Raw genomic sequence first — 56310 nt, 5'->3', positions numbered from 1 at the left:
ATCACTGGGCTGATCGTGATGGCTCTCGCGATGGTGCAGATTGTGGTCCACATGGTCTACTTCCTGCACATGGACGCGAAGTCGGAAGGAGGGTGGACGATGATGGCGCTGATCTTCACCGTCGTGCTGGTCGTCATAGCGCTAAGCGGATCGCTATGGGTGATGTACCACCTCAACACCAACATGATGCCGATGTCCGCGCACGACATGAGCCAGATGCCGTGACGGCCGGCAGCGCGCGTCCACCGCGATCGTGGCGCGCGCTGGCCGCGATCGCGGCGCTGGGCCTCGTCGCGACGCTGGCCTTTGCAGGGCTCGGCGCGTGGCAGGTGGAGCGGCGCGCCTGGAAGCTCGGCCTGATCGCGCGGACCAGCGAGAGGTTGGCCGCCGCGCCCGTTCCGGTGCCCGGTCCGGCAGAGTGGGGGAGGGTGACTAGGGCGCACGACGAGTATCGCCGCGTCAGCCTTAGCGGGCGCTACATCGGCACGGCGCGAGCCTTGGTGACGGCATCGACGGAAGACGGGCCTGGCTTTTGGGCGATGACGCCGCTGCGTGAAGACCGCGGCTTCGTGGTGCTGGTCAACCGCGGCTTCGTTGCCTCAGCTTCGCAGGGCCCAGCGCCGACAGGCAAGGTGCGCGTCCTCGGCTTGCTCCGCATCACCGAACCGGGTGGCGACATGCTGCGCAGCAATGACCCCGCCGCCGGTCGCTGGTATTCGCGCGACGTCGCCGCGATCGTCGCCGTCCACCACCTCGACCGCGTGGCGCCGTTCTTCGTGGATGCGGACGCGGCCCCCAACCCTGGTGGCTGGCCCAAGGGCGGTTTGACCGTGGTGACGTTCGTCAACAACCACCTCGTCTACGCGATCACGTGGTTCGCGCTGATGATGATGGCCGCGGGCGCGACGGCGTTCGGCCTGCGGTTCGAGTGGCACGGGCGCGCGCGCCGGTGAGCGTCATCGGTGCCGCACCGACACAAGCACACTGGTCGCCGGAGGCGGCGGGTGCCCGTAACATGGTGCAGCTGGTCCAGCTCCGCTGGGTGGCGGTGGCGGGGCAGCTCGTGACGATCCTCTTCGTGCGGTTCGCCATGGGCGTGCGGCTGCCGCTGGCGGCGATGCTGGCGATGACGTCAGCGGTGCTACTGCTGAACCTTGTCAGCCTCGTGCTGCTGCGGCGTGGGCGCGCGACCTCCAACGCCGCGCTGTTCTTCGCCCTCGTCCTCGACGTCGCCTCGCTCAGCGTGCAGCTCTTCCTGAGCGGGGGCGCGACCAATCCGTTCGTGTCGCTCTATCTGCTTCAGGTCGTGCTCGGAGCGATCCTGCTCGACATGTGGTCGGCGGTCGCGATCGTTATACTGGCCAGCGCGTGCTTCGCGCTGCTGGTGGCTTCGTATCGCCCGATCGAACTTCCACCCTCGCTCGCCAGCCGTCTCGCGGTGCTCAACGTGGCGGGTGCCTGGATTTGCTTTGTCCTGATCGCCACCCTGCTTGTGCTGTTTGTCACGCGGATCAACCGAAATCTACGCGCCCGCGACGCGCATCTGGCCGACCTGCGCCAGCAAGCGGCGGAGGAGGATCACATCGTCCGCATGGGGCTGCTCGCATCGGGCGCGGCGCACGAGCTCGGGACGCCACTCGCTTCGTTGGCGGTGATCCTGGGCGACTGGCGGCACAGCGCCGCGCTCGCGCACGATCCCGAACTGCTCGCCGACGTGGGCGAGATGCAGGCCGAGGTGGGGCGGTGCAAGGCGATCGTGACGGGCGTGCTGCTCGCGGCGGGCGAAGCGCGGGGCGAGGCGCCCGCCGCCACCACGCTCCGCCGTTTCATCGACGATCTGGCGGCCGACTGGAGTTCCGGACATGCGGCGACGCGGCTCGCGTTCGACGACGGACTTGGCTGCGACCTGCCGATCGTCGCCGACACCGCGCTGAAGCAGGTGATCTTCAACGTCCTCGACAATGCCGCGGAGGCGTCGCCCGAGCGCATCGCCCTTGCCGTCTGCCTCGCGCGCGACGATCTGATGGTGACCGTCCGAGATTTCGGGTCCGGCTTCGCGCCGGACCAGCTCGCGAACTTCGGCAAGCCCTATGCTTCGAGCAAGGGGCGTTTGGGCGGGGGCCTCGGCCTGTTCCTCGTCGTCAACGTGATGCGCAAGCTCGGGGGACGCGCGGACGCATCGAACTCGGATGACGGGGGCGCGATCGTGAGGTTGACGCTGCCCTTGCGCGCGCTGGCCCTGGCGGGAGATGCGGATGGCGGATGATCCGTTGCTGGTGATCGTCGAGGACGATCGGGCCTTCTCGCGCACGCTCGCCCGCTCGTTCGAGCGGCGCGGCTATTGCGTCGCGGTGGCTGCCGGACATGCCGAACTGCTGGACCTGCTCGTGACGGCGACGCCCGACTATGCGGTGGTGGACTTGAAGCTCGCCGGCACGTCGGGGCTCGTCTGCGTCCAGGCGCTCCATGCTCATGATCCCGCGACCCTCATCGTCGTGCTGACGGGCTTTGCGAGCATCGCGACGGCGGTGGAGGCGATCAAGCTGGGCGCGTCGCAATATCTCGCCAAACCGTCCAACACCGACGACATCGAAGCGGCCTTCGGCCATGTCGTCGGCAACGCCGATGTCCCGCTTTCCGTCCGGTCGACCTCCATGAAGACGCTGGAGTGGGAGCGCATCCACGCGATGCTGGCGGAAACCGACTTCAACATCTCCGAGACCGCGCGGCGTTTGGGCATGCACCGACGCACGCTGGCCCGCAAGCTCGAGAAGCGGCAGGTCAGCTAAGCGCCTGACACGCTGGAAGGATGCCACCGCACCGATATTTACGGTCAGCGCACGACTTCAAGGGAGCCGCCACTCCCACGGTCGGGCGTGCGTCGGCAACGGGATGGCCACGATCCGCACCGCGTCGGCCTTATGGCGGATATCCCGGTTCTGTGCTTCGGGATAGGCGCATCGGCGTCCCCGATTACAGGAGCCGACCAGAGACGGAGATCAACAGGCGTCCGGTTCTGGGGAAAGGCCGAGGGCCGCCGAATGACGGTTTGTGGGTCCGAGCTGCCGAGGATGGTCGCGCGGCTTGACGGATCGTCCTACCCAAACCGTATCCGCTGGCGGTAAACACCGGCGACGTGCTCGCCCTTAGCGCCTGCTGGCGTGCATGTCCGGGCTGAAACGTGACGCCTGGAAAGCACCTGCAAGAAGCATATGCGTATTCACGCTTATGCCTAAAAGAGCCTATACGGCTTTGCGTGGCAGCATGCCACGTATGTCGTGAGGGGCAAGTGGCTCTGGGTGAAGCGATCCTGACGTGTCTGGTCGAGCAACCAATGAGCGGCTACGATTTGGCGCGCAGCTTCCAGACCTCGATCGGCTTCTTCTGGAAGGCCGATCACCAGATGATCTACCGGGAACTCGCCAAGCTCCGCGAGCGCGGCTGGGTCGAAGGCCATGAGGTGATCCAGAGCGGCGTCCCCAACAAGTTCGTCTATGCCATCCTGCCGGCCGGGCGCGCGGCGCTGAAGGCTTGGTCGGCGCGACCGGCGGAGCCGCCGACCTCCAAGGATGACCTTCTGGTGCGCCTCTACGCGTTGGGCGATGTCGACCTGGAAGCCGTGCGCATCCAGGTCGGCCAGCGGCTCGAATACCATCAGGCCCGGCTGGCTCGTTATGAGATGATCCTCGCCAAGAACTTCGCGGGCCGCCCGCTCGGTCCTCGCGAGATCGGCCGCCTGCTGGGCCTGAAGTTCGGACTGAAGCGCGAGCGCGCGAGCCTGGAGTGGTGCCAGGAGGCCCTGGACATCCTGCCGCGAGAGATCGGCGCCACGGTGACGGCGCTGCCCGCGTCCGCGCAGCGCCCCGCTTAGACCCGTCCTCACCGGAGCCCTTGACCATGCCCCTCCACGCCGCCGACCTTCGCGCCAAGCTGTCCCTGCCGGTGATCGCCTCGCCGCTGTTCATCATCTCCAATCCCGAGCTGGTCATCGCCCAGTGCAAGGCGGGAAACGGCCGATTTCAGGCGGCGGTAGCTTGCTCTCGATGTCGAGGTAGGGGTCGTGAGTACCTCCGGTTAGCGACATAGCAGCGCGTCTAATGCGGCACGTCGCCCATGATTGTCACCCGTTCCATGTGCCGCCGGGCGGGCCAGTAATCGGCTACCGGATAGTGCTGCGTCGCGCGATTGTCCCAGATCGCCACCGCGTTCGGCGTCCAGCGGAAGCGGACCTGGTACTCGGGCACCTTGAACCGGTCGAGCAGGTGGGCGAGCAGCGCCGCGCCTTCCGTCTCCTCCAGGCCGTCGAAGCGGCTGGTGAAGCTCGCGTTGACGAACAGCACGCGCTCGCCCGTCTCGGGATGGGTACGCACGATCGGGTGGTGCTGCGGCGGAAACTCGGCCGCCATCGCCGCGCGGCGCTCCGGTCCGATGCGGTCGCCGAAGTCGAACAGCAGGTCGTGAGTGGCGGTGCGGCCCTCGATACGCGCCTTCACCGCATCCGACAGGCCTTCGTAGGCTGCCGCGGCGTCCACCCACAGCGTGTCGCCGCCGGTCGCGGGCAGTTCGCGGGCGCGCAGCACCGCGCCCATTGAGGGCGCGGGCCGGAAGGTCACGTCGGCATGCCATTTGTCGAGTGTGCGGAAGCGGCGATCCCCGTCAGTGTCCTCTACCCGCCCGTCCGAGCCGCGGATATCGAGGATCTCAGGATGACCCGGCACATGGCCGATGACCGGATGGCCTTCGAGCTCACCCCAGACGCGGCCGAGCGCGAGGTGCTGCGCATGGCTGAGGTCGAGGTCGCGCAGGAACAGCACCTTGTGGCGCAGCAGCAGCGCGCGAAGCGTCGCGGCGAGATCCGGCGCGACCCGGTCGCCGATCACGAGCCCGCTCACCTCCGCGCCAAGCACCGGCCCGCAGGGAGCGACCGTCAGGCCGGTCGCAGCGACCACCGCCGCACCAGGATCGTCGAGAGCCATGAGATACCTCCGATGCAAAGGATGATCGCCAGCCGCCCGAGCTCGGCGCCGGCGAAGACGAGCAGGGTTCCGCAGGCGAGAACGACCGCGACGGCGATAGCGGTCCGTCCCGGCAGGCGAAAGCGTGACGGCGGCGCATCCCGGCCGCCCAGCCGCAACCCCGCACCGGCGCAGGCGAGGAAGATCAGCAGGCGCGACGCGCTGGAGGCCGCCAGCCCGCTGACGAAACTGCCGCTCAGCGCCAGCAGCACCGCGGCCGCGCCCGTCGCGGTGATGGCGAGGTCGGGCGTGCGGCGCCCGGGCGCCAGCGCGGCGAGCCGGCCGGGCAAGGCGCCCTGTCGCGCCAGCGCCAGCAGCAGCCGGGGCGCGGTGATCCACTGGCTGGCGAGCGTGCCGAGCACGATCAGCGCCGCGCCGCCGCTCGCCACCAGTCCGCCTGTCGGCCCGAGCGCCCGCGCCGCGAGGTCCTGGATCGGGTTGGCGCTGGTCGCGAGGCCGGGCACGCCGCGCAGGCAGGCGGCGAACAGCGCGCCGTAGAGCAAGGTCACGCCCGCCATGCCGCCGACCAGCGCCAGGGGAGCGATCGCCGCGCCGCCACCGCCTCGCCCGCCACCGCCGTCGGCCGCTCGAAGCCGACGAAGGCGAAGAACAGCAGCACCAGCGCGGTGGCCGGATGGGTCGGGCCCGCCGGCACCACGGCCGGCGCGACCGGCAGCGCCAGCCCGGCCAGCGCCACCGCCGCCAGGAGGCCGAGCTTGACGACGGTCAGCGCGGCGGCGCCCGTCGCCGAGCGGCCGGCACCCGCCATCGTGAAGCCGGTCAGGAATACGCCCATGCCGATCATCGCCGGAACTCGCGTACGGGCGCGACCAGATCGGCGAACAGGTTGAGGAGCGATGCCGCGGCCAGCACGGTCGCGGTCCAGGACAGCCAGCCGGCCGCGAACCCGGCCGCCTCGCCGAACGCCGCGCGGCAATATTCGACCGGGCCGCTCGGCGCCTCGAACCGCCCGGCCAGGTCCGCCAGGCAGAGCGTCACCGCGATCGACAGCGTGGCGGCGGCGGCGAGCACCCAGCCGGTCCGGTCGCCGGCCAACGCGAACACGCGTCCGGGAAGCCCGAGGATGCCGGCCCCCACCACGCCATTGAGCGTGAGCGCGGCGAGGCTCCAGCCCCGATCGCGCGGTCGAGCGTGACGGGCGCCAGACCTGACGTATCGACCAGGTCGCGCGTCACCTACGACGCGGCAGCATCGGCCGACGTGAAGAACCGGTTGCCCGGCCGCGCCAGCCCCAGATGATCGCGCAGCGTCGTGCCCTCATAGTCGGTGCGGAACAGCCCGCGGCGCTGAAGTTCGGGCACCACCTTGGTCGCGAAATCGTCGAGGCCCTCAGGCACATGCGGGAACATGACGTTGAACCCGTCGGACCCGCGTTCGTGGAGCCATGCCTCCATCTCGTCGGCGATGCTGGCGGGCGTGCCGACGAACGCGAGCCCGGCCTAACTGCCCGCCTTGGCTGCAAGCGTGCGGATCGTGGCGCCGTTAGCGCGGGCATAAGCGACCGTCCGATCGCGGCCCGATTTGCTCGCGTTGCTCTCGGGCACGTCGGGCAGCGGCCCGTCGGGATCAAACCCCGACACGTCGTAGTCGAGCGCGATCGACAGCGAGCGGATGCCGCTGTCGTAATGGACGAGGCTGTCGAGATGCGCGCGCCTAGCCTTCGCCTCGTCCACCGTGTCGCCGACGACGACGAAGGCCGCGGGCAGGATCTTCAGCGCGTCCGGATCGCGGCCGAGCGCGGGCATCCGGCCCTTCACATCGGCGTAGAACGCCTTGCCGTCCGCCAGCGAGCTCGCCGCGCCGAAGATCACCTCGGCGGTCTCGGCGGCGAGCTGGCGGCCGGCTTCCGATACGCCGGCCTGCACGATCACCGGCCAGCCCTGCACCGGCCGCGCGATGTTGAGCGGGCCGCGCACCGACAGGTGCGCGGCCTTGTGGTTCAGCACGTGGAGCTTGCCGGGATCGAAGAACACGCCGCTGTCGACGTCGCGCACGAACGCATCGTCGGCCCAGCTGTCCCACAGCCCGGTGACGACATCGTGGAACTCGCGCGCGCGGGCGTAGCGGCTGGCATGCTCCAGATGCAGGTCGCTGCCGAAATTGTGCGAGGTCTCGGGGTTGCCGGTGGTGACGATGTTCCAGCCCGCCCGGCCAGCGCTGATGTGGTCGAGCGAGGCGAAGCGCCGCGCGACATGGTACGGCTCGTCATAGGTGGTGGACGCGGTCGCGACGAGGCCGATCCGCTGCGTCACCATCGCCAGCGCCGACAGCAGCGTGAACGGCTCGAACGAGGTGGCGAAGGCGTCGAACTTCGCCGCCTCCAGCGTGCGGATCAGCCGGGTGATGCGTGCGAGGTTGAAGTTCGCGTCCGGCCACGCGCCCGGATAGCGCCACGCGCCCGTGTGGATCGAGATCGGGCGCATGAACGCGCCGAAATGAAGCCGCCGCGTCATCGGCGCGCCTCCGCCGGGCGACGATCGGGCGGAAGACGGGTGGCGGCGCCTCGACCAGCGTGTCGGGCGGGACGTCCCGCCGCAGCCACACGCCGCCGCCGATGCGCGAGCGCGCGCCGATCGTGACGCGGCCGACGATGCTGGCGTTGGCGTGAACCACGACCTCGTCCTGGATGATCGGATGGCGAGGAGCGCCGGACTTGTCGCCGAAAAGGTCGGGATCGCCGCCCAGCGTCACGCCCTGGTACAGGCGGACCCGGTGCCGCGGCACGTACAGCCGCCTGAGATGCGCGGGTCACGCCCTGGTACAGGCGGACCCGGTCGCCGATGATCGCCGTCCCGCCGATCGCGACGCCGGTGCCGTGATCGATGAAGAACGCCTCGCCACGACCGCACCGTGTCGAGACGGACCGCGGCAATATTGCGTTTGGAACCGGCTTGCACCACGCCGCACAGCGAGATGGCCTCGTCATTGTCTGGTGTGCAGCGGACGTCTAGCTGCTGCCATTAGGCAGCAGGCTGCACGGCCTACGGCCCTATGTCCTGAAACAGGCTGAATGACGCTCTGGAAGCGGGGGTATGGCTGGGGGCAGACTGAGATCAAACCTTACAGGAAGGTCGTAATTATAACATCGTAGGCCGCAAGGTCGGATCCCACCCTCTCCGCCACCGAGCTTCTGCCGTGGGCGCACCGCGCGAAAATGGTTGCCGCCGGGCGCGTTGCGGCTATCCGGACGAGGTGATCGTCTGGAGGTATCGATGTGACGGCCGAGCAACCCAGCGGACATATATGGCAGCCGGAGCATCTTCGCCTCGCGATGAAGGCGGCGGGCGTGGCGCTGTGGGCCTGGAACGTCGATACCGACCTGCTGACGATGGACGCGCGCGGCTTCGAGCTGTGGGGGATGGCGTGGAGCGACAGCGTCACGTTCGAGGAACTGTCGTCGCACATCCATCCGGCCGATCGCGACCGTGTCCGGGCGGCGTTCGCGGCGACGCGGGCGGTGCTCGGCGACTATGAGACAGACTTCCGCATCCTGATCGGGGACGAGGTCCGCTGGATCGCGGCGCGGGGGCAGGGCGAGGACGTCGGCATCGTCGGCCGGACGATGTTCGGCATCTTCCTCGACGTCACCGGACGCAAACAGGCCGAAGAGGGGCACGAGCTGCTTGCCGGCGAGATGAGCCATCGCGTCAAGAACCTGCTCGCCATCGCATCGGGGCTGACGACGATCACGTCACGCTCCGCGACCAGCATAGGAGACATGGCGACCGAGCTGACCGGACGCCTGACGGCGCTGGGGCGCGCGCACGATCTGGTCCGGCCGTTGTCCGCCGGCCAGGGCGCGGCCGCGCTGCTCGGCGATCTGCTGTCGATCCTGCTGGCCCCCTATGACGATCTCGGCGCCTTCAAGGGGCGGATCCGGGTCGCGGTCGAACGCGCGGGCATCGGGGAGAGCGCCGCGACGGGTATCGCGCTCGTCATCCACGAACTGGCCACCAACTCGATGAAATACGGCGCGCTGTCCGAGCCCACGGGGACGCTCGACATCACCAGCGCGACGGAGACCGACCATATCGTCCTGACCTGGCTGGAGCGAGGCGGCCCGGCGGTGATCGCTCCCGCCACGCCGGCCGGGTTCGGCAGCCAATTGGTGCAGCGGACCGTGTCCGGCCAATTGGGCGGGTCGATCCGTTACGACTGGTCGGAGGGCGGCCTGATCGTGACGCTGCGCATCAAGCGGTCTCGTCTGGCCTTGTGAGACCCGCTCGATGACGAGCTACCCTGGACGCTGAGCGGCTCTCCTCGAAACGGATCAGCCCGGACGACGGCCGCCACCGAGGACTCGCCGTCACCCGGGCTAAGATTCGGCTAAGAGCAAGTCTCGGCTGCCTGGTCGCGATGGATCGGAAATTATTGTGGCTCGAATGATTCTGCTAGACGACAAGCGCTCGGCACGGCGATGAGGATCGGCGTCCTCGAAACCGGCAGCCTGCCCGTCAACCTGGCCGAGACGCATGGGCGATACGACGCGATGGTGCGCGCGCTGCTGGGGCCGGGGCATGGCTACGTCACCTTCCGTGTCGTCGTGAACGAATGGCCGACGGACGCCGCATCGTTCGATGCGTTCGTCATCACCGGATCGTCGGCGGGCGTGAACGACGGGCTGCCCTGGATCGACGAGCTGGCGGCGTTCCTGCGCACCGTGCGCGGACGCGTGAAACTGATCGGCATCTGCTTCGGGCATCAGATCATGGCGCAGGCTTTCGGCGGGACCGTCGAGAAGGCGGCGCAGGGGTGGGGCCTCGGCCTGCATCGCTATGAGTTGCGCTGCCGGCCGGCCTGGATGGGTGATGAGGAGATCGACAGCGTCTCGGTCATCGCGTCGCATCAGGATCAGGTCGTCGCCGCGCCCGCCGGATCGACCGTCTTCGGCACGAGCGCGTTCACGCCGAACGCAATGATCGATTATGGCGACGGTGCGATCTCGTTCCAGTGCCATCCGGAGTTCGGCACGGACTTCGCCCGCGTCTTGATCGACGCGAATGGCGCAGCCGACCTGACCGTCGATCTCAAAGCCACGGCGCGGCGCTCGCTGGCGGCCGAGGGCGGCGCTGCGATCGTGCGCGGCTGGATCGATCGCTTCCTGAGGAGCTGATCCGGCGCGCCGTACGCCGGCGCGCCGCTTTACCCCAGGCTCTCCGGTCGCCCGGTGAGCGGCGGCAGCGCGTCCGCGCCGTCCTTCAGCGCAACGCCGGTCAGGCCCCGGGGGTGGGCCGCGCGCAGCAATCGCGCGACCGTATCGGCGGCGGCGGCATGGGACAGGCCGTGCGGCGGACGGATGTTCGACACGCAATTGCGCTCGCTGTCGAGGCGACCCGGCTGCGGCTGCCAGGTGAGATAGGCGCCGAGGCTGTCGGGCGCGCTCAAGCCCGGCCGCTCGCCGATCAGCACCACGACCAGCTCGACGCCGAGCCGCGCACCGATCGCATCGCCGATCGCGACCCTGGCCTGCCGCGCGACGACGACCGGCGCGATCCGCCAGTCGACCATCCGCTCGATCAGCAGCGCGGCGACCGACGCCGCATGCGCATGGACCGCCGTTGCCGACAGGCCGTCGGCGATCACGATCGCCAGCCTGTCTCCGGCCGCGATCAGCTTGCCCGCATCGTCTTCCCGGAGCGCCCGGCCGAGGTCCGGCCGGCGGAGGAAGGTCGCGCGATCGTCGGCGCGGCTGTGCACGGCGATGACCTCGCGGCCCAGCGCCTCCGCCAGGCCCGCCGTTTCGAGTTCGGTGTGGACGGCGTCGCGCGCGCGGCCATGGTCGAGCTCGAACGCCAGCAGCGCCGCTGTCGGCATCGCCGAACCGCTGCGCCCTAGGCGCACGCGCGCCCTCGTCAGCGACGCCAGCCGATCGGCCGGCGCCACGGGCTCAGTCATGGTGCGCCAGCGCTAGGATGCGCTCGCCGAGCGCGGGCACCGCCGCGTCGACGATCCGGCCGTTCGCCATCAGGCCGGTGTCGATCAGCCACCGCTCGAACTCGGGCGCGGGCGCGAGGCCGAGCACGTCGCGCAGGTAGAGGGCGTCGTGGAAGCTCGTCGACTGATAGCCCAGCATCATGTCGTCGGCGCCCGGCACGCCCATGATGAAGTTGACGCCCGCGACTCCTGCCAGCGTCAGGATCGCGTCGCTGTCGTCGCCGTCCGCTTCGGCATGGTTGGTGTAGCAGATGTCGAGCCCCATCGGCAGGCCGAGGAGCTTGCCGCAGAAATGATCCTCCAGCGCGGCGCGCAGGATCTGCTTGCCGTCGTAGAGATATTCCGGCCCGATGAAGCCGACGACGGAGTTTACGAGCAGTGGGCTGAAGGCACGCGCGACGGCATAGGCGCGCGCCTCGAGCGTCTGCTGGTCGACACCATGATGCACGTCCGCCGACAGGCACGATCCCTGGCCCGTCTCGAAGTACATGCAATCCTGCCCGACGGTGCCGCGGCAGAGCGAACGGGTCGCCGCCTCGCCCTCGGCCAGCAGCGCAAGATCGATGCCGAAGCCGCGGTTCGCCTGCTCCGTCCCGGCGATCGACTGGAAGCACAGGTCGATCGGCGCGCCCTGCCGGATCAACGCGATGGTCGTGGTGATGTGGGCGAGGACGCAGGTCTGGGTCGGGATGCCGCAGCCGTCGCGAACCCGGTCGAGCAGGCGAAGCAGCGCCGCGGTCGCCTCGACATGATCGCCGGCGGGATTGACGCCGATCACCGCGTCGCCCGCGCCCATCAGCAGCCCGTCGAGGATCGAGGCGACGATGCCGGCGGGATCGTCCGTCGGGTGGTTCGGCTGCAATCGGGTCGATAGCCGCCCCGGCAGCCCCAGCGTTCCCCGGAACCGGGTGACGACCCGCACCTTGCGCGCGACGGCGATCAGGTCCTGGTTGCGCATCAGCTTCGAGACCGCGGCCGCCATCTCGGGGGTGATGCCGGGCGCGGCCGCCGCGATCGCCGCCCCATCCGTCGCATCGTCGAGCAGCCAGTCGCGGAATGCGCCCACCGTCAGATGGGCGATGGCCCGAAACGCCGCCGCGTCGTGGCGGTCGACGATCAGTCGCGACACCTCGTCGCTCTCGTACGGCACGACGAGGTCCTGAAGGAACGTCGGCAGCGGCACGTCCGCCAGCGCCAGCCTCGCGCCGACGCGATGCTCGGCATTGGCCGCGACGAGCCCTGCCAAGTCGTCGCCGGAGCGGAACGGGCTCGCCACCGCGAGCAACGCGCGCAGCCCGTCAAAGCGGTGGCGGGTACGCCCAAGGTCGGCATGGTAGCTGGCCAGAGTCACCTCGCTCGCTTGGGAGTGGACCGATCGTGTGCGCCCTTATGACAGGGCCTCGGCCGCCGTAGAAGCCGCGTTCTAGACATACGAAGCCGACGGCACCGCGTCGGGCACGGACACGGCTTCGGCGTGCCGGGATGCGGCCGCCTCAAGCCAGGCCGCGCCGTTCGGCCGGCCGCGCGTCGAGCCGTCGCTGCGCGTCGGCACGCGGCCGTACACCGGCAGGTCGCGCTCGGCGGGCGCACCACCACCGAACATCGCGGCGATGTTGCCGTAGGTCGACGGATCACGCCCGTCGAGGCTCAGCCGATCGTTCAGGTAGCAGGTCGTGGCCCAGGCGGTGGCCGGATCGGGCGTCATCGCGATGATCCGCTTGCCCCAGTACATGCGCAAGTTGTTGTGCATCCAGCCATCGATCAGGAACTGCTTCTGGCAGGCGTTCCAGGTCTCGTCGCGCGTTTCGCCCCGCAGCATCGACGCGAGGGTCTCCAGCTCGAAGCGGCGGTCGCTCGCGTGCGCCGCCAGCGTATCGACGGCCCACCCGGTGACCCGGCCGTATCGCTCGGGAGCGGCAAGCTCGCGCGCCTGATAGTGGAACCACTCGCGCCATCCGAGCAGCTCGTCCGCGAACTTGGCCTTGTGCTGGCCGCCCGCACTCGTCGCCGCGACCGCCGCCATCACCTCGCGCGGGCCGAGCACGCCGAAGTGAAGGTAAGGCGACAGTCCGCTCGCGCCCTGCTCGCGCGTGGCGTCGTTGCGATTGGCGGCGTAGCCGGGCAGCACCGCGCGGGTCAGCCGCTCGAGCTGCGCCAGCGCTCCCGCACGGCCGGCGGGGAAGGCGGCGCTGACGCCGAGCGTGTGATCGATCGTCAGGCCGGCGACCAGCGCATCCAGGTCACCATCGGCATGGTCGTCGAGCCTGTGCGGCGTGAACGGCAGTGGGCCGGCGTAGGGCGCGACCTCCGCCGCCTCGTCCACACCGTCCAGCCAGGCGGCGCGCTCCAGCTCGTGCCGACGCAGGAAGCGCGATCGGCTGGCGATGCCGTCGCCCAGCACCGCGGGCGGGACCAGGCAGGCGGCGTTGACGGCGTAGACCGCGACCTCGGCGCGCGCCGCCACGCGCTCCGTCTGCCAGCGGGCGACGAAGGTCGGCTGATCCTCCGCGACGACCGCCGCCGCCTGGGCGCCGAGGCGATAAACGAGGCCCTTCTGGCGCGCGTCGGCCCGGTCGACGTGCTGGACGCAGGCCAGTCCGCGGGCCCGGCAGCCAAGGCCCAGGTCACGGCTCGCGCTCAGGATGAAATGGTGCAGCCGATCGGAGGCATAGGGATAATCCTCGCGCACGCCATGATAGACGAGCACCGGCAGGTCCAGCGCGTTGCCCAGCCGCACCGCCGCGTCGATGACCGGGTTGTCGCCCGACCGCAGAGCCTGCTGGAGCCAGCACAGGACGTACCGTCCGCCGGGAGCGGTGTCACGGTCGTTCAGCCGGCGTACCCGCGGTGCCTCACGCCAACGGGCCAGCGCGTTGGGCAGCCCGGTCGTCACCATCCCATGCTGCCTGGTACACCCTTGAACGGGCCCGCGAGATCGCTGGTGATCCAGCCGCCGTAGAAACCGCCGGGCTGCGCGCGGACCTGTTCGCCGTCCACCAGGCAATGGTCCAACCGGTCGGCGTAGAAGGCGATGTGGTCGCGCATGGCGGCGAAGGGCTGGGTGGGCGCGGGATAGCTCCAGCCGACATCGCGCAGCACTTCGCCGCCGACTTCCAGGTGCCAGTATACCGCCTCGCCCTTCCACTCGCAGAACGAGCGGCGCGGGGAAGCGCGCAGCAGGCCGGGGGCGATGGAGTCGGGCGGCAGGTACCAGCTCGGCGGATGGCTGGTCTCGAGCACGCGGAATGCAGCGCGGGTGTCGGCGACCGCGACACCGCGATGCTCGATGCGGACGTGCCGGGTGCTCGGCCGGGCGATGGCGGGGCGCGGATAGTCCCACACGCTTTCCTGGCCGGGGCCAACCGGGTCGGGGCGCGGCCTCACGCCCGCGCTTCCCGCCGCCGCATCCAGCGTTGCATCCGAGGACGCACGCGCAGGAATCGCCCGTAGCCTCGTTCGAGCAGCGCCAGAACGACAGGATTGCGAGCCGCAAGGCCGAGCGGGCGAAGCAACGGGATGGCCCGCCACATCGCCGCGAAAGCCGCCGCTCCGGACAGCATCCGCCCGTTCCCGTCTCCGTCGTCCTCGCGGGCATGGAAGCGCGCCAGCAGCTCGGCGCGGTTCAGCGGGCACGTGGCGGCCGGATCGGTGGCATCGACGAAGGTGATCGCACCCCGGCGATCCAGTTTCCGCATGAAGGCGATCTCGCGCGCGCAAAGGGGGCAGGCGCCATCGTGCCAGACGGTGACGCGACTCATGCGTCTGACGATCCACATAGCGGGATGAACCGCACCTCGCGCATCGCGCCGGCTGAAGCATGTTTTGACGGGGTCACCATCCCGTCTAAGCGCCGCTCGCGGCCTGACGTTCCCTGTTCGGCTTGAGCAGGGTCGTCGCCGAACTCGATGTCGCCTCGTCCGAAGCATCACCGAGCTGGCCGGCCCTGCAACCCTTGTCGCGAACGCCGCCCGCGGGCAGGGGCGGCGGTGGTCTCACTCACAGGAGGACGCGTGCGCATCGGGATCATCGGCGCCGGCCTGGCCGGCCTTTCGTGCGCGACGCTGCTGGCGGAGCAGGGACATGCGCCCGTCCTGTTCGACAAGGGCCGGGGGCCGGGTGGGCGCATGTCGACGCGGCGGCTCGAGACGCCGCTCGGCCCTGTGTCGTTCGATCATGGCGCGCAATATCTGACGGCGCGCGATCCCGCATTCGTCGCCCAGGTCGAACGCTGGGCCGCCGCGGGCCATGTCGCGCGATGGTCCGCGGCCGGGGACGACGCGTGGGTCGGCGTCCCGGCGATGAGCGCGCCGGTGCGTGCGCTGTCGGCGGACCTCGACGTCCGATGGCAAGCGCGGGTCGACGAGATCGGGAGGGAGGGCGACCGCTGGGCGTTCCATGGCCAGGACGTGGCGGCCGAGCCCTTCGACGCCGCGATCGTGGCGGTGCCGGCCGAGCAGGTCGCGTCGCTGGTCGGCACGCACCGGCCGGATTGGGCAGCGCACGCGATCGCGACGCCGTCCGATCCCTGCTGGACGGTGATGGCCGCCTATGGCTCGCGCCTGCCGATCGGGCCCGACCGCATCACCAACCCGGGGATCATCGCCTCCGCCGTGCGGAACTCGGCGAAGCCCGGCCGCGACGGCGCGGAAGCCTGGGTGCTGCAGGCATCGGGCGACTGGTCGGCCGCGCACCTGGAGGAGCGGCTGGACGTCGTGGAGCGGTTCGTGTTGGAGGCCTTCGACGCGCTCGCGCACGTGGCTCTTCCCGCTCCGGAGGTCACCAGCGTGCATCGCTGGCGCTACGCCAAGTCCGGCCGGTTGGGGCAGGATGTGCTCTGGGACGCATCGCGCCGGCTCGGCCTGTGCGGCGATTGGCTGATCGGCGGCCGCATCGAGGCCGCCTGGCTGTCGGGCAGCCGACTCGCGCGATCCATGGGCGCGTCATGACGCCCCGTGAGATGGCAGACACGAGAATGACGAAGCACCACGGTGCAGCGACATGATCACAGCAGGAGCATGAATAAAAAAGCGCGCTTAATAAACGGCTTTCCCACTTAAAGATAAAGCGGATTGCCGAGCCGGACAAAACGGCGCGCAGCTCAGACGTGTCTGCGCATCAACTCGATACATAGGTGAACGATAGGGAATTATCCTGCGGTGCGGCCTTCTGCTTGGCCGAAACCGCCGCTATCCGGCCCGCCACCAACGGGAGATAGTGATGACAGAACGCGTCGGGGTCGCAGTGATCGGCCTCAACGGAGCGGTGGCGACCACGGCCGCCGCGGGCGTGGCGATGATCCGCGCCGGCTCCAACGACTTGTCGGGCTTGCCGCTCGCCCGTCGCAGCATCGAGGGCATGGCCGCGTATCGCGACCTGTATTTCGGGGGATGGGACCTCTCGCACGACGATCTCGCCACCGCTGCGCTGCGCCACGGGGTGATCGGCGACAAGGAACTGTCGAACGGCGCGTCGAGCCTGTCCGGCATGAAGCCGTGGCCGGCCGTCGGCTCGACGGACTTCTGCGCGAACATCGACGGCGCCAACAAGATCGCCGCCCCCGGCCATCGCGCCGCCGTGGAGCGTATCCAGGCGGACCTCGCCGGGTTCAAGCAGGATCAGGGCCTCGACCGCGTGGTCATGGTCAGCCTCGCGTCCACCGAGCGCAAGGCGGATCTGGAGGCGGATGCGCTGTCGTCGCTGGACGGTTTCGAGCGCGGGCTCGACGCCGACGACGCGGCGATCAGCCCGGCGATGCTCTATGCCTATGCCGCGATCGACGCCGGCGTGCCCTATGCCAATTTCACGCCGTCCGTCGCCGCCGATGTCGCCCCGCTCGCGGAGCTTGCCAGGACCCGCAACGTCGCGGTCGCGGGCAAGGACGGCAAGACCGGCCAGACGCTGCTGAAGACGGTGATCGCGCCCGCGCTGCGCGACCGAGCGCTGCATGTCGACGGTTGGTTCTCGACCAACATCCTCGGCAATTCGGACGGTCTGGCGCTCGACGATCCCAAGAGCCTAGCCTCCAAGGTCGGCACCAAGAAGTCGGTGCTCGACCAGATGCTGGGCTATCCGGTCGAGGATGACATCATCATGATCCATTATTACAAGCCGCGCGGTGACGACAAGGAGGCCTGGGACAACATCGACATCACCGGCTTCCTCGGTCAGAAGATGCAGTTGAAGCTGAACTTCCTGTGCAAGGACTCGGTGCTGGCCGCCCCGCTCGCGATCGAGATCGCCCGCTGCCTCGATCTCGCGCAGCAGCGCGGGCAGTGCGGCGTGCAGGAGCAGCTGGGCGTTTTGCTCAAGATGCCGCAGACGGCCGGCAACTACGATCCGATCCACGCCTTCAACGAGCAGCAGCTGATCCTCGATCGCTGGCTAGAAGACGGCGAATGAGGCTCGACGCGGCGGCCCTGCCGCTGCTGCGCGAGCTTGGCGACATCAAGCGCATCCGGTCGGCGGAGCGCGACGGATCGATCGCGGAGCGGCTGTTCGCGAGCGGATGGGCGACGCTGGTCGCGGGCGAGGCGGTCGAGGCGGTGATGCTGCGCACCGTCGCCGCCGCGCTCGCCGCGGCCCGGCTCGGCGACCTCGACCGGGCGACGCTGTCCGAACTCGGCCTGACGCACGACGAGGCGACGGTCGTGCTGGGGCGCGGGTTCGACGAGGTCGCGGGCCTTCTGGACCCGGCGCTCGCCGTGCGCTTGCGCGGGACTCTGGCGGAGATCGCGCCGGCAGCCGGACCGATCCCGCATTTTGCAAAGCGACTGGCCGATCAGCCACGCGCGGGCGTCACCTGCCCCGGCCGGCCACGCCTGCTGCTCCAGCCGCCCGAGAACCATGCCGAACATTGCCTGATGGTGGCGGTGTACGGCGTGATGGCCGCGCCTGGCTATGCCGCCGATCCGGCGGAGGTGTTCCTCGCGTCGATGGCGCATCATTTCCACAACGTCGCGATGCCCGACGCGGGCTTCACCGGCGAGGTGTTGCTGGGCGACCTCCTCGATCGCGTCATCGTCGCGGCACGCGAGCGGGTGATCGCCGGGCTGCCGGCGATGCTCGCGCAGCAGACGCGCGCCGTCCTTCGGCCGATCGCCGGCGACCGGACGCCCGCGGCACGGGCCTTTCACGCCGCCGACGTGCTGGACCGCGTGCTGGAGATCGAGCAGCACCTGCGCGCCGCGTCCGCGACGATGGACGGCGTGCTCCACACCTACGAGTTGGTCCATGCCGGGCCGGTCAAGGCGTTCCACGACACGGTGCTGGCGAAGGTCGGCCTGCTGTGACCTTGCGCTCGCCGACGACGGGGCGACCATTGGTCGCCGACACGCCGCATTCGCTGGCGGCCGACGGCGAGCGCTGGCCGGTGGTGGATGGCATCCCGTATCTGCGCACGGACAGCGAGGGGCTGGTCGCGGTGGCGCTCGACCATCTCGACGCCGGGTGCCCGGACGACGCGCTGGTGGCGCTGTTGACCGACCAGGACGCGTGGTGGACGGGCCCCGCGACCGATCTGGGCGAGCTGAAACGGCTGGTGCGCGAGCGTGATACGGTGACGCTGCGCGAGGCGATGGCGCTGTTGCGGTTCGGCCCGGTCGCCGATTACTTCGCCTATCGCTGGTCGGACCCGACGTATCTCGCGGGGCTCGCGCTGCTGGAGGCGCACTGGCGGACGCCCGCCACCGCGTTCGAGCTCGCCTGCGGCATCGGCCATTACCTCCGCGAGCTCACCCGCGTCGGCGTCGCCTGCACCGGCGCGGACGTGGTGTTCGCGAAATGCTGGCTCGCCAAGCACTGGGTCGCGCCCGATGCCGACTATGTCGTGTTCGACGCCGCCGTGCGCTGGCCCATCGAAGGACGCCGGTTCGACCTCGTCCAATGCCATGACGCCTTCTATTTCCTGCCGGCCCAGCCGCTGATGGCGGCGCGGTTGCGGGACGCGGTCGCGGCCGGCGGAGTGCTGGCGGTCAGCCATGTGCACAACCAGGCGGTGGCGGGCGGCGCGTCGGGTCCGGCGCGCGCCGGCGCCGAGTGGGCGCGGATGTTCCCCGACGCCGCCGTCTTCGACGAGCGCCAGCTGAGGCGCGCGCTGCTCGCCGCCGACGCGCCGCTGGCGACCGGCTGGTCGGACGATCCGGCGATCGAGGCCTGGTCGCTGGTCGAAGGGGCGGGGGCGCCGAGTTCGCTCGCGGGTGGTCTCGTCATCCCCGCTGACGGCGCGACGTTGCTCCCCAACCCGCTACTCGTCGACGGTTCGCCACGCTGGCCCTCCGAGCGGTATCGCGCCGACTATGCGGCAGGCTGCACGTGGACCGGCACTGCCGGCGATCCCGCGCGGACGCGCCGCCTCGTCGATCTGCCAGCGCGATGGTGAGCGACGTGCGCCCGGTCCGTTGGGGCATCGCCGGCTTTGGCTGGGTCGCGCGCGATTACATGGCGCCCGGGATCGAAGCCGCGGGCGGCGAGCTGGTCGCGATCGCCGACCCGTCCGCGACCGCCCAGGCGAGTGCGATGTCCGCCGGCCTGCTCGCCCATGACGACGTCGAGGCGATGCTGGCGGCCGGCGACATCGACGCGCTCTATGTGGCGACGCCCAACAATCTTCATCTGGCGCCGGTCCGCGCTGCCGTCAGGGCAGGCGTCCCGGTGCTCTGCGAGAAGCCGATCGCCGCGACGCTCAGCCAGGCCGAAGAACTCGCCACGTGCGTGACGGGGCATGTGTACGGCACCGCCTTCGACCAGCGCCACCACCCCGCGCACCGTGCGATGGCCGACGCGATCCGGGGCGGCGCGATCGGCCGGGCGATCGCGGTGCGGATCGTCTACGCCTGCTGGGTCGACCCGCTCTGGTCGCCGGACGGGGCGGGCGCGGGGACGTGCAACTGGCGGTCCGACCCGCAATCCGCCGGCGGGGGCGCGGTGATCGACCTTGCGCTCCATGGCCTCGACCTGGCGGAGCTGCTGCTCGGCGAGCCGCTGGACCGGCTGCACATCGCCCTGCAACGGCGCATCCACGATTATGCGGTCGACGATGGCGGCATGCTGTGCGGCCGGACGGCATCCGGCGTGCTGTTCCAGAGCCACGTAGCGTATAATTGTGCCGAGCTGCTGCCGCGCCGCCGGCTGGAGGTGCTCGGCGAGGCGGGGCTCCTCGTCGCCACCGACACGATGGGCCAGACGGCGGGCGGCTGCGTGACGCTTCGGGATGGCCGGACGGGCGCGGAGACGCCGCTCGCCTTCGATGCCGAGCTTTCGCCCTTCACCGCGCAGGCCGCCGCCTTCGCCGCCGCCGTCCGCCATCGGCCGCATGACTTCTCGATCGACCGGGACCTTCGCCTGATGCGCCTCTTCGACGCCGCCTACCAACAGGCGCTCCCATGCCGCTGAGCTACTATGCGTGCGCCAACTGCGGCTTCTGGCAGCGGCACTTCGCGCCGCCCGATTGCCCCGTCTGTTCCGACACGCGCAACGACCTGCCCGAGGACGGCTGGCATTTCCTCCCCGAGACGCAGGTCGCCGCGACGCACGACGGCGACTTCCGCCAGGTGGCGGACGATCTGTGGGCGTTCACGACGACGCCGAACCTGGGCCTCGCCGGCACCGGCTGGCTGATCGTCCGGCCGGAAGGCAACATCGCCTTCGAAGCCGCGCCTTATCATTCCGCCCGGATGCTGACGAAGATCGCCGAGCTCGGCGGCATCCGCTTCCTCGCCGCCAGCCATGCGCACGGTTACGGCGCGCTGTTCCAGCTCCAGCGCGAGTTCGGGCCGGAGATGTTGGCGATCCACAAGGACGATCTGGCGATGACCAAGGCGTTCCGCGTCACGACGCCCTATGACGACGTGCTCGAGATCGCCCCGGGCTACGTCCTCCACCATGTCGGCGGCCATTACGAAGGTCAGGCCGCGCTCCACGACCGGCCGGGCAGGCGGCTGTTCTGCGGCGACATGTTCAAGATCAATCAGGACGAGGCCGGAAGGAGCCACGCCATCTCCAGCCACAAGGCCTATCACAAGGACATTCCGCTGACACATAACGAGGTGCGTCACTATCGCGACGTCATCGCCCCGCTCGCCTTCGACGCGGTCCTGACGCCGTTCGAATATGCGCCAGAGGTCGACCGTGACGTCGCGGTCGCGGCGCTGGACGAGGCGCTGACCCGCCTGCCGGGCGTCAAGCGGCTGCCCCTGGGGGAGCGGGCATGAGGCGGGTCACGGTCAACGACTTGCCGGACGGCCTAGGCGCCGCGGCCAACCGGTATCTCGACGTGTTCCCGGCGGGCGAGGTCTGCGGCTTCCCGATCACCGCGATCGACCGTGTCGGCATCCCCGTGTGGGTCGTCGCCTTGTTCCCGGAGACGCCGGACCTCGCCGGCATCATGCCCTATGGCGTGGGCTATGGCGCGAGCGACGAGGCGGCGATCCTCGGCGCGCTCGGGGAGATCGCCGAGATGGTCTGGCCGACGCTCACCCTGTCGGCGCGGCCCAAGACGCGCGGGAGCCATGCCGAGCTGGCGCGGAGCCTCGGCGCGCGCGCGGTCGCCGATCCGCTGACGCTGTGCCTCCCCGCCGGCTCGGCCGTCGACGGCGACACCGCGCTCGACTGGGTGGAGGCTCGGCGCTGGGCGGACGGCTCGAGCGTTCTGGTGCCGATCGACCTTGCGGCCTATTCGTCCAAGGAGCTCGCGACCGGTTACCGACCGTTCACCACGATCATCTCCAACGGCATGGGCGCGGGACCGGACCTCGACTGGGCGATCGGCCACGGGCTGTGCGAAATCCTTCAGCGTGACGGCAACGGGCTGCTGTTCCGCGCGCTCGATCGCGGCGTCGGGCTTGCGCTTCCGGCGACGGTGCCGGCCGAAGCGGCCGAGCTGATCGCGCGCTTCGTCGCCGCGGGCATCCGCGCCATGCCGAAGTTCGCGACGGACGAGTTCGGCATCGCCAACGTCTACTGCATGGGTGTCGACGAGGCGGCCGAGCCCGCGGTGCCGATCATGGCGACCGGCTGCGGCGAGGCCGCGCATCCCGACGCCGCCCAGGCCCTGACCAAGGCGCTCGCCGAATATGCCGCCAGCCGCGCGCGAAAGGCATTCGCGCACGGGCCGATGGACCTGGCGGAGACCTTCGCGCCCGACGGGTACATCCCGCGCTTCATGGCGCAATCGGGGGGAGCCGCGAAGTCGAGCGACGATCGCGCCTTCACCGAGATGCGGCGCTGGACGCGCACGGACGCCGCGACGTTGCGGGGCTGGCTCGCCGAGACGATGCTCGCGGAGCGCTCCACCCGCGACTTCTCGACGTTGCCGCGCAATGACGTGCCCGACGGCAGGTCGCGCGGCACGCTCGCCCGCGCGGCGGTGGAGGCGGCGGGCTTCGACATCCTCTATGTCGACATGTCGCCCGCGGATCGCAGCATCGCCGTGGTCAAGGTCATCGTTCCCGGCATGGAGGTGGAAACCATGAGCTATTACCGTATCGGCGAGCGCAACGTGCGCAAGCTCCTCGATCTGGACAGTCCGCTGATCGGCTTCGAGGCGGGAGAGGGTCGCCGGCCCGCCCGGCTGACGGACGACGCGATCGCGCGGCTCGGCGGCCAGCCCTTCTTCGACACCGCCGCCGCCGATGCCGCGGTGGGCCCGCTCTATCCGCTCTATCGCGAGCCGGAAGCGCACCATGTCGCCTGGGCGGAGGCGCATCGGTGACGCTCCGTTTCGCCTACAACACCAACGGCGCCGCCAACCACCGGCTCGACGACGCGATCCGGTTGATCGCCGACGCGGGCTACGACGGCATCGCCCTCACGCTCGATCACCACCATCTCGATCCTCTTGCCGACGGCTGGGCGCGCGAAGCGGAACGGGTGGCGGCGCTGCTCCGCTCGCTGAGCCTCGGCGTGGTGATCGAGACGGGCGCTCGCTATCTCCTCGATCCGCGCGACAAGCACGAGCCGACGCTGGTCACCGCCGATCCGGACGGCCGCCGCCGCCGCGTGGCCTTCCTGCAACGGGCGACCGAGATCGCGGCCATCCTCGATGCAGAGACGGTGTCTTTCTGGGCGGGCGTTCCCAAGGCCGGCGTCGACCCGCGCGATGCGCTCGCGTGGCTCGACGCCGGTCTCGCGCAGGTCACCGACCATGCCAACCGCGCGGGCATCCCCGTCAGCCTGGAACCCGAGCCGGGCATGCTGATCGAGACGGTCGAGGATTTCGCCGCTCTCGCCGTGTCCCACCCGACGCTTCGTCTGGCGCTCGACACCGGTCACTGCCTCGTCACCGGCGAGATCGAGCCCGACGCGGCCGTGCGCCGTTTCGCCCCCAAGCTCGGCACGGTCGCGATCGAGGACATGCGTCGCGGCGATCACACGCACCTGCCGTTCGGTCAGGGGGACATGGACGTGCCTGCCATTCTGACCGCGTTGCAGGAGATCGCGTTCGACCGGCTGGTCTGCGTCGAACTGTCGCGAGAGAGCCCGCGCGCGCACCAGGCGATCCCGGAGGCGATCGCGTACCTTCGGCATCACCTGCCGGCGCGCTGATGCGCATCTGCTTCGTCTCCCGCCGGTTCCTGCCCGCGATCTCGGGCATGTCGATCTATGCGATCAACCTGCTGCGGCAGCTCGTCGCGGCGGGGCACGACGTGACGATGGTGAGCCAATATTACGGCGATCCGGCGCGCGCGCGCGTGTACGGCGGCGGGCCGCCGCCGCCCGTGGCGGGCGTCCACGTCGTCGGGCTGGAAGCGTTGGGAGAGCAGGACGGCGGCGACTTCGAGCGGGACATCGACGTCATGATCGCGACAATCGTCCGCGAGCACGCGCGGCGACCGTTCGACGTGATCCACGCGCAATACGGCTACCCGACCGGCTGGGCGGCGATGATCGCCGCGCGCCGCCTGCTGCTGCCCTGCGTGGTGTCGATCCAGGGTGGCGATGGTCACTGGGTCGGCTCGTGCTGCGAGACGCATCGGCTCGCGATGGTCCGCGTGCTCGATCACGCCGGCGCGTTGCTGATCGGCGGCAGGAGCTTCGCGGACGCGGTGAGCGCGCGACTCGGCACGCCGCTCGACCGGTTCACGATCGTTCCGGGCGCCGTCGACACACAGCTCTTCACGCCCGGCGAGCCTGCATCCGGGCCGGTCCGGCTCCTCTATCACGGTCGCGTCGATCGCCGGAAAGGCGTGCTCGACTTCCTCCAGTCGCTCTCGGCTATGGCGGGTGACTGGACCGCGACGATCTCCGGCATCGGCCCGGACGTCGATGCCGCGCAGGCGCTCGCCGTGGCGCTGTCGCTCAACGACCGCGTCGCCTTCTCGGGCTATGCTGACTACGCCGCCGCGCCGGCGTTGTATCGCGCACACGACGTGTTCGTCTCGCCGACCTATGCCGAGGGGTTCTCGAACACGATCCTCGAGGCGATGGCGAGCAGGCTTGCCGTCCTGTCCTGCCGGTCGGTTGGGGTGGTCGACTGCATCCGCGACGGGGAGAATGGCCTTCTGACCGAGCCCGGCGACGTGCCGGCGCTCGCCGCCGCGCTCGCTCGCCTGATCGCCGATCCCGGCCTGCGCGAGCGCCTCGCCGCCTCCGCGCTCGCCGAATGCCGCAGCGTCTACAGCTGGGAAGCGGTCGGCAGGCGGATCATGGCCGTCTACGAGGCGCTGCGCGGCAGACCACAGCGCGCATTCGACACAGACCTGCCGGTCACGCCCTGCCGATATCGCGCCGAGCCGCACCTGCTTTGAAGCTGGTCGCCGTCTCGCCGCATCTTGACGATGCCGCCTTCTCCGCGGGAGCGACCCTGGCGCAACGCGCGGCCGAGGGCTGGCAGGTCACGATCGCGACGTGCTTCACCGGCACCGTCGCACGGCCGCAGGGATTCGCGCTCGCCTGCCAGCTCGACAAGGGGCTGTCGCCCGACGTCGACTATATGGCGCTGCGCCGGCAGGAGGACCTCGACGCCTGCGCGGCGCTCGGCGCGACGGCGATCCATCTGCCGTTCCTGGAGGCGCCGCATCGCGGCTATGCGTCGGCGCCGGAGCTGTTCGCCGGTCGCCGCGCCGACGATCAGGTCGTGGTGGAGCTGACGGCCTCGCTGTCGCGGCTTCTCTCAGACGTCGAACCCGACGTCGTCATGGGACCGCTCTGCCTGGGCGACCATGTCGATCACCACATCGTCCGCGACGCGCTGACCGCAGTCGTCGGCGCGCGATCGCTGCTGCTCTGGGAGGATTGGCCCTATGCCGATCGTGCGGCGAGAACGGCGGAACCGCCGGTGATGACCGTCGACCTGGACAGCCACGGTCGCGCGAGCCGCTTGCGTGCCTGCCGCTGCTACCGCTCGCAGCTCGATTTCCAGTTCGGCGGCGCCGAGGCGCTGGCTCGGCGGATCGGGCACATCGAGCAGGAACGGTTCTACGGTATCGATCATCGGGGTCGCGCTCCGACGCGGGCTGCGTAGCCACGCGGCGATCGTGCGTCCGAATGTCTAAGGAATTGACCTTGCTGCCGAACAAAACACGGTGTGGCAGTCAAACCACCTGGTCCACGCGCGGTGATGCGGCTAGTCAACGCCGTACATGACGGTCGACGACAGAGTAGAAGCACGGGAGAGTCGACGCCTCGCGGCGCTGGCGCGCTACCGGGTGATGGACACCGCCCGCGAGAGCGGCTTCGACGAGCTTGCCCAACTGGCATCCGAGCTTTGCGGAACACCTATCGCGGTGGTGAACCTCATCGAGACGGGCCGGCAGTGGTTCAAGGCGGAAGTCGGGCTCGGCGTCGACTCCACGCCGCTCGAGACATCGTTCTGCGGTTCGGCGCTCCTCGAGGAGGAGTTCCTCCTGATCCCCGACGCGACCCTGGACCAGCGGTTCGCGTGCAATCCGCTGGTGACGACCGAGCCAGGCCTGCGATTCTACGCTGGAGCGTTGCTGAAATCGCCCGACGGTTTTCCGATCGGCACGCTGTGCGTGCTCGACTACCAGCCGCGCTCGCTGTCCGAACAGCAGCAGCGGGCGCTGCGGACCCTCGCCCGGCAGGTCATGGCGCAGCTCGAGCTGCGCCTCGCGGTGCTGGAGCGGGAGGAGGCGAATGCCGAGCTCGAACGCCGCGTGGCGGAACGCGCGGCCGAGGTGATCCAGGCGCAGGTCGAGCGTGACCGCCTTTGGGAAGCGTCGCCCGACCTCATGGTCGTGATCGACTTCGAGGGGGTGTTCCGCCGGGTGAATCCCGCCTGGACGACGGTGCTGGGCTATGCGCCCGATGAGCTGGCCGGTCACCACGTCAACGAGTTCGTGATAGCCGAGGATCGGTCGGCGACGGTCGATGCCTATGAGCTCGCCGCCGGCGGTGGCACGCTCAAAATGGAGAACCGGTACCGCCATAAGGAGGGATCGATCCGCTGGATCTCGTGGACGGCGGCGCCGGCAGGCGACATGACGTACGCGACCGGCCGGGACATCACCGCCGACAAGGAGCGGCAGGCCGAACTGGAGGCCGCGCAGGAGGCGCTGCGGCAGAGCCAGAAGCTGGAAGCGATCGGCCAGCTGACGGGCGGCGTCGCGCATGATTTCAACAATCTGCTGACCGTCATCCGCGGCTCGGTCGATCTCCTGCGCCGCGCCGATCTGACGGAGGCCAAACGCCTGCGCTACATCGATGCGATCGGCGACACGGCTGACCGTGCGGCGAGACTGACCGGCCAGCTCCTCGCGTTCGCGCGGCGTCAGGCGCTCAGCGCCGACCTCTTCGACGCGGGCGCCTCGCTGCAGGAGGTCGCGACCATGCTCCAGTCGATGACCGGATCGCGCATCGCGCTGTCGCTGCAGGTGCCCGACGAGCCGTTCTTCATCGTCGCCGACCGTAGCCAGTTCGACACCGCGATCGTCAACATGGGGATCAACGCCCGCGACGCGATGGATGGGGAGGGCCGGCTCGTGATCTCGACGGGTCCGGTCTCCGGCATCCCGCCCATCCGTGGTCATGCCGCGGTGGCGGGCGACTTCGTGGCGGTGACGGTCGCCGACACGGGGACCGGCATCGCGCCCGACCGGATGGACCGCATCTTCGAGCCGTTCTTCACGACCAAGGCGGTGGGCGAGGGGACGGGATTGGGCCTCAGCCAGGTGATCGGCTTCGCCAAACAGTCGGGCGGCGACATCAGGGTCGACAGCATGGTCGGCCGAGGAACCACCTTCACGCTGTACCTGCCCCGCGCCTATCCGAACGAAGCCGCCGGTGCCGAGCGGGCCGACATGCCGGAAAGCGTCGACGGCGACGGGCTGTGCGTCCTCATCGTGGAGGACAATCAGGACGTCGGCCGGTTCGCGACCGCCGCGCTGACCGAACTGGGTTTCGGAAGCGAGCTGGCGAGCGACGCCCATTCAGCGCTGGCGATGCTGGATCGTGACGCCGGTCGCTTCAACGTGGTGTTCTCGGACGTCGTGATGCCCGGAATGAGCGGCATTGAGCTTGGCGAACAGATCCGGTCGCGCTATCCCGACCTGCCCGTCATCCTGACCAGCGGCTACAGCCACGTCCTCGCCCAGAACGGCCATCACGGGTTCGAGCTGCTGCACAAGCCCTATTCCGTCGAGCAGCTGTCACGCGTGCTGCGCAAGGCGATCAGCTGGCAGGCGGCGCACCGGGGATGACGCGGGTCTAAGTCCTCGACGCCCGCCCGATGAGCGACGCCGGCGCTGGCTTGCTCGCTAAGACCGATCGCCGGCGCGGCCGCCGATGCCGCGTTCGCGAGCCCAGATGATTGCGGCGCTGCGACGGTTGACGCCGATCTTGGCATAGAGGCGCGACACGTGATTGCGGACAGTGTTGCCCGACAGGCCGAGCCGTCCGGCGATGCCCTTGTCGTCCAGCCCTTCGCACAATAGCTCCAGCACCTCGCGTTCGCGGCCGCTCAACTCGGCGGCGGCCGGCGCGGCCGCACCGCTGCCGCCGCGCAGCGTCGCGAGCTTGTCCATGATCGAGCGGCTGAACCAGCTCGCGTCCTTCATCACCGACTCGATCGCCTCGACCAGCTCGATCTCGCTATGGCGACGCGCGGTCACGTCCTGATAGAGCCACAGCACGCAGTGCTCGCCGCGCACGTCCACCGTCTCCGCGGAGACGAGGCAGTCGAGGGGCTCGCCCTCTCTAGGAAGGACGCGGACGTCGCAGGTGCGCACGCCGCCGCGCCGCGCGATTTCCTCTTCGGTGGACCGGCGCAGCGCGGCGTCGTTCCATAGCTGGATGTCGTCGGCCACGCGCCCGACGAGGTCGTGCGCCGCGTGGCCGGTCATGCGGCAGAACGCCTCGTTGACCTCGACGAACCGGTTCTCCGGCGTCGAGGTCACGGCCATGGCGACGGGCGCGAGCCGGAACATGGTCGTCGAACGATGCTCGCTCGATCGCAGCGCCTGTTCCGCTTTCCGCCGGGGATCGAGATCGGCGAAGGTGAACAGCATGCAGGGCTGTTCCGCCACCTCGATCGGCTGGCCGGCCAGGATCACGAACCGTGTCGATCCGTCCGGCAGCGGCAGCTCCGCCTCGACCTGGGGGATCGTCGCGCCGGCCGCGAGTCGCTCGGCGACATGCGCGCGACGCTCGGCCTTCGCGAGGATGTCCATGTCGCGCAGGTGACGGCCCTCGATCGCGCCGCGCGGACAGCCGCACAGCTCGGCGAAACCGGCGTTGACGCGGATGAACCGCTGATCCGACAGCCGCAGGATCAGCGCAGGCGCCGGATTGGCCTGGAACATCGCCTCGAACCGCGCTTCCGCGTCGTAGCGTTCGGACACGTCCTGGATCACCAGCGCCAGGCAATCGGGGTCGCCGCCGTCCTCGTCCATCACGACGTCATGCACCGTATGCGTCCAGCGCGGCTCGTTGGTGCCCATCGGCGCGACCTCGACCACTAAATCGGGGAAGCTCTCGCCCGCCAGCATCCGCATGATCGGGTATTCGCGCTTGGTCAGCCGATGATGGTTGCGGAAGCGCAGGCAGAACCGCTGGCAATAGTCGTCCGCGGTGGTGCCCAGCTCCTCGACCTTGACGATCCCGTGCATGCGCAGCGCGGCGGCATTGGCGCCGATGATGGCGCCAGACGGATCGACGAGGATGATCCCGGCGGTGAGGTCCGCCATCAGTTGCTCAAGGTGGCGCAGGGTCGGAGACGGGGGCCGGTTGCTGCGATCGTCGTCCATGTGGCAACAAGCGCGACGGGACCCCCGCGGTTCCTGCTGCGGAACAACGAAAGTACCAATGCGCCTGTGACATGCATACCAGGCGTGAACCATCGCCCGAAGCTGCCCGATGAACGGACGGTGGCCAATCGTGTTGATGCTCCCGAACTAGCGATCGCGCCGGCATCCCGCCGGGGCAGCGTGCAAGTCGGAGGACAACATGGGTCTCATCATTCTTCTCGTCGTCGGCGGCGTCGTCGGGTGGCTCGCCGGGCTGATCATGCGCGACAACAACGGCGTCATCCTCAATGTCGTGGTCGGGATTGTCGGTGCGATCCTGGCGGGCTTCATCGTCACGCCGCTCATCGGCGGTGCGCCGATCACCAGCGGGATCATCAGCATCGAGTCGATCGCCGTGTCGCTGCTCGGCGCGATCGTGCTGCTGGCGATCATCAACCTGTTTCGTCGCGGCACCGTTCGCTGAGCCGAGGCGTTCAGCGGCCGGGATCATAGTGGCCCTGCACCGGGCAACCAGCGTGATTCCCCCAGAGACATTATCGAGGAGAGACCAATGCACAAGCAGATCATCGCCGCCATCCTGGCGGCGACAGCGGCCACGGGCGCGTTCGCGCAGGCCGACACGGGATCGCACAACCCGGCGGTGAAGAGCGCCGCGGTGCACACGACGGCGACCGCCGCGACGGGCCGCAACTCGTTCACCGAGGCGCAGGCGCGCGGCCGGATCGCCAAGGCCGGCTACACCGGCGTGAGCAAGCTCGCCAAGGACCAGAACGGCGTCTGGCAGGGCACCGCCATGAAGAGCGGCGCGAAGGTCAACGTCGCGCTCGACTACAAGGGCAACGTCACCGTCCATTGATCCTCGACTTCACGGAGAACGACCATGACCAAGACCATCACACGCCTGTTCGACGATTATGCCGACGCCACCACCGCGGTGCGCGACCTGGAGGCGCTGGGCATCAGTCACGGCGACATCAGCCTCGTCGCCAACAACGCCCACGGCCAGCATGACGTGAACGACCATGACAACGTCGACGGGCGGGGTGTCGACGACCGGGGCGACGTCAGCCGCGGCACCTCGACCGGCGCGCTGCTCGGCGGTGCGGGCGGCCTGCTCGCCGGGCTCGGCCTGCTGGCCATCCCGGGCCTCGGCCCGATCGTCGCGGCCGGCTGGCTGGCGGCGACCGCGGTCGGTGCCGGCATCGGTGCTGCCGGCGGTGCGGCGACCGGCAGCCTCGTCGGCGCGCTGAAGAACAGCGGCCACACGGACGAAGAGGCGAACGTCTATTCCGAGGGCGTCCGCCGCGGCGGCACGCTCGTCAGCGCCAAGGTGCCGGACGCCCAGGCCGTAGAGGCCGAGGCGGTGCTCGACCGCAACCGGTCGGTCGATGCGACCACCCGCGGCGCGGCATATCGCCAGTCCGGCTGGACCGGCTTCGACGCCAACGCGCCCGCCTACACGACCGACGAGGTCGATCGCGAGCGCGCGACCTATGCCCGGACGCCCGCCGTCGAGCGGTACTGATGCCTTGCCTCCGGGGGCTGGCGACGGCTCCTGGAGGACGGTCCGACGGTCGCGTCGTGGAAAGCGCGACCGTCTGATCCAATGGATCGCCGGTCCGTACTGGTGCCCGAGACGCTGCGGCTTTATCCAGCCCAGATCGAAGGTTCATCAGGGAGCGGTTTTATGATCGAGGCGATCATCGAGCAGCGCCGTCGCGATCTGGGCGGCGGCGTTTCGGTCGGCCGCGTGCAGCCGTTCGCCAAACGGCGCATGGTCGGGCCGTTCATCTTCTTCGATCACATGGGGCCGCTCGATCTCGCGGCCGGCGTCGACCGCAGCGTGGACGTACGCCCGCACCCGCACATCGGCCTGTCCACCGTGACCTATCTGTTCGCGGGCGAGATGATGCACCGCGACAGCGTCGGCTCTGTCCAGCCGGTCCGGCCGCAGGAGGTCAACTGGATGACCGCCGGCAGCGGCATCACCCACAGCGAGCGGTTCGAGCGCGCGCGAGCGGTGGGCGACCACCTCCACGGCATCCAGGCCTGGGTGGCGCTGCCGACCGGCGACGAGGAGACGGCGCCCTCCTTCACGCACCACGAGGGCGACGACCTGCCGCAGTGGCACGACGGCGGCGTGATCGGTCAGCTGATCGCCGGCAGTGCCTTCGGGCTCACCGCCGCCGCGCGGACGCACTCGCCGCTGTTCTACGCGCATCTGGAGATGGCGGCGGGGAGCAGCGCCGAGATCCCGCCGGGCCATGCCGAGCGCGCCGTGTACGTCGCGCGCGGCGAGGTGGAGTGCGGAGGCCAGCGTCATGGTCCGGGGCGGATGATCGTCGTCGATCGCGCCGCCTCGTCCGTCCGGGCGATCGCGCAGTCGACCGTCATGATGCTCGGCGGCGACCCGGTGGGCGAGCGGCTGTTGTACTGGAACTTCGTGTCCTCGTCGCACGAGCGACTGGAGCAGGCCGCGGCCGACTGGCGGGCGGGGCGGATGAAGCTGCCGGACGCCGAGGACCGGGAGTTCATCCCCTTGCCCGACGGCCCCGTACCGTCCGCGCCGGCAATGTCGTGAGCGCATCGGCGAGCCGTCAGTCCGCGGGACGGCCCTGCTGAAGATCGGCCCAGCGGCGGTTTCCCTCATGCTGCGTGACGCTGGCGATATTGGCTGGGGTCAGCCCGTCGCGCGCGCTGCCGGGGAACAGGACGGTGGTCACGTCCGACGTGATACTTTCTCCTTCGTTGTCGACACGGGTGCAGACCGCGCCTTCGCGTCGGCCGACGCATTGCTCATGGTTCAGCGCCCGGTGAAGCGCGAGCGACCCTTCGCCCAGCTTGCTGTACGGCCCGGTGTCAGCGACGATGACAGGGACCGTGCGACCATTGGCGATCACGACGCCGAAATCGCCGACGCGAACGCCCGTCAGCCGCGTGAACTCGCCGGCGACATCCGGCGGACCGGCTTCGGGGATGACGACATAGGGCACCTTGTCGGCATCGACCGGCACCTCGTTTCCCTGCGGGTCGCGCAGCATCAGCGAGGTGGGACATTGATCCATGCGGCCGTGATCAGGCCCGCATGCGAACGCCGACCCGTCGAGGTCCACCGCCAGCTTGGACACATAGGCGACCGCGCCGCCGGGCAGGATGCGCAGGGCGGTGACCGCGTTGGGATCGTCGGCGCAGCTCCGGGTATAGCGCGACCTTTGGCCGCGGAACGTGCCTTCGCGATCGCATAAGTCGAACTGCCGACGATAATCCTCGTTCACGGCTTCTCCGGCCGGCAGCGTGACGCCCCGCGGCCAGATATGGTTGTCGGCCGTGGCGGCAGGCGCGGCTCCGCCAAGGGCGAATGCGATCGGCAGCGACCGATGCGCCAAGTGCTTCAATCTGCTCATGGTGGCCGAACCATCGGCCGCGCGGAACGCTGCTCCGTTCGTCGCGTCCGTGACGGCGCGGACCCGCTAGCCGGGCCCGTGGCGACAGGGCCGCCAGACCTGCAGGACCTGCTCCTTGCCCCAGAACGGCATCTCGGGCAGCGTCGTTCCGCAGTAGCGCGCCCGGTGCGCCACCAACCACCGGGCCGGTGCCGAGCGGCCGAACAGCGGCCAGACCGGGCCAACGAACCAGGCCCGCTCGCGCGCGCCCTCGGCCAGTCGCGACCAGACGACGTCCGGCCAGGTGCCGACGGCCGGGTTGAGCCAGGCGAGCACCGGCGCCCGCGCTCCGAGCGCCGCCGCGACGCCGGGTCCCGTTCCCGAGAGGTCGACGAGCAGGGCGCCGCCCGCCAGCCCGTGCGCCGAGCGGACGAAGGCTGCCGTTTCCGGATCGACGAGGATCGCGCCGTGCGTGACCGGGTGGCTGATGGCGACCTGCTGTTCGAAGATCGAGGCGGGCAGGCTGTAGGGATGGCAGGCCGCGAGCAGCATGACCGCACCGGGCGCGACGATCGCCAGCGCCCGGGCGAGGCCGCCGCGCCACCACAGCGGATCGCCGGACGCGAGGACGAAGATCGCCAGCAGCGGGAAGACCATGCTGAAGTTGAGTTGAGCCCACTGATTGTTGAACGTGCCGAGCGCCACCGCGAACGGAGCCGCGAGCAGCAGCGCGATGGCGAGCCGCTTGCCGCGGCAATAACGCCACCGCACGCCGGCGTAGCCGGCCGCCGCCGTGACGAGTGCGAGGCCGATGAAGTCCGGTATCTCGCCGTCGACCGCGTCGGCGGCGATGCCCGCGACATACAGGAGGCTCAACGCGATCGCCGCATAGCCGAGCCAGCGGAGGCGGCGGAAACGGCCGGACAACAGGCTTGCCCCGGCCGCGACGGCGGCTCCGGTCAGCGACGCCGGCACGATCAGCCAGTCGCGCGCCACCTTGATCGGCAGCGACAATGGCGTGTTGGGCAGGGCGAGGACGTGCTGGCTCGCCGCCATCCGCGCGATCAGGCCGGGGATGGCGGCGGGCGACAGGAACAGCGAGATCAGTGCTCCTGCCAGCACCAGCGCGACGATCAGCGCGAGGCTCGTCCGCCTGCTGCCGGCGGCGATCCCCACGACGACGATGACCGCGACGGCGATGGCGAACAACGGCGGTTTCGAGAAGGCGGCAAGACACAATCCGATGGCGGTCAGCACGGACCCTGCCGTCCGGCATCCCGGTCGATCCGACAAGGCCGTCAGGATACCCGCGATCGCCAGCGCCGCGCCGACGTTCGCCGCCGAATTGTAGCTTGGCGTGATGATCCACGGGAAGAAGATCGTCAGCGAGGCCAGCATCCCGTACGCGGCGAAGGGCAGGGCATCGCGCCGCCCGGCCGACAGCGAGAGCCCCAGAAGCGCGCCGGCCACCGCCGTGATGGCGAAGCCGATCAGGCGATAGGATCGCAGGTCGCCCCGAACGAGCGCGAACAGCGGATGCAGCAGATAGCCGAACGGCTGGTAGATCAGCGCGTAGGCACCGGGATCGCGCGCCCAGACAAGATAGAAGACCTCGTCGGTCAGGTCCGCTCCGCGTCCGGCGCCGTACACGAGCAGGCCGCCGCAGAACACGATCGCGACCAGCAGCGACGCGAGTAGCAGGACATGGGACAGGGTCGTTCTGGACATGCCCCGCCGCACCCCGCTCAAACGCGGCCCGCGCCGCTGGTGATCGCCCCGCCATAGTCGGCACGGATGCGCCGGAACAGCTTGGGAAACGTTTCCCGGACCGCGTCCACCGGGCGGCATCGACGGGAGCGATTGTGACCAGGCAGGACGACACGGGCCAGGGCGACACGTCTGGCAGAGCGCAAGCGGGATCCCCGTCGCCGCTGACGCCGGACGGGCGCTACATCGTCGTGCGCGGGCGGCTCTGGCGGGCCGTCGACCCGGCGCTGTCGCCCGACCGCCGCGCCGCACTCGTCGGCGACCTCATGGACGCACGGCGCTCGGTCGGACAGGCGAAGCGGGATGGTGACCCGGTCGCGGAAAATGCGGCCCGCGCCGCCGTCCAGGCCGCCAAGGTCGCGCTCGGCGAGCGCGGGCCGCCCTGGTGGGATGACGGCTCACCCGACGTCAACCGCCGAATGGCGAAGAACACGCGCTGTGCCGACTGGTACGAAGCGCTGAGCGCGACGTCGGCCGCCGGCTGATGGTCGGCCCTGACGGCGACGTGCCTTAGCCTTCCAGCCCGTATCTCGCCGCCCGCTTGGCAACCGCGGGGTTGATCGCCAGCGCCGCCGCACGGTCCGCCTCCGCCGCCTCGTTCTTGCCGGCGCGCTTCTCGGCGATGGCGCGCGTGTAGAGCGACCAGGCGTTGCGGGGGTTTGCCTTCACCGCCGCGTCATAGTCGGCGAGCGCGGCGTCGAGCTTGCCGCGGCGGAGTTGCACAAGCGCGCGATTGTCGAGGTAGGACGCGAAGCCGGGCCGCAGCTTGACCGCGGCGTTGCAATCGGACAGCGCGCGGTCGAGGTCGCGGTTCATTAGGGCGCGGGCCCAGCAGCGGCCGTTGTAGGCGCTGGCCCGGTCGGCATCGTCACGGTGAAGGGTCAGCCACGCGTCGTAATTGGTGATGGCGGCCTCGGGCTGGTCGAGGCTTTCGTACAGGCCGGCGATCTGGAGCCGCCGTTCGGAGCCGGCGGGCAGGCTCTGGTCCGCGGCCTTCACGTCCTGCATCGCGCCGTCGGGATCGCGGTCCCTCAGGCGGAGCCCGGCGCGCGCCAAGTGCACGTCGGCGTCGTTGGGCATCAGCGTCGCCGCCTTGTCCAGATCGGCCGCCGCGAGCAGCGGCTGGCCGTTCGCGAGATGGGCCTGCGCGTGCAGGAAGACATAGCGGCCCTCGTTCGGCGCCAGCGCCACCGCCCTGTCGAAATCCGCCAGCCCTTCGGCGAGCTTGTGCCGCGACATGAACACCGCGCCGCGTCGGCCGAACCCTTCGGCGCTGGTGGGTTCGGCGGCGGTGTCGGTCAGGTCGAGCTTCTCGCCGGTCGTCGTCCGCGCGCCCGTCAGCTTCAGGCCGAACACCGGTCCACCCTCGTACGTCATGTAGAGTTGATGGTTGGCATTGGACACGAACATGCGGTGGGTCAGGAAGAAGTCGAACCCGACCAGCATGTCGCCATCGATCTGGATGTTGGCGATTTCGAACTTGGGGCCCGACAGTATCTCCCCGCCCAGGTCGATGGTGGTGAACGGAGCGAGCCACGTCGCGATCTGCTTCGAGCCGATCCCGCTGTTGTACCCGACCGGCCGCACGCCGGGACTGGTCGGGGTGATGCCCGCGCGTTTGGCCGCGGCGAGCGTCATGACCGTGGTTTCGGCTCCCGAGTCGAACACCGCCCGCATCTTGACGCCGTTGACCAGCACCGTGCCGACCGTTTCCGGCCTCCATGACTCGCCGCTGCCGCGCTCCAGCGCGATCATCGAAAACGGTTTGCCCGCCGACCAATAGGCAAGCGTCTTCCTGCCGCAACCCGAAACCTGCATCAGCCGCACCGCACCGTGCGGCAGGTCGTATTCCACATCCGCCAGCCCCAGGATGTTCCGGCCGAGCAACCCTGCCGTCCCGGTGTCGCTGCCGCCGACGATGAAATCGGCGCTGCGGATCGGGATGCCGGCGAGCGAGAAGTCCTTCGCGTTCGCAAAGGATGCCGACGAGTCGCCGTTGATGCCCTGCAGCCGGAACCACGCGGGCGCGGGCTCCGTCCTTAGTCCGAACTCGGCAGCCGAGGCACGCGACAAGGTGCTGTAGAATGCGCCGCTGTCGACGATGAATCGCGTTTCGTGCGTGCCGAACTTCGCATCGACCACCGCGCGCCGCCCGATCAGCGTCACCGGCAGTTCGGCCATTTTGGCCACCTTGCAGTCGGCGAGCGCCGGGCCCGCGACCGTCAGGCTCGATAGTGCGAGCAGCCCCGGATGAACCCATGCCCACCGTCCCATGCGACCCCTCCGCGACCAAGCCTCGTCGCCCGACAGGCTATCCAAGCGCAGGCGCGGCGCAAGGGGGGTTCGTGGAAGACTGGCCGAGGGCAGCCACTCGATCGACCGTAACAGCCGCCGATCCCGCACTGACGAGCCACTTGGCCCTGACTTCCTGCACCTTTGGCTGAGGAGCGGCGCGGGGCACGCGACGACAGGGTTGCGATCGTCGCGCCCGGTGGCAGAGACGCGGCATGATCCAGCGCATCCCCCGACTTGCCCGTGCCCATGTCCCGGCCGGCTGCGCCATCGTGCGCGTGGAGCGTATGTCGCCGGCCTTCGTCAAATATCATCTGGACGATGGCCGCGCGCTTCACCGCTTCACGCGGCCCGAGCCCACCGCCCATCCCCACGACCACCCGTGGCCGTTCCGGACCCGGATCCTCGCCGGGAGCTACGTCGAGGAGGTCTTCACCGTGCTTCCCGACGGAAGCTGGACCATGACGCCGGCAGAGCGCGTCACCGGTGCGACTTACGAGATCGCGGCGACGCACATCCATCGCATCGTCGCCTTGCCGGCGGGAGAGTGCTGGACGCTCGTGCACGCCGGGCCGCATGAGCGCACGACCTTCTTCTGGCGGTTCGGCGATCTGGTGGAACGGCGGCCGTGGAACAGGCGGCGGTGGTCTGTGCATCGCCCGGTCCGCAGGATGGCCCGTCCGCTCTAGGGTCGGGCGCGCGGGCCGTGTAGGGCGACGGGCGACATCATCAGGAGAACTCCCCATGCGCTTCGTCCAGCTAGAGACGATTCCCGACGGCAAGGCATTGGTGGACATCGACAAGCTGACCCACGCCGTCCCGCAGGAGGGCGGCGGGACCCGGCTGTTCCTGGGCGCCCAGACGCTCGACGTGCCGCATTCGTTGGCCGAGCTGGAGAACGTGCTGGCCGGGCGCGAGCGTGGCGACGGCGGCGAGGGGAGCAGGGCGGGGTTCCGGATGGGCTGAGGCGGCGGCGTGTCGCCGGGATCGAGCGATCCTGCGACCTTAGCTGCGGGGCTGCGACGAGACTTCGCGAAGCCGGTTCCGGGACGACGGTTCGCCGGCCGCCGGTCCGCTCGCAGCCCGTCCGCCTGCCGCCCGTCCGCTCGCCCATCGACTGACGAGGAAGGTCAGCGATGCCGTCGCTGCCAGAGCGCACACCGCGATCCGGTTGTCGCCGGGCCCTGTCCAATCCACCATGACGAACGCGGCGATGACGGCGAGGCCGAGGACGGGCGCGAGCGGGAACAGCGGTGAACGGAAGGTGCCGATGCCGGTCAGTCGACGCCGCCGCCCGACGACGACCGCGATCACGACCAGCAAGGCGGTGAACACCTCCGCCGACAGCAGCGCGAGCAACGCGCGCTGGCCGATCAGGCATGCGACCAGCGCGGCGACACCAAGCAGCACGATCGCGAACACGGGAGAGCCGTACCGCGGGTGCAGTGTCGTCAGCCGCCGATCGACTGCCCGCGTCCAGGTGCCGTCCATGCCCGTCGCGTACAGGAAACGCCCGAACGCGATGGTGCTGGCCACCAGATTGTTGAAGATCGCCAGGACGACGGCCGCGACCGTCCCCGCGGCGACCCCTGCGCCCGCGCGGTCCGAGATAAAGGTCGCGATCGGCGCGGTGCTCCGCAGCGTCGCGACCGGATCGCGCATGGCGATGCAGATCGCGAGCAACGGCGACGCCACGAGCACCACGGTGACGATGCCGACGATCACGACGAGCCATCCGATCCGCTGCGGACGCCCGGTCAGGTCGTCGGCGAAATACAGCGCGAGCCCGGACCCGGCGCAAGCGAACGCCCCGGAGACGGTCGCGACGAACATCGTCGCCATCGGCACCGCGACAAGCCCGCCGGTGCCGCCGACCGCGACCGGCCGGAGCATGACCTGGGCAACGGAGCGTGCCGGATGCGCGACCCCGATCGCCACGAGGATGGCGAGCGCGACGAGCTCCACGATCAGGAGCAGCATCGTGATCCGCACGCTGATCTGGATGTTCAGCGCCGCGATCCCGCAGGCGGCCGCGATCAGGGTCGGGACGATGATCGTCTTCGGCCAGGCCGGCGCATATAGCTGGACATAGTCGGCGAGGCCCAGCGACACGAACGCCAGCAACGCGGGCGACGAGACGAGGCCGAGAACGATCGCGACCCGCGCCGCCGACGGCCCCAGGATCGCGCCGATCCCCGGGTAGATCCCGCCGGCATGCGGGAAGGCCGCGCCCACTTCCGCATACAGCAGCGAGGCGAGCAGGATCACCACGCCGCCGGCGATCACGGCAGGAACGGCGCCCGTGCCCGCCAGCCGCAGGATCGCCGAACCCGTCACGTAGACGGAGGCGGCGGGCGACAGGGCCGATAGCGTCAGCCCGACGACGCCTGCCGCCCCGATTGACCGGGGCAGCCGGCGGACGCTCGCGGGATCAGGCGTCGAACCGGCCAACGTCCGTCATCGTCAGCGTCTGGATCAGCTCGATCTGCCGGTGCGTGCCCGTCTTGGCGAACAGGCCGGCAAGCTGCGTGCGGACGGTGTTGATGCTGACGGAACGACGTTCCGCCGAGGCGCGAAGGCTCAATCCCTCCAGCAGGTCACCGGCGAGACGGGACTCGGCGGCCGTGAAGTCGAACGCCGCCTGCAGGGCGTCCGCGGCGTTGCCGTCCGGATCGGCGATGCTGACGAGCGTGGCCGCGGCCCGGCCGAACAGGCTGCTCTCCTCCTCGAGCAGCGGCATCGCCGCCCCGTTCAGCGGAAGCGGGCGATCCGCCGTCCGGATGGCGAAGGTGCCTGCGATCCGGCGCTGCCGATCAGGGTGGGAGGCGTTGCGGATCGCGTCGGACAGGTTCGCCGCGCTGGTCGGATCGGTCGCGATCAGCGTTCCGGCCTGGACGCGCAACGCGTCGCCGGCGCGGATCAGCCGTTCGGCGGCGGCGTTGGCGTGGAGGAGACGGGCGCCGGCGTCGACCAGCAGCATCGCCGAGCGGGAGCGATCGACCGCCGCGGCCAGGCCGTCCGAACGGCGGTGGACATCGGCGAACCTGCGGCCGAGCGCCATCGCCCTGATGAGATGGGGGTGGAAGCGCGCCGCCGCCGCGATCTCCGCATCCTCGAAACGCCCGCGTCCGTGCGACCGCCCGATGCTGATCGCGGTCAGATCATGTCCGCTCAGGCCGAGCCGGAGGATGATCCCCCATTCGGCCCGGATCGGCCGCAGGAAGTCGTTGTAATATTCCGTCGCTTCCAGCGTCGCGCGGTCGAGCCAATCCTCGTCGCGCAGGATCATCGGCGTCCAGCCGGCGACATAGCTCCCGGGATCAGCGACAATCTGGAGCGGGTTGATCCGATAATAATAGCTGAAATACTCGTCCAGCACCCGCTCGTCATTGTTGAGCACGATCGCGGTTCCGGCGCCGGTCGCGATGTTCAACTGCGTAATCGCGCTCGCCTCGCCGCCGGCGACGTCGCTCAGCGCGGCGAGCACATGCTGCCAGGACTGCGGATCGAGCGCCGCGGCATAGATCGAGTCCAGCAACTGTTCCGCAGCGACGTCCATCGAATGCTGACGACCTCCCTTACGATTGATCCAAACTACTCCGGGAGCTGGTTGCTGGCCACAAAAAAGCGTGTCGCATCATCCAAACGCATGATGCGCGCCGCGCTTGGGTGCACCACTCTCGTCCTGCGAGACTATGGTCTGGCCAAGTGATTGTGGTGACGCCGAAACATGGCGTCGGGAGTGAGATAGTGGCGATGAAGATCTTGGGTAAGCTATTGGCCTATTATGCCGCCCTGGCGATCGCCTTCCTTCTCGTGACGCAGATGTTCCCCCAATGGCACGATTATCTGCCGGTCGGCCGCGTCCAGTCGCTGATCTCGCAGGCTGATGGCGCGCCCGACAAACTGCTGGCGGCGCGCGTGTCGCACCCCGAGTCGTTCGGCGGCAGTCTGGTGTGGCTCGTCGGCGCGGTGGCGGGCGCGATCCTGACGGCGCTGCCCGTCAGCTGGATCTACATGAAGGTGCGCAGCCCGCAGGATTACGACCAATCCGTGGTCGATACGATCGTCGTGTTGCCGCTGGTCGTCACCGGCATCGTCGTGATCGTCCAGCATTCGCTCGCGCTGTCCTTCTCGCTCGCGGGCATCGCGGGCGCGGCGCGATATCGCAACACGCTGAAGAGCTCCGGCGACCTGCTCTTCATCCTGCTGGCGATCGGGATCGGGCTTTCGGCCGGCATCGGCGCGGTGGAGCTGGCGGTGGTGGCCTCGGCGGCGTTCAACCTGTGCTTCCTGGCGCTGTGGGCGACGAGCTATGGCGAGCGCCCGGACATGAAGCGGTTCCTCGGCATGGTGGAACACGCTCATCACGACGGCCCAACCCGGGTGACCGCGACGACCGCGGTCGTCTCCGAGGTGACGGAGACGTACGAGGTGCCGGTTCCTCATTCCTGACGACGTCGACGGTACGCGATCGTCAGCCACGGCAGGTCTTGAGCACCGCCGTCACGCCGCCCGGCGTCCCGATCTGTTCGAAGAACGCGTCGAGATAACGTTTCGCCTTGTCACGTCGGCCGGTGCCGAGATCAGGCACCGCGTCGAGCACGCCGGTGATGGCGGCCCGCCGTGCGAGGAACTCGGCCGCCGCGGCTCGCGCGGCCTCGTTGTGGGCGCAGATGCCCTGATAGAAGCGCACGCGGACATTGGGCTGCTGGAAGCCCTGCGGCGGGGTGGCATAGGGAGCGTCGACAAGCCCCGAGAAGTCGAAGTCATACGGGACCGGTGTCAGCCCCCTCGTCATACCCGCCGTCGCGATCAGCCGCGAATTGTGACAGCATGGCGTTCCGGCCGATGCCGCCGTCATCGACCAGTCGAGATTGCCGATCATGTATTCGAACATCGCGAAGCGTGCGGCGGCGCTGGGATCAAGGGCCGCCGATGCGATGCGGGCACGGATCTTGAGCCGTTTGTCGCTGTTGCGCCGAGCGACGTCCTTGACGTCCTCGATGAAGAACGCCGGCTTCGTCGCCAGCTTCCGGCCGTTCTTGTTGACGTAGTCGACCAGGGCCAGCCGGACGCCGAAGCTGTCCGGGCTCAGCAGCGCGTACATGCGGTAGGCCGCATATTCGAGCCGCACATAATCCTGGAACACGGCATCGGGCCGGCAATGGGTCACGAGCTTCAGGCTCGATTGCCCCTTGAAGAGCGAGCCGTCAGCGGGCTTCTGCGGGAAATCGATCCGCAGCGGCGGGAAGGGGCAGATGTCGCGATCGCCCCGCGTCACGCCACGGGTCGAGACGGCGATCGCGAGCTGCTCAGGCGTCGGCGCGACGACGCCCAAGGTGCCGGGCGCCGGCTTCTTGGACTTGCCGTTGGAAGACGCGAGGTCGGCCAAGGGCGCGGTGATGGTGAGGCGTATGGGGTCGTCGGCGGCGAACAGCGGCTTGGTGACCTTCTTGTCCGTCGCGCTCGCTCCGGCGGAGGCGATCAGCGCGGTGCCGAGGCAGAAGAACGTCCGTCTTGTCGCAGTCATCCGCTCGCTCCATCGTGCCGCTAGGGACGGGCGACGACGTGCGGCACGGCCACGTCGTCGATGATCTCGAGGTAGTCGGGCATCCCGCCGAACACGGCCGATATGCCGGTATCGATCCGGACCAGCCGGCCGCCGAACAGGATGGCGATGCCGCCGAGGATCGGCGTGTGGGCGATCACCATCCGGTGCGCGCCATAGGCTTTCAGCACCTGATCCAGCTCCGCGCCGATCGGGGAAGCGGGCGTATCCGCCGACGGCGCGACGGCGAAATGCCGGTTCCACAGCGGACCGTCGGGATCGTTGATGACCGCCTGCGGCGCGGCATCGCGCGCGACGAGTGCCGCGTCGACGCGGTGGTTGATCTCGGCGATCGGCAGTCGGGCGAAGGCGGTGCTTATCCCGCCGTGGACGAACAGCGTGCCGTCGATCAAGGCGACCGCGGGATTGGCCACGATCCAGCGACCGATGCGGCCGCCGGGATGCCATGCCGCCTGATGCTCGATTTGCCCGAGCGGGGTCGCGGCGATCCAGGCGGCGTGGATGGCCGCCTCGCTCATCGCCGGGTCGCGGCGGCGATAATCGGCCTCGATCGCGCGCTTGCTGGCCGCGAAGGCGCGATCCCGAAGGGCCGCCGAGCCTGTATCGGCGAAGGCGGCGTAATCGCCGGCCGACACGTAGCGCAGATCGTCGGTGACGTTCATCGCCTCGTGGTTGCCGACGAGCGCCACGACGCGCCCACCGGCCCGGGCCGCCTCGCGCTGCAGCCGCATCAGGTCGAGCACGATCTTCAGCGAATCGGGCCCGCGGTCGACCATGTCGCCGGTCTGGACCAGCACGGTGGATCCGCCCGACCATCGCCCGGTCGCATCCTCCAGCCCCGCCGCCCGGGCGATCGCCCGCCAAGCCGCGTAATCGCCGTGCAGATCGCCCACCGCGACGATGCGGTGGACGGGCGCGGCATCCACGGATGCGGGCAGGGCGATAACGGCCAGCGCCGACGCCAGCGGCACCCACCAGTTGCGCAACGTCTCGATCATCTTCGTTCCTCCGATTGGCGGAGGTACTGGATGTCGCAGGCGAACTTCGGCATCAAGGCGCAGCGCCGCGAGCGTACCGGGGCGGGGGAACGCACGATGCGCGAGACGGGACGCGAGACGAAAAGCCGCAGGATCATGATCATCCGCCACGCCGAAAAGCCGGGGGATGCCGATCCGGATCACGGCGTGTCGCTGTACGGCGTCCACGACAAGCACGACCTGACGGTGCGCGGCTGGCAGCGCGCGGGCGCGCTCGTCCGCTTCTTCGCGCCGACCGGAGCCGGGGGCGATCCGGGCATCTCGGTGCCGGCCACGATCATGGCGTCCGCGGCGACGCCCGCGAGCCCCAGCCTGCGGGCGCAGCATACCGTCCGGCCGGTGGCGGCGGCGCTCGGCCTCGGGCTGGTCGTCGCGCACGCCGATGGCGAGGAGCCGGCGATCGCCGCCGCCGCGATCGCCGCGCCGTCGCCGGTCCTGATCGCATGGCATCACAACCATATCGTCCGGCTCGTCCATGCGATCGGCGGCAGGGCGATCGGCTGCCCTGCCGCATGGCCGGACGACCGGTTCGACCTCGTCTGGATCCTCGACCAGGCCGAACCGGCAGCGCCGTGGACGTTCTCGCAGCGGGCCCAGCGATTGCTGCCCGGGGATCGCGACCAGCCGATCTGAGCCGCCGCCGCTCATTGTGCGGGGACGGATGCTGCGCGCCGCTCGCGCCAGAAGGCGGCGGGATCGCGCACGAAGGTGCCAGTGCCCGCCCACCGCGAACGGGTGCGCGCCCATGCGGCGCTGCTCTGCCAACGCCGCACCGACGCCGCCATCGTGGCGCGCGTGTCGCCCAGCTGGTTGATCTCGCGGATCGTCCAGCCGTTCCGGCCGATCAGGGCGTTGTCGTCGCCGAAACAGCCATGCGCACCGCCGAACCCCTTGGCGGCGCAGGTGTGGAGCTCGCGGGTGACGAACCGCACCGCCATGCACCCCACCGCCGCCGTCGGCAGGCCGCCGACCTGGATGATGCACTCGACCGCGATTGTCTGATCCGGGTTCAGTTTGATGTTGAAGAAGTTCGCGCCCGCGCATGTCGTGAACGCGGCATAGTTGCCACCGGTCTGCGCCGCGCACGTCAAGGCGATGCGTTGCTCACGCGTCACGCCGGGTCCCAGGATCTGCTGCGCCGAACAGGCGGTGAAGCGCGTCGCGTCGTTCTGCGCCTTCGCCGCGCAGTTCAGGACCAGTTGCTCGCGCGGCGTGATGCGCTTTCCACCCGCGGCCGTGCCCGCGCAGGCGATGAAGGTGGATTTAGTGCCGCCGGACCGGATCGCGCAATCGGCGGTGACGATCTGCGGCTTGTCCAGCGTGATCCCGAAATTAGGCGCGGCGCATTCGGCGAAATGCTCGCTCGCCTGCGACGACATCGCGCAGTCGAGCATCGCCTGTTGCTGCGGTGACAGGACGAGCCGGTCGCGCGTGCACGAGGTGAACGCCATCACGTCGAAGCCGGCGGATCGCGCGCAGGCGACCGCCGTCATCCGCGCGCTGCCGAGGCCGAGGACGGCCGGAGACGCCGGCGCGGAGGCGGTCGCGGGCGGCGGCGTCCGCTGCGTGCAACCGCAGCAGGCCACCACCATCAGCATCGCCGCCACGCGGCGCAGGACGCCCGAACGCCAGCGGGCCGAGCGCAGGTGGCCGGGCAGGATCGGGACGAGCATCGGTTTCCCCTCATGGCCGAGCCTATCAGGTCGCCGCCGCGCGACGCCGCGACAAATCCCGACAAGGACCGACATCGACAGGCGACGCCTGCCAGCTGCCCGCCCCGACATCGGCAATGTCCCGTTTTGCCGTCGGATGTCGGCTGATGCCGGGACAGCAACGTTGACGAAGGCGGCCGCTGCGCCATGCTGGGGTTGATTGGCGGAGGACCAGATGCTGCCGAGCAGCCGCGATCAGATACGATGGGGCCTGGCATTCGGCGCGGTGGCGTTGGCGCTCATCGTCATCCTCGCCTTCTTCCCCGACCCCTTGAATCGCCAGCGCGTGATGGTCGTCGGGCTGGATCATGTGGAGGGGATCGGCGACGGCGTGCCGATCTACTTCCGCGGCGCGGAGATCGGCGCGGTCCGGCACGTCGCGCTCGTCCCTGCGCTCCGTACGTTTGACGTCTCGATCGGCGTGCGGCGCGATTTCAGGCCGTCGGCCTGTTCGTTCATGACCGTGTCCGCCAGCAACCCGCTGACCCAGCCGCATCTGGAGCTGGTCGCCCTGGAGACGTCGGCGCGGCAATGTCCGGCCGCCCGGACGGCGGCCGCCTGCGTGCCGGTGCAGCCGGTGCCGATGGCGCGCGATCGACTGATCGGATGCCGGCGCTCGCCCGACCTCATCGCGCTCGCGACCGGCGTCATCACCCAGGCGTCGGGCGCCGCGACCGCCGCGACCGCGATGGCGGTGCGCTTGCAGGCGATGCTGGCCGGCGGCGGGGGCGGGGGCGGTGGATCGGGCGGCGTCGCCGGCGATCTCCAGGGCGCCGCGCGCTCGTTGTCCGCGGTGCTCGGCGGGATCGATCACAGCATGGCGCCCGGGCGCGGCGACCTGGCGCTGACGCTCGCCAACGTGCGACGAGCGAGCGGGCAGGCCGCGCGGGTCGACGTCGGCGCGGTCAACGGCACGCTGGCGTCCGTCGGTTCGATGCTGGCGGAGAACCGCACCAACGTCGCGCAGATGGTGGCGAACGGACAGGCGATCTCCGCGCAGACGCGCGATCTGCTGCAGACGAGCGCGCGCTCGCTGGCGGAGACGAGCGACAATCTGGCGCGCGTGTCGGCCAGCATGGACTCGCTGACGGAACGGATCGCGGGCGATCCGGGCTTCGCCGTGCGCGGCCAGCGGTTCGCCGATCCGCCGCCGGTGGCACGGCCTTGAGGGTGCGTTCCGCCTTGTGGCTGCTGCCCCTGCTCGGCGGCTGCGCGACGCTGAAACCGCCCGAACGGCTGGACACGATGCGCCTGCAGCCGCGGTTCGCCGCGGGGGCTGCGTCCGTGCGGCCGGGCGGGATCATCGTCACGCCGGTCGTGGCGACGGGGATGATCGCGGAGCGGCGCTACGTCTATGTGACGGCGGCGGACCCGCTGCTGCTGCGCCAGGCGGCGACGCTGTTCTGGGATGTGCCGCCGTCGGCCTCGGTCGGTCGCGCGATCACGGACGCGCTGCGCACGCGGTTCGCAGGGATGGACGGCGGCCCGGTCGTGGGGCGTCTGGCGATGCGCCTCGTCCGGTTCGAGGAGGTGACCGGCGGCGGTGGTGCCCAGGCGGTCGTCGAGGTGGAGGCGACCTTCGCGGGCGCGGCCGGGCAGGACGGCCCGGTATCTGGGCGCTATTGCCGCGCCACTCCGATCGTGGCGGACGGCAGCGACGCACGGGCGGCCGCGTTTCAGGCCGGCGTGGCGGCGCTCGCGCTCGCCGTCGCCGACGACGTCGCGGCCGGTCGCCTGACCGCATCATCCTGCTGAAGGCGGCCGTGGTCCAGCGTCAGTTGCCGTTCGGTGAGCGCCGTCGCCAGCGCCGCGTCCTCGGTCAGCAACAGGATCGCGCCGCCGCGCCGCCGCATCGACCGGCGGATCGTGCCTGCCAGCTCGGCCAGCCCGGCGGTGGCGCCCTCGAACGGTTCGTCCAGGATCAGCAGCGCCGGATCGCGCAGGAGCGCGCGCACGACCTCCAGCTGCCGCTTCGCCCCGATCGGCAATGTCCCCGCGCGCACGTCGGCGAGATCGTCGAGGCCGAACTCGTACAACAGCCGATCGACGCGGGCCGACAGCGCCCGCCAGCCTGCCGTGCTGGTGATGCCCGAGCCGAGCCGCAGATTGTCGTCGACGCTCAGCCCGTCGAACAGCGACCCGCCCTGCAGCGTGACGCCGAGCGTGTGGCGCGGCGGCGTGCGGCTGTCCGCATCCTGTCCGAACAGCGACACAATACCGCTCGTGGGCGGATCCAGCCCCGCCGCCAGCCGCGCGATCCGCGTCTTGCCCGATCCGCTCGCCCCGACGATCGCCAGCGTCTCGCCCGGCCACACCTCGAACGACACGTCGTCGAGGACGCGCGAGTCGCCCATTACCAGCGCCACCTCGCGAAAGCCGAGCGCCGGTACCCCGCTCACTGGATCAGCACCGAGAAGACGCCGATTGCGATGACGAGCAGCAGTCCGCCCGTGAACGCGTGGGTCGCCTCACGCCCCAGCGCGGCGATGCCACGATGCTCGTCGAGCCCGGCTAGCGCGCCGACGACCAGCGCGCCGACGTTGTAGACCAGGGTCTTGGCCAGTCCCCACAGCAGCGCGCGGAACGTCTGGACCGTCAGCGCCGTGTGGACGAGCACGGGCATGGATGTGACGACGGACAGGTCCAGCACGACGGCGAAGCCGAGCCAGGCGCAGGCGAACACCGTGACGAGCTGGAGCGGCGTCGCCATCACCACCGCGGCCAGCGCGGGCGCCATAACGTAGCGGACCGGGTCATGGCCGGTGATCCGCAGCGCGTCGAGTTCCGACCCGAGCCGCATCGCGCCGAACCGCACCGCGGTCTCGACCGCCACGCGGCCGGCGGCGAACACGCCGATCAGCAGCGGCACGACGTCGCGCGCCAGCACGCGGCTGACCAGCGGCTCCACGAGCCGCTCGGCGTAGAAGCTGTGCAGCGTGCGCGCCGCCGCGATGCCCGACGCGAGGCCAATCATCAGCCCCAGCAGCGCCAGCGTCGCGATCGGGCGCCAACCCAGCCGCTCGAACGCGCCCGCCAGCCGATCGCCCGCCAGCCGGTCCTGCTCGACGGTATCGGAGACGATGCCGTGCGCGCCGTGCACCAGCAGCCACCCGGCCCGACCGACGGCAGCGACCGACCGTCGAGGCCAGCCGCTCACGCCGCCAGCCTGTCCGGATGCGGACGTCCATCGCGGTCGTGCGATGTGGGCCCGAGCCGATGATCGGCCCGATCTGCCAGAATCGCCCCAGGCACATCGCCGGGCGCGCACACGATGACGCGGTCCGCGTGCGCCAGCAGATCGCGGCAGCGTGCGGCGTCATCCGCGGAAAGGTGGTCGGCCATGTCGGAGGCGTGATGCTTCACGCAGACCTGCACGGGATAGCCGAGCGTGTGGAGCCGGTGGAGCGCGGCCCGAACCGCTGGATCGGCCGGATCGCCGAGGAAGACGATCGCGCGATCGGGATAGTCATGCGCCAGCGCAGCGGCCGCGGCGGCGACGTCGCCCGCTTGACCCGCGGTGACCAGCACCCGCAGGTCGCGGACCGCGCGCCGCCCGGATCGTGCCAGCAGGCGGGTGATGATGCGGATGTGCTCCCGCTCGCGCTCGACGGCGCCGGCGGGAAGGTCCTGGGCAGCCACCATCTCGGGATGGCGGCGGCCCTCCTCGTCGTGCGTCTCGCCCCAGCGCCAGCCCTCCAGCGCCCGCGACGCCAGCCAGCGCTCGTGCTGCGCCCGCACCATCTCGCTAAGGTCGTCCGGCGCGAACGCCAGCGGCGCGCCGCGGCCGGACACGATCCGGGCGCCGATGTCGCGGAGCTTGAGGAGGTAGACGTCGACGAGCAGCCGTGTGTCGTCGCGCCGGCCCTCCGTCAGCGCCTCCCATCGCTTGATCCGGGGTTGCGAGCCCAACGCCTCGCCGGCGTCCAGACGCCCCTCGAGGTAGAAATCGTGGATCGCGCGCGCGATCACCTCCTGCTGCTCGTACAGCAGCAGCTCGCCATAGGCCGCGACGTCCGCGCCGCCGAACGCCAGCGCCGCGATCGGCGATCCGGCCAGTGCGGCCGGCGCGGCGTGGATCGCATAGGCGGGCGATGCCACGTTCAAGTCGCTCATCACAGCGTCGACCGCCGCCAGCGTCGCGATCGCCTCGGCGCCTCCACCGAGATCGATCAGCACCATCGCGGGGACGCCGATCGACGCGACGATCTGGCCGATGCTCGTCGCCACCGCCGCGGGATCGGTGATGTCGCTGTCGATGAAGGTCGGTGTCCCGATGCGGTCGAGATAGGGCCAACGGGCGACGATGCCCGCCCGCTGTGCCTCGGCGGCGTGGTCGACCACCACGACCCGCACCGGCCGCCCGTCGGCGAAGTGGGCACTGACCAGCAGGTCGACCAGGTAATGCTCGCTGATCGGGGTGAGGCCGATGATGACGAGCAATCGTTCCGGCGACCCGATCCGCTCGACCCGGTCGATCAGGTCGCCGCGGAGCAGTGCTCGTGCCACGAGCGCGGGCAGCGAGATCAGTCGAACCTGTACCAGCCCGTCGTCCGCGTCGGACACCAGCGCATGTTCGGCTGCGTCGTGGCGACGCGTCTCGTCGATGCGCACGATCACGGGCAGCGCGACGGGACGCCCGATAAATCGGTCGTGCATCGCGACGATCGACCGCGCGACGGCGATGTTCTGCTCGTCGTCCGGGCCGGCGATCAGGACGACCCGCGCCTTGCGGACAGAGCCGCCGATCGCGCCCAGTCGATCGTGCGTCAGATGCGGCGATCCGGTGCGGTGGATGCGCCGACGCCAGCCGGCGGTGCCGCCTTGCGTGACGACAATCGCCGGATTGCCCGACCGGCCCTCGCCCGCCACGATCGCGGCGAGGCTCTCGTCGCCCGCGATCACCAGATGGCCGCCGCGATGACGGATGCGCCACAGTCGGACCGGGTTGCGGACGAGTCGCCAGACGCCGACGATGATCGCGGCCCAGACTAGCAGCGGCGGGATCGGGGCGGCCATCGGTCCAACGGTCCGATCAGGCCGGGCGCCGCGCCGCCGCTATGACGGCGTCCAGGCTCGGGCGGCCGCACAGCCGGCGAACGGTATCGATCGCGACCGCGTGCGACAGCCAGAGGTCGCCGGGCGCACCGATCGCGCCGGGCTCATGGCGGTTGCAGGCCGGGGCGAGCGCATCGATCGCCGCGACCGTCCGGCCCGACACCGCCGCCACGCGCGCGAGATCGAAGAAGCCGTCGTTGCTGCGGCGGGTGCGGTTCCGCGCGGCGTCCACCATATGCTCCAGCATGAGCGGGCCGCCGCCGCTGGCGAAATCGGCGGCTTCGCCCGCGATGGCCCGCTGTGCTCCCGCATCGCTGCGCAACTCGGCCGAGCGTGCCGCCTCGACCAGATAGTCGCGGTAACGACCCTCGAACAGCGCGATGTCGGCGACCTCGTGGTGGAGCGACGCGTCCTGCGGATCGGATCCGAGCAGCGCGGTCAGGATGCGGCGGCTCTCCGCCCGCCGGCCGGCGAGATAGGCGATCAGGCCATAGTCGACGAGGATCGAGCTCGACGTGGGATCGAGTGTCCGGGCGCCGGCGATCTCGCGCAGCGCGGCTGCCTCCTCGCCGTTGGCGGCGAGCGATGTCGCGAGCCAATGATGGGTCAGCGGATCGGCCGGCGCGAGCGCGAGCGCCTCGGCATAGTGATGGCCGGCTCCGGCGACGTCGCCATGGCCCCAGAAGGCGACGAACGCGAGTGAGCGGCGCGCCTCCATCGAGCGGGGATCGAGCGTGATCGCGACCTTCGCCGCCGCGCTCGCCCGCGCATAGGCCTCTACGTCCGGCATCGCGCCATATTCGCGCAGCAGCAGATAGCTGTTGGCGATCCCGACATAGCTGGCGGCGATGCCCGGGTCGCGGGTCACCGCCTCACCGAACTCGTCGATCGCGCGGGCCAGGCTTTCGCGCGTGCGCAGGTTCCAGTCGAACTGCCCCTGCAGGAACGCCGCCCGCGCCCGGCCGTCATGGAATGCAGGCACCGCGCCGCCGCTTCGGATCGCGGTCAGGGGCGGGGCGGCGCGGTCCCGCGGCAATCCCCAGAACGCGGCGATCGCAAGCAGCAGACCCGCCGCCGCGAGAGCGAGAGCCGACCTTATCTCCCGTGACCCGCGCCAGCGGGTCCGGTCCGGCCGAACGAATGGCGGAGCCGGCTCTGCCGGCGCGGGGGCGACCGGACTGTCCGCCACGGGGAGCGTGACCGGCTGGGACTCGGGCACGGAAGCCGCACGAGGGCGGCCCAGCCATGCGTCGAGATCCTCCGGCCAGGCATAGACGGACGACCGCGCCTGGCCGGCGACCCGCTGCACCGGCATCCCGCGGCTCGCCGCCCAGCGCATCACCGTGCGCTCGTCACGGCTGAAATAGCCGGCGATCGCCTTCCACCCCACCAGCGTCTTCTGCGTTGCTGTCGCCATCGACGATCCCCTGCGCGCCCGCTCCCTCCATGACGGCGAAGTTTTTGCTCCGCATCATGCGTTTGCATGATGCGGCCGCATTTCGCTTCTGGTTCCACGGTCCCGATCGTGGACGGGAGGGATGAGCCGTTGTCGCAAGCCGCAAATCCGCCCGCTCGGCACCCGCCGGACGCGGCATGCCGGTCAGTCGCTGTGGTTCTCGGCGATACATTCGGCGAGGACGGCCGCCATCGACGCGTCCAGTCGGACGAGCGCGGGCGCGGTCGCGGCCTGCATGAAATGGCTGGCGAGCGCGTCGGCCGACCAGCGGTGCAGGACGAACGCAGGCGGCTCCAGTACCACGAGCGCGCGTCCGTCCGGCGCGGCCAGCGGCGTCGCGCGCAGGTCCGGCGCCAGTTGCGGCGCGACGGACGATGCGACCATGCAGGGGCGGCCCATCCAGCTCGCCGCGATCGGCCGGTGGAGATGGCCCGCGATCAGCGCGACGATCTGCGGGTGACGCGAGACGACGCGGCGCAGGCGCTCGATCCATGGGGCGTCGTCGCGCGGGTCCATCCAGTCGATCCCGACGCCGAACGGTGGGTGATGCAGCGCCACGAGCGTCGGCAGGTCCGGTTCCGCTCCCAGTGCGGCGTCGAACCAGGCCGCGCGCTCGGCGCAGAAGCCGCCCCCGCCGCGTCCCTCGTCCAATGTGTCGAGGAGGATGATCCGGCGACCGCCCAGCCGCCAGTCGTACTGGACGAAGCCGCCCGCGGTCGGTGTCCCATGGAACACGTCGAGCATGGCCGCCCGCCGGTCGTGGTTCCCCGTCATCGGCAGCACGGGCATCGCCAGCGGCGCGAGCAGGTCGCGCAGTCGGCGATACGACAGCGCGTCGCCACGATCGGTGAGGTCGCCGCTCAGGACCACGACGTCCGGTGCCGGGTCGAGTGCGGCGATGCGGTCGATCACCGCGCGCGCGCGGACGGTGGCGCTCTCGTCCGGGGCGTCGCCGTCGAGGCCGATGTGCAGGTCGCTGATCTGGCAGACCAGCAGCACGGGCGAGCGATCGGGCAAGTCAGTTCCGATGGACGGTGAGGAGACGGGGATGGAGGTCGACACCGACGCGGTCGCGACGACGGACGAGAAGACCCGGCGACTTGCGCAGGTGCCTGTGCTGCGTCAGGTGCTGACGGGCCTCGACGCGTTCGAGGTCGCGGCGCTGGAGGACGGCGTCCTCTGGTATGGCGTTCCGGGCGGAACGACGCTGTTCGAACAGGGCGAGCACGAGCGCGACGTGTTCGTGCTTCTCGACGGACGGCTCGGCGTGTTCGTCGACAAGGGCCTCGGGCGCCGCCTCGTGCATCACAGCGTGCCCGGCGAGTTCATCGGCGAGATGGCGCTGATCTCGAACGAGCCCCGCACCGCCACGGTCGTGGCGCTGCGCGACAGCGAGGTGCTGCGCATCCCCGCCGCGCTGGCGGACAGGCTGCTGGCGCCAAGCCCGCCGTTCATGGCGTTCCTGCTCGGGCAGTTCTCCGCCCGGCTGAAGACGATGACGATCGGCGAGACCCGTCCGATGGGCGTCGAGTCGGTGGCCGTCGTCCCGATCGGTGACGATCCGATCGACGATGCCGCCGCCGACGAGATCGCGCGCGCGTTCCGGGCGCTCGGCGGCGACGTCATCGTCGTCGATCAGCGCGACGCGGAAACGGGGACGCTCGCCGCCGCCGGCGCGTTGCGCGTCGACATCGCCCGCGATCGGCGCGTGGTCTGGGCCACCCGCGCGATCCGGCAGGCGGACCGGGTGCTGTTCGTCGCGACCGCGGGCTCGCGACCCGACTCGCCGGCGGTCGCGGAGCTCGCCGCGCTGGCCCGTCGGACCAAGCCCACGGACATCATGCTGGTGAACCCCGCCGGCAACGCGCACGCGGCGGGCGGCCGGCTGTGGCTCGGCCATTTCGCGCCCGACCAGATCTTCCACGTCGCGCGCGGCGATGCCGCCGACCACCGCCGCGTCGCGCGCCTCGTCACGGGACGGGCGGTCGGCCTGGTGCTGGCCGGCGGCGGCGCGCGCGGGTTCGCCCACATCGGGGCGATGCGGGCGCTCGCGGAGGCGGGCATCTCCGCCGACCTGATCTGCGGCACCAGCATGGGCGCGCTCGTCGGCGGCACGGCGGCCTATGACGTCGATCTCGACGAGGTGAAGCGCAAGGTCCACGACAGCTTCGTGCTCAACCGCCCGATCGGCGACTATACGCTCCCCCTGGTCTCCCTCGCGCGGGGCCGGCGGATGTCGGCGCTGTTCGCCAAGCATTTCGGCGATGCCGATATCGTCGATTGCTGGCGTACGTTCTTCTGCGTCTCGACCAACCTCTCGACGGCCAAGGCGCAGATCCACCGCGAAGGACCCTTGCGCCGCGCGCTCCGGGCCTCGTCGTCGCTGCCGGGGATCGTGCCGCCGCTGGTGGAGGGCAACGACGTCCTGGTGGACGGCGGACTGATGAACAACTTCCCCGTCGATCTGATGGCGGCCCTCTCGCGGGGACGGGTGATCGGCATCGACATCGCGGCGGGGACGGTGTTCCGCGCCGACGAACCCGAGATCGAAGCGCGCTCGCTCGCCTGGATGCTCGGTCCCGGCCGGCACAAGGTACCCAACATCCTCAAACTGCTGATGCGGTCCGGCCTGGTCGCGAGCGAGCCCCGGTGCGAATCGAACCGGCGCCTCGCCGATCTGCTTGTCAGGCCGGACCTCGGCACGATCGACCTGCTGTCGTTCAACCGGTACGAGGAGGCGATCGCCGCCGGCTATCATGGCACGCTCGCCGCGCTGGAGGCCTTGCCGGTGCCCTTCGTCTGACCGGGCGCCGAAGCGGGGGGCGGTAACGGCGGGACCGTGACCCGGTCGTCGCCGCCCTGACCCCCCGAAAGATCGTTGCCGAAGCCGATTACCGGCTCGTCGATGACGTCCGACGTGCTCAGCCCCACGTCGAAATGCACGGGTGCCACGATCGTGCGTCCCTGCAGCGCACTTGCGACATCGGCGGGCTGCTCGACATGATCGCGCACGCCCTGCTGGATGACCCCCAGCGTGGTCGTCAGCACCGGCGCGTCGATCGTGTTCGGCGGGACCGTCGACGATGGCGTTGGGGTCGGAGTTGGTGTGGGCGTCGGGGTTGGCGTGGGTGTCGGCGTGGGCGTCGGTGTTGGGGTGGGCGTTGGAGTCGGTGTCGGTGTCGGTGTCGGTGTCGGTGTTGGTGTTGGTGTTGGTGTTGGTGTCGGAGTTGGGGTGGGTGTTGGCGTTGGCGTTGGCGTTGGCGTTGGGGTTGGAGTCGGTGTCGGTGTCGGTGTCGGTGTCGGTGTCGGCGTCGGCGTCGGCGTCGGCGTCGGCGTGGGCGTCGGTGTCGGCGTCGGGGTTGGAGTGGGCGTCGGTGTGGGCGTTGGTGTCGGGGTTGGGGTTGGGGTTGGTGTCGGTGTCGGTGTTGGCGTCGGAGTCGGAGTCGGAGTCGGAGTCGGAGTCGGAGTCGGAGGCGGAGTCGGCGTTGGAGTTGGTGTGGGCGTAGGCGTAGGCGTAGGCGTGGGCGTCGGAGTCGGGGTCGGCGTCGGAGTTGGCGTCGGAGTTGGCGTGGGCGTCGGCGTGCCAAGCGTCACCGTGCAGTTGGTGCCGACGATGCAAGCGTTGATCGTCGCCGGGTTGAGGGAGGCGGTCGGCCCGACATACGTCACCCGCATCGCGAGGGCGGACCCCGTGTCGTACGTGGCGTCAGGCCGCAGCGCGCGACCGTTGATGATGACCTCGGGCGACTGGGTTCCCGTGGCGGTGACGGTGATGCCGCCCAGGCCGGCGGTCAGCCCCGCCCGATCCGCCGCTGCCGCCCCGCCGCTGTTCTGGACATAGACCGCCTGACCGGCGACGAACACGATCGTTCCGCCCTCCAGATAACCGGCCGGGACCATGGCGCCGTCGTTGATCGCGAGCCGCGCGTCGCGCTGCGCGAAACTGGTCGTGTTGGCGAGATCGCTTATCGCGCTAGCGGAGGCGTCGACGATCGTGTTGCCGCTCAACCGCAGCACGCCGATCGGCACGCCGTTCGCGTCGAGGATGGCGAGCGATCCCGGGACCTGGATGGTCAGGGTCCCTCCCGCCGACAGCGACAGGGTGTCGGACGCCAGCGCGTTGCCCAGCCGCACCGCGCCCGTGACGGTGAGGGCGCCGGGCGTGATCAGGTTCAGCGCGCCCGCTGTGCCCGAGATCGTGCCGTTCGGCGTGCCGTCGCTCGCGAGCCCCGCGCCTGACCCCGTCGCCGTCAGGTCGCCAACGCGGATCGTCGGCGTGGCGCTGCCTGTGGCCGAGATCGTCAACGTGGAGGCGTGGATGCGGCCGAACTCGTCGTTGGACAGGGCGAAGCCAGCGCTGCCGGCGTTGTCACCGATCGTCGCGCCGGCGCTGTTCGTGCTCACGATACCGACTGCGGCTCCGACGACGCTGCCTCCCTGGTCGATCGTCAGATCGTTCGCGGTGAGCGAAAGCGTGCCGGCGCTCGTCCGGCCGCGCAGCTCCAGCACGCCCCCGCTCATCACCGCCGCCGCCCCGCTCGCCGACAGGCTGTTGAGGAGGAGGTCACCCGGTGACCCTATCTGGACGGTGCCGCCAGACACGGACACGCCCGCGCCGTTGCCGCTCGTCAGCGAGGGCGCGGAGATCGTCCCGCCACCGCCGGGCGTGTTGGCGAGCGCGATGCCGTAGACGGCGATGGCGCTCTGGAGCGAGAGGGCACCGCTGGTGGTGACGCGGATGTTGGCGCCGTCGTTCCCCACGTCGCCACCGCCGGTGTAGGTCGCGCTGAGGCTGCCGAGCGTCGCGGTGCCGGCGTTGATCGTCAGGTCGTCGCCGACAGTCGCGGTGGTGAGGGTGACGAGGCCGGG

55 protein-coding genes and 3 pseudogenes (1 of these 58 only partly in view) are annotated in these 56310 nt (G+C 70.1%); 31 read left to right on the top strand and 27 right to left on the bottom strand.

The annotated features are described in order from the left end of the window. The 6 genes and pseudogenes from cyoD to ACFE65_RS11370 form a co-directional block, all read left to right on the top strand. Positions 1–225, top strand: partial view of a cytochrome o ubiquinol oxidase subunit IV gene (gene cyoD, locus ACFE65_RS11395; protein ID WP_375382480.1) — the 3' portion only. It extends 159 nt beyond the left edge of the window; the window shows 225 of its 384 coding nt (coding positions 160–384); the start codon falls outside the window, past its left edge; the stop codon is at positions 223–225. Next, on the top strand, positions 222–953 hold the full coding sequence (locus tag ACFE65_RS11390; RefSeq protein ID WP_375382479.1) for an SURF1 family protein: 732 nt from the start codon (positions 222–224) through the stop codon (positions 951–953). Before cyoD ends, ACFE65_RS11390 begins: the two co-directional genes overlap by 4 nt. 62 nt (positions 954–1015) lie before the next feature. Further along, entirely contained in the window at positions 1016–2266 is a 1251-nt protein-coding gene (locus ACFE65_RS11385; RefSeq protein WP_375382478.1) for an ATP-binding protein, read from the top strand. After that, positions 2256–2789 (top strand): response regulator transcription factor, encoded by a 534-nt coding sequence (locus ACFE65_RS11380; protein ID WP_375382484.1) that lies wholly within the window; start codon positions 2256–2258, stop codon positions 2787–2789. The genes ACFE65_RS11385 and ACFE65_RS11380 overlap by 11 nt, the downstream gene beginning before the upstream one ends. A 392-nt stretch (positions 2790–3181) precedes the next feature. Then, positions 3182–3871 (top strand): PadR family transcriptional regulator, encoded by a 690-nt coding sequence (locus ACFE65_RS11375; RefSeq protein ID WP_375382477.1) that lies wholly within the window; start codon positions 3182–3184, stop codon positions 3869–3871. Between the two features lie 26 nt (positions 3872–3897). Continuing rightward, positions 3898–4008: pseudogene (locus ACFE65_RS11370) on the top strand (nitronate monooxygenase); the annotation flags it as partial. Between the two features lie 86 nt (positions 4009–4094). On the opposite strand, the gene ACFE65_RS11365 reads toward ACFE65_RS11370, so the two are convergent. The 7 genes and pseudogenes from ACFE65_RS11365 to ACFE65_RS11335 form a co-directional block, all read right to left on the bottom strand. After that, the gene (locus tag ACFE65_RS11365; RefSeq protein WP_375382476.1) at positions 4095–4976 is read right to left on the bottom strand and encodes a TauD/TfdA dioxygenase family protein; all 882 of its coding nucleotides are present in this window, start codon (positions 4974–4976) and stop codon (positions 4095–4097) included. Further along, positions 4928–5533: an amino acid permease gene (locus tag ACFE65_RS11360; protein WP_375382475.1), complete on the bottom strand. Its 606-nt coding sequence runs from the start codon at positions 5531–5533 to the stop codon at positions 4928–4930. The genes ACFE65_RS11365 and ACFE65_RS11360 overlap by 49 nt, the downstream gene beginning before the upstream one ends. Beyond that, the gene (locus tag ACFE65_RS11355) at positions 5521–5820 is read right to left on the bottom strand and encodes a hypothetical protein (RefSeq protein WP_375382474.1); all 300 of its coding nucleotides are present in this window, start codon (positions 5818–5820) and stop codon (positions 5521–5523) included. Before ACFE65_RS11355 ends, ACFE65_RS11360 begins: the two co-directional genes overlap by 13 nt. Further along, a pseudogene (locus ACFE65_RS11350) lies at positions 5817–6134 on the bottom strand (amino acid permease); the annotation flags it as partial. The pseudogene ACFE65_RS11350 and the gene ACFE65_RS11355, both read right to left, overlap by 4 nt. 77 nt (positions 6135–6211) lie before the next feature. Beyond that, positions 6212–6430: a hypothetical protein gene (locus ACFE65_RS11345; protein WP_375382473.1), complete on the bottom strand. Its 219-nt coding sequence runs from the start codon at positions 6428–6430 to the stop codon at positions 6212–6214. A gap of 45 nt (positions 6431–6475) precedes the next feature. Then, positions 6476–7489 carry an NtaA/DmoA family FMN-dependent monooxygenase gene (locus ACFE65_RS11340; protein ID WP_375382472.1) on the bottom strand — a complete coding sequence of 338 codons (1014 nt, stop codon included), beginning with the start codon at positions 7487–7489 and terminating at the stop codon, positions 6476–6478. Positions 7490–7541: 52 nt separating this feature from the next. Beyond that, positions 7542–7875, bottom strand: a pseudogene (locus ACFE65_RS11335) (serine O-acetyltransferase); the annotation flags it as partial. A 375-nt stretch (positions 7876–8250) separates the two neighbouring features. On the opposite strand from ACFE65_RS11335, the gene ACFE65_RS11330 reads away from it, so the two are divergent. Further along, positions 8251–9252, top strand: a complete 1002-nt coding sequence (locus ACFE65_RS11330) for a sensor histidine kinase (RefSeq protein ID WP_375382471.1) — start codon at positions 8251–8253, stop codon at positions 9250–9252. 201 nt (positions 9253–9453) lie between these two features. Then, positions 9454–10149, top strand: a complete 696-nt coding sequence (locus ACFE65_RS11325) for a type 1 glutamine amidotransferase (RefSeq protein WP_375382470.1) — start codon at positions 9454–9456, stop codon at positions 10147–10149. Positions 10150–10178: 29 nt separating this feature from the next. Here ACFE65_RS11325 and eutC read toward each other — a convergent pair whose 3' ends face one another. The 5 genes from eutC to ACFE65_RS11300 form a co-directional block, all read right to left on the bottom strand. Next, complete coding sequence (eutC, locus tag ACFE65_RS11320; RefSeq protein ID WP_375382469.1) at positions 10179–10931, bottom strand: ethanolamine ammonia-lyase subunit EutC; 753 nt, start codon at positions 10929–10931, stop codon at positions 10179–10181. Further along, the gene (locus tag ACFE65_RS11315) at positions 10924–12321 is read right to left on the bottom strand and encodes an ethanolamine ammonia-lyase subunit EutB (RefSeq protein ID WP_375382468.1); all 1398 of its coding nucleotides are present in this window, start codon (positions 12319–12321) and stop codon (positions 10924–10926) included. Before ACFE65_RS11315 ends, eutC begins: the two co-directional genes overlap by 8 nt. A 72-nt stretch (positions 12322–12393) precedes the next feature. Further along, on the bottom strand, positions 12394–13866 hold the full coding sequence (locus tag ACFE65_RS11310) for a deoxyribodipyrimidine photo-lyase (protein WP_375382467.1): 1473 nt from the start codon (positions 13864–13866) through the stop codon (positions 12394–12396). Beyond that, positions 13860–14354 (bottom strand): DUF427 domain-containing protein, encoded by a 495-nt coding sequence (locus ACFE65_RS11305; protein ID WP_375382466.1) that lies wholly within the window; start codon positions 14352–14354, stop codon positions 13860–13862. The genes ACFE65_RS11310 and ACFE65_RS11305 overlap by 7 nt, the downstream gene beginning before the upstream one ends. Next, positions 14351–14728: a thiol-disulfide oxidoreductase DCC family protein gene (locus ACFE65_RS11300; RefSeq protein ID WP_375382465.1), complete on the bottom strand. Its 378-nt coding sequence runs from the start codon at positions 14726–14728 to the stop codon at positions 14351–14353. Before ACFE65_RS11300 ends, ACFE65_RS11305 begins: the two co-directional genes overlap by 4 nt. A 252-nt stretch (positions 14729–14980) precedes the next feature. Here ACFE65_RS11300 and ACFE65_RS11295 point away from each other — a divergent pair, with 252 nt between their 5' ends. The 11 genes from ACFE65_RS11295 (at position 14981) to ACFE65_RS11245 (ending at position 27622) form a co-directional block, all read left to right on the top strand. Then, positions 14981–15916, top strand: a complete 936-nt coding sequence (locus ACFE65_RS11295; RefSeq protein WP_375382464.1) for an NAD(P)/FAD-dependent oxidoreductase — start codon at positions 14981–14983, stop codon at positions 15914–15916. Positions 15917–16187: 271 nt separating this feature from the next. Beyond that, positions 16188–17369, top strand: a complete 1182-nt coding sequence (locus ACFE65_RS11290) for an inositol-3-phosphate synthase (protein WP_375382463.1) — start codon at positions 16188–16190, stop codon at positions 17367–17369. Beyond that, positions 17366–18259 carry a hypothetical protein gene (locus ACFE65_RS11285; protein WP_375382462.1) on the top strand — a complete coding sequence of 298 codons (894 nt, stop codon included), beginning with the start codon at positions 17366–17368 and terminating at the stop codon, positions 18257–18259. Before ACFE65_RS11290 ends, ACFE65_RS11285 begins: the two co-directional genes overlap by 4 nt. Further along, positions 18256–19347: a class I SAM-dependent methyltransferase gene (locus tag ACFE65_RS11280; protein WP_375382461.1), complete on the top strand. Its 1092-nt coding sequence runs from the start codon at positions 18256–18258 to the stop codon at positions 19345–19347. The genes ACFE65_RS11285 and ACFE65_RS11280 overlap by 4 nt, the downstream gene beginning before the upstream one ends. Further along, on the top strand, positions 19344–20360 hold the full coding sequence (locus ACFE65_RS11275) for a Gfo/Idh/MocA family protein (RefSeq protein ID WP_375382460.1): 1017 nt from the start codon (positions 19344–19346) through the stop codon (positions 20358–20360). The genes ACFE65_RS11280 and ACFE65_RS11275 overlap by 4 nt, the downstream gene beginning before the upstream one ends. Next, entirely contained in the window at positions 20351–21178 is an 828-nt protein-coding gene (locus ACFE65_RS11270) for a hypothetical protein (RefSeq protein ID WP_375382459.1), read from the top strand. The genes ACFE65_RS11275 and ACFE65_RS11270 overlap by 10 nt, the downstream gene beginning before the upstream one ends. Beyond that, entirely contained in the window at positions 21175–22677 is a 1503-nt protein-coding gene (locus ACFE65_RS11265) for a YcaO-like family protein (protein ID WP_375382458.1), read from the top strand. The genes ACFE65_RS11270 and ACFE65_RS11265 overlap by 4 nt, the downstream gene beginning before the upstream one ends. Beyond that, positions 22674–23510 carry a sugar phosphate isomerase/epimerase family protein gene (locus ACFE65_RS11260; protein ID WP_375382457.1) on the top strand — a complete coding sequence of 279 codons (837 nt, stop codon included), beginning with the start codon at positions 22674–22676 and terminating at the stop codon, positions 23508–23510. Before ACFE65_RS11265 ends, ACFE65_RS11260 begins: the two co-directional genes overlap by 4 nt. Further along, positions 23510–24712 (top strand): glycosyltransferase family 4 protein, encoded by a 1203-nt coding sequence (locus tag ACFE65_RS11255; protein WP_375382456.1) that lies wholly within the window; start codon positions 23510–23512, stop codon positions 24710–24712. Before ACFE65_RS11260 ends, ACFE65_RS11255 begins: the two co-directional genes overlap by 1 nt. After that, positions 24709–25428, top strand: a complete 720-nt coding sequence (locus ACFE65_RS11250; RefSeq protein WP_375382455.1) for a PIG-L deacetylase family protein — start codon at positions 24709–24711, stop codon at positions 25426–25428. Before ACFE65_RS11255 ends, ACFE65_RS11250 begins: the two co-directional genes overlap by 4 nt. Positions 25429–25546: 118 nt before the next feature. Further along, positions 25547–27622: an ATP-binding protein gene (locus ACFE65_RS11245; RefSeq protein WP_375382454.1), complete on the top strand. Its 2076-nt coding sequence runs from the start codon at positions 25547–25549 to the stop codon at positions 27620–27622. A 57-nt stretch (positions 27623–27679) separates the two neighbouring features. Here ACFE65_RS11245 and ACFE65_RS11240 read toward each other — a convergent pair whose 3' ends face one another. Further along, the gene (locus ACFE65_RS11240) at positions 27680–29107 is read right to left on the bottom strand and encodes a PAS domain S-box protein (RefSeq protein WP_375382453.1); all 1428 of its coding nucleotides are present in this window, start codon (positions 29105–29107) and stop codon (positions 27680–27682) included. A 259-nt stretch (positions 29108–29366) separates the two neighbouring features. Between ACFE65_RS11240 and ACFE65_RS11235 the strand changes: the two genes are divergently transcribed. The 4 genes from ACFE65_RS11235 to ACFE65_RS11220 all read left to right on the top strand — a co-directional run bounded on the left by ACFE65_RS11235 (position 29367) and on the right by ACFE65_RS11220 (position 31748). Next, entirely contained in the window at positions 29367–29630 is a 264-nt protein-coding gene (locus ACFE65_RS11235) for a GlsB/YeaQ/YmgE family stress response membrane protein (RefSeq protein ID WP_375382452.1), read from the top strand. 87 nt (positions 29631–29717) lie between these two features. Next, positions 29718–30023, top strand: coding sequence for a hypothetical protein (locus tag ACFE65_RS11230; protein ID WP_375382451.1), 306 nt, complete (start codon positions 29718–29720; stop codon positions 30021–30023). A 24-nt stretch (positions 30024–30047) separates the two neighbouring features. Continuing rightward, the gene (locus tag ACFE65_RS11225; RefSeq protein WP_375382450.1) at positions 30048–30692 is read left to right on the top strand and encodes a hypothetical protein; all 645 of its coding nucleotides are present in this window, start codon (positions 30048–30050) and stop codon (positions 30690–30692) included. A gap of 162 nt (positions 30693–30854) precedes the next feature. After that, positions 30855–31748: a pirin family protein gene (locus ACFE65_RS11220; RefSeq protein WP_375382449.1), complete on the top strand. Its 894-nt coding sequence runs from the start codon at positions 30855–30857 to the stop codon at positions 31746–31748. 16 nt (positions 31749–31764) lie between these two features. Here the strand turns inward: ACFE65_RS11220 and ACFE65_RS11215 are convergent, their stop codons facing one another. After that, positions 31765–32571 (bottom strand): hypothetical protein, encoded by an 807-nt coding sequence (locus tag ACFE65_RS11215; RefSeq protein ID WP_375382448.1) that lies wholly within the window; start codon positions 32569–32571, stop codon positions 31765–31767. 66 nt (positions 32572–32637) lie between these two features. After that, entirely contained in the window at positions 32638–34278 is a 1641-nt protein-coding gene (locus ACFE65_RS11210; RefSeq protein WP_375382447.1) for a hypothetical protein, read from the bottom strand. A 134-nt stretch (positions 34279–34412) separates the two neighbouring features. Here ACFE65_RS11210 and ACFE65_RS11205 point away from each other — a divergent pair, with 134 nt between their 5' ends. After that, the gene (locus ACFE65_RS11205) at positions 34413–34802 is read left to right on the top strand and encodes a hypothetical protein (RefSeq protein ID WP_375382446.1); all 390 of its coding nucleotides are present in this window, start codon (positions 34413–34415) and stop codon (positions 34800–34802) included. Between the two features lie 25 nt (positions 34803–34827). Here ACFE65_RS11205 and ACFE65_RS11200 read toward each other — a convergent pair whose 3' ends face one another. Beyond that, positions 34828–36591 (bottom strand): aspartyl protease family protein, encoded by a 1764-nt coding sequence (locus ACFE65_RS11200; RefSeq protein ID WP_375382445.1) that lies wholly within the window; start codon positions 36589–36591, stop codon positions 34828–34830. A gap of 233 nt (positions 36592–36824) precedes the next feature. On the opposite strand from ACFE65_RS11200, the gene ACFE65_RS11195 reads away from it, so the two are divergent. Both ACFE65_RS11195 and ACFE65_RS11190 read left to right on the top strand, forming a co-directional pair. Beyond that, entirely contained in the window at positions 36825–37298 is a 474-nt protein-coding gene (locus ACFE65_RS11195; protein ID WP_375382444.1) for a hypothetical protein, read from the top strand. A 55-nt stretch (positions 37299–37353) separates the two neighbouring features. After that, positions 37354–37575 (top strand): hypothetical protein, encoded by a 222-nt coding sequence (locus ACFE65_RS11190; protein ID WP_375382443.1) that lies wholly within the window; start codon positions 37354–37356, stop codon positions 37573–37575. A 39-nt stretch (positions 37576–37614) separates the two neighbouring features. Here the strand turns inward: ACFE65_RS11190 and ACFE65_RS11185 are convergent, their stop codons facing one another. After that, a complete protein-coding gene (locus tag ACFE65_RS11185; RefSeq protein ID WP_375382442.1) occupies positions 37615–39060 on the bottom strand; it encodes an APC family permease in 1446 nt (481 codons plus the stop codon). Next, positions 39041–40168, bottom strand: coding sequence for a helix-turn-helix transcriptional regulator (locus ACFE65_RS11180; protein ID WP_375382441.1), 1128 nt, complete (start codon positions 40166–40168; stop codon positions 39041–39043). Before ACFE65_RS11180 ends, ACFE65_RS11185 begins: the two co-directional genes overlap by 20 nt. A gap of 197 nt (positions 40169–40365) precedes the next feature. On the opposite strand from ACFE65_RS11180, the gene ACFE65_RS11175 reads away from it, so the two are divergent. Next, positions 40366–41064, top strand: coding sequence for a DUF4956 domain-containing protein (locus ACFE65_RS11175; protein ID WP_375382440.1), 699 nt, complete (start codon positions 40366–40368; stop codon positions 41062–41064). Positions 41065–41086: 22 nt separating this feature from the next. Here ACFE65_RS11175 and ACFE65_RS11170 read toward each other — a convergent pair whose 3' ends face one another. Beyond that, positions 41087–42142, bottom strand: a complete 1056-nt coding sequence (locus tag ACFE65_RS11170) for a hypothetical protein (protein WP_375382439.1) — start codon at positions 42140–42142, stop codon at positions 41087–41089. A 20-nt stretch (positions 42143–42162) separates the two neighbouring features. Continuing rightward, positions 42163–43179 (bottom strand): metallophosphoesterase, encoded by a 1017-nt coding sequence (locus tag ACFE65_RS11165; protein ID WP_375382438.1) that lies wholly within the window; start codon positions 43177–43179, stop codon positions 42163–42165. Between the two features lie 30 nt (positions 43180–43209). Here ACFE65_RS11165 and ACFE65_RS11160 point away from each other — a divergent pair, with 30 nt between their 5' ends. Then, complete coding sequence (locus tag ACFE65_RS11160; RefSeq protein ID WP_375382437.1) at positions 43210–43851, top strand: hypothetical protein; 642 nt, start codon at positions 43210–43212, stop codon at positions 43849–43851. Between the two features lie 11 nt (positions 43852–43862). Here ACFE65_RS11160 and ACFE65_RS11155 read toward each other — a convergent pair whose 3' ends face one another. Next, positions 43863–44891: a hypothetical protein gene (locus ACFE65_RS11155; RefSeq protein WP_375382436.1), complete on the bottom strand. Its 1029-nt coding sequence runs from the start codon at positions 44889–44891 to the stop codon at positions 43863–43865. A 199-nt stretch (positions 44892–45090) separates the two neighbouring features. Here ACFE65_RS11155 and ACFE65_RS11150 point away from each other — a divergent pair, with 199 nt between their 5' ends. Together ACFE65_RS11150 and ACFE65_RS11145 are read left to right on the top strand one after the other, a co-directional pair. Then, entirely contained in the window at positions 45091–46098 is a 1008-nt protein-coding gene (locus ACFE65_RS11150; protein ID WP_375382435.1) for a hypothetical protein, read from the top strand. A gap of 2 nt (positions 46099–46100) precedes the next feature. After that, complete coding sequence (locus tag ACFE65_RS11145) at positions 46101–46685, top strand: hypothetical protein (RefSeq protein ID WP_375382434.1); 585 nt, start codon at positions 46101–46103, stop codon at positions 46683–46685. Here ACFE65_RS11145 and ACFE65_RS11140 read toward each other — a convergent pair. The 5 genes from ACFE65_RS11140 to ACFE65_RS11120 form a co-directional block, all read right to left on the bottom strand. After that, positions 46607–47329, bottom strand: coding sequence for an ATP-binding cassette domain-containing protein (locus ACFE65_RS11140; protein WP_375382433.1), 723 nt, complete (start codon positions 47327–47329; stop codon positions 46607–46609). The two genes, ACFE65_RS11145 and ACFE65_RS11140, sit on opposite strands and share 79 nt — an antisense overlap. Next, positions 47326–48087: an ABC transporter permease gene (locus ACFE65_RS11135; protein WP_375382432.1), complete on the bottom strand. Its 762-nt coding sequence runs from the start codon at positions 48085–48087 to the stop codon at positions 47326–47328. Before ACFE65_RS11135 ends, ACFE65_RS11140 begins: the two co-directional genes overlap by 4 nt. Beyond that, on the bottom strand, positions 48084–49946 hold the full coding sequence (locus ACFE65_RS11130; RefSeq protein ID WP_375382431.1) for a hypothetical protein: 1863 nt from the start codon (positions 49944–49946) through the stop codon (positions 48084–48086). Before ACFE65_RS11130 ends, ACFE65_RS11135 begins: the two co-directional genes overlap by 4 nt. 16 nt (positions 49947–49962) lie before the next feature. Further along, positions 49963–51402 carry a tetratricopeptide repeat protein gene (locus ACFE65_RS11125; protein WP_375382430.1) on the bottom strand — a complete coding sequence of 480 codons (1440 nt, stop codon included), beginning with the start codon at positions 51400–51402 and terminating at the stop codon, positions 49963–49965. A gap of 183 nt (positions 51403–51585) precedes the next feature. Continuing rightward, positions 51586–52458: a phosphodiesterase gene (locus ACFE65_RS11120; RefSeq protein WP_375382429.1), complete on the bottom strand. Its 873-nt coding sequence runs from the start codon at positions 52456–52458 to the stop codon at positions 51586–51588. A gap of 31 nt (positions 52459–52489) precedes the next feature. Between ACFE65_RS11120 and ACFE65_RS11115 the strand changes: the two genes are divergently transcribed. Beyond that, positions 52490–54244, top strand: a complete 1755-nt coding sequence (locus ACFE65_RS11115; protein ID WP_375382428.1) for a patatin-like phospholipase family protein — start codon at positions 52490–52492, stop codon at positions 54242–54244. Here the strand turns inward: ACFE65_RS11115 and ACFE65_RS11110 are convergent. Continuing rightward, on the bottom strand, positions 54196–56310 hold a 2115-nt coding region (locus ACFE65_RS11110), incomplete at its 5' end, for a beta strand repeat-containing protein (protein ID WP_375382427.1). The two genes, ACFE65_RS11115 and ACFE65_RS11110, sit on opposite strands and share 49 nt — an antisense overlap.

This window comes from uncultured Sphingomonas sp., from assembly GCF_964237335.1.
Classification (GTDB): domain Bacteria; phylum Pseudomonadota; class Alphaproteobacteria; order Sphingomonadales; family Sphingomonadaceae; genus Sphingomonas.
This window is presented reverse-complemented; position numbering and strand designations above follow the sequence as displayed.

Coding starts and splice junctions, on each gene's coding strand:
- ACFE65_RS11290 (WP_375382463.1), top strand. CDS start 16,188: ATGACAGAACGCGTCGGGGTCGCAGTGATCGGCCTCAACGGAGCGGTG.
- ACFE65_RS11175 (WP_375382440.1), top strand. CDS start 40,366: ATGAAGATCTTGGGTAAGCTATTGGCCTATTATGCCGCCCTGGCGATC.
- ACFE65_RS11115 (WP_375382428.1), top strand. CDS start 52,490: ATGGAGGTCGACACCGACGCGGTCGCGACGACGGACGAGAAGACCCGG.
- ACFE65_RS11245 (WP_375382454.1), top strand. CDS start 25,547: ATGACGGTCGACGACAGAGTAGAAGCACGGGAGAGTCGACGCCTCGCG.
- ACFE65_RS11345 (WP_375382473.1), bottom strand. CDS start 6,430: ATGGAGGCATGGCTCCACGAACGCGGGTCCGACGGGTTCAACGTCATG.
- ACFE65_RS11190 (WP_375382443.1), top strand. CDS start 37,354: ATGCGCTTCGTCCAGCTAGAGACGATTCCCGACGGCAAGGCATTGGTG.
- ACFE65_RS11385 (WP_375382478.1), top strand. CDS start 1,016: ATGGTGCAGCTGGTCCAGCTCCGCTGGGTGGCGGTGGCGGGGCAGCTC.
- ACFE65_RS11215 (WP_375382448.1), bottom strand. CDS start 32,571: ATGAGCAGATTGAAGCACTTGGCGCATCGGTCGCTGCCGATCGCATTC.
- ACFE65_RS11380 (WP_375382484.1), top strand. CDS start 2,256: ATGGCGGATGATCCGTTGCTGGTGATCGTCGAGGACGATCGGGCCTTC.
- ACFE65_RS11160 (WP_375382437.1), top strand. CDS start 43,210: ATGTCGCAGGCGAACTTCGGCATCAAGGCGCAGCGCCGCGAGCGTACC.
- ACFE65_RS11195 (WP_375382444.1), top strand. CDS start 36,825: ATGATCCAGCGCATCCCCCGACTTGCCCGTGCCCATGTCCCGGCCGGC.
- ACFE65_RS11270 (WP_375382459.1), top strand. CDS start 20,351: ATGCCGCTGAGCTACTATGCGTGCGCCAACTGCGGCTTCTGGCAGCGG.
- ACFE65_RS11170 (WP_375382439.1), bottom strand. CDS start 42,142: ATGACTGCGACAAGACGGACGTTCTTCTGCCTCGGCACCGCGCTGATC.
- ACFE65_RS11125 (WP_375382430.1), bottom strand. CDS start 51,402: ATGGCGACAGCAACGCAGAAGACGCTGGTGGGGTGGAAGGCGATCGCC.
- ACFE65_RS11255 (WP_375382456.1), top strand. CDS start 23,510: ATGCGCATCTGCTTCGTCTCCCGCCGGTTCCTGCCCGCGATCTCGGGC.
- ACFE65_RS11200 (WP_375382445.1), bottom strand. CDS start 36,591: ATGGGACGGTGGGCATGGGTTCATCCGGGGCTGCTCGCACTATCGAGC.
- ACFE65_RS11365 (WP_375382476.1), bottom strand. CDS start 4,976: ATGGCTCTCGACGATCCTGGTGCGGCGGTGGTCGCTGCGACCGGCCTG.
- ACFE65_RS11130 (WP_375382431.1), bottom strand. CDS start 49,946: ATGGCCGCCCCGATCCCGCCGCTGCTAGTCTGGGCCGCGATCATCGTC.
- ACFE65_RS11240 (WP_375382453.1), bottom strand. CDS start 29,107: ATGGCGGACCTCACCGCCGGGATCATCCTCGTCGATCCGTCTGGCGCC.
- ACFE65_RS11285 (WP_375382462.1), top strand. CDS start 17,366: ATGAGGCTCGACGCGGCGGCCCTGCCGCTGCTGCGCGAGCTTGGCGAC.
- ACFE65_RS11210 (WP_375382447.1), bottom strand. CDS start 34,278: ATGTCCAGAACGACCCTGTCCCATGTCCTGCTACTCGCGTCGCTGCTG.
- ACFE65_RS11340 (WP_375382472.1), bottom strand. CDS start 7,489: ATGACGCGGCGGCTTCATTTCGGCGCGTTCATGCGCCCGATCTCGATC.
- ACFE65_RS11235 (WP_375382452.1), top strand. CDS start 29,367: ATGGGTCTCATCATTCTTCTCGTCGTCGGCGGCGTCGTCGGGTGGCTC.
- ACFE65_RS11360 (WP_375382475.1), bottom strand. CDS start 5,533: ATGGCGGGCGTGACCTTGCTCTACGGCGCGCTGTTCGCCGCCTGCCTG.
- ACFE65_RS11300 (WP_375382465.1), bottom strand. CDS start 14,728: ATGAGTCGCGTCACCGTCTGGCACGATGGCGCCTGCCCCCTTTGCGCG.
- ACFE65_RS11180 (WP_375382441.1), bottom strand. CDS start 40,168: ATGGACGTCGCTGCGGAACAGTTGCTGGACTCGATCTATGCCGCGGCG.
- ACFE65_RS11220 (WP_375382449.1), top strand. CDS start 30,855: ATGATCGAGGCGATCATCGAGCAGCGCCGTCGCGATCTGGGCGGCGGC.
- ACFE65_RS11155 (WP_375382436.1), bottom strand. CDS start 44,891: ATGCTCGTCCCGATCCTGCCCGGCCACCTGCGCTCGGCCCGCTGGCGT.
- ACFE65_RS11310 (WP_375382467.1), bottom strand. CDS start 13,866: ATGGTGACGACCGGGCTGCCCAACGCGCTGGCCCGTTGGCGTGAGGCA.
- ACFE65_RS11230 (WP_375382451.1), top strand. CDS start 29,718: ATGCACAAGCAGATCATCGCCGCCATCCTGGCGGCGACAGCGGCCACG.
- eutC (WP_375382469.1), bottom strand. CDS start 10,931: ATGACTGAGCCCGTGGCGCCGGCCGATCGGCTGGCGTCGCTGACGAGG.
- ACFE65_RS11355 (WP_375382474.1), bottom strand. CDS start 5,820: ATGATCGGCATGGGCGTATTCCTGACCGGCTTCACGATGGCGGGTGCC.
- ACFE65_RS11165 (WP_375382438.1), bottom strand. CDS start 43,179: ATGATCGAGACGTTGCGCAACTGGTGGGTGCCGCTGGCGTCGGCGCTG.
- ACFE65_RS11225 (WP_375382450.1), top strand. CDS start 30,048: ATGACCAAGACCATCACACGCCTGTTCGACGATTATGCCGACGCCACC.
- ACFE65_RS11265 (WP_375382458.1), top strand. CDS start 21,175: ATGAGGCGGGTCACGGTCAACGACTTGCCGGACGGCCTAGGCGCCGCG.
- ACFE65_RS11325 (WP_375382470.1), top strand. CDS start 9,454: ATGAGGATCGGCGTCCTCGAAACCGGCAGCCTGCCCGTCAACCTGGCC.